Genomic DNA, 54,546 nt, shown 5'->3' with positions numbered 1-54,546 from the left:
ACACCGTCCCGCGCTGGCCATGGTGGACTCCGCCAAGGGCATCACCAACTTCCACTCGCCCAACGACGTGATCGTCGATGCGTCCATGCCCGCCATGATCCGCCAGGGCGGCAAGATGTGGGGCGCCGACGGCAAGCCCTACGACTGCAAGGCCGTGATGCCCGAGTCCACCTTTGCCCGCATCTACCAGGAGATGATCAACTTCTGCAAGTGGCACGGCAACTTCGACCCCAAGACGATGGGCACCGTGCCCAACGTGGGTCTGATGGCGCAAAAGGCCGAAGAGTACGGCTCGCACGACAAGACCTTCGAGATCGAGGAAGACGGCGTTGCCAACATCGTCGACCTGGCCACCGGTGAAGTGCTGATGAGCCAGAACGTGGAGCAGGGCGACATCTGGCGCATGTGCCAGGTCAAGGATGCGCCCATCCGCGACTGGGTCAAGCTGGCCGTCACGCGTGCACGCAACTCCGGCATGCCTGCCGTGTTCTGGCTGGACCCCTACCGTCCGCACGAGGCCGAGCTGATCAAGAAGGTCAACACCTACCTCAAGGACTACGACACCACGGGCCTGGAAATCCACATCCTGTCGCAGGTCCGCGCCATGCGCTACACGCTGGAGCGCGTGGCCCGCGGCCTGGACACCATCTCGGTGACCGGCAACATCCTGCGCGACTACCTGACCGACCTGTTCCCCATCATGGAACTGGGCACGTCCGCCAAGATGCTGTCCATCGTGCCGCTGATGGCCGGTGGCGGCATGTACGAAACCGGTGCCGGCGGCTCCGCTCCCAAGCACGTGCAGCAGCTGGTGGAAGAAAACCACCTGCGCTGGGATTCGCTGGGCGAGTTCCTGGCACTGGCCGTGTCGCTGGAAGACCTGGGCATCAAGAACGGCAACGACAGCGCCAAGCTGCTGGCCAAGACCCTGGACGAAGCCACCGGCAGGCTGCTGGACGAGGACAAGTCGCCTTCGCGCCGCACCGGCGAGCTGGACAACCGCGGCAGCCAGTTCTACATCGCCCTGTACTGGGCGCAGGCCCTGGCTGCCCAGACCGAGAACGCCGAGCTGGCCGCCAAGTTCGCTCCCCTGGCCAAGCAGCTGGCGGACAACGAGTCCAAGATCATCGAAGAGCTGCGCGCCGTGCAGGGCAAGGCCGTGGACATTGGCGGCTACTACCAGCCCGACGTGGCCAAGATGGACGCCGTGATGCGCCCCAGCGCCACCTTCAACGCCGCCATCGACGCGCTGCGGTAAGCAACTTCGCCTTTGCCGGGGCCAGACCCCGGCAGGCTTGAAGCATGACCGGCCTGCCCGCAAGGGCGGCCGGTTTTTTCATGCCGACATCGGCAGAAAACCGCAGGCGAAAAAAAACCGGCCCAGAGAGCCGGTTTTTCTTGGAATTGGACGCTATCAGTAGCGACCGCCGCCGTGGCCGCCATTGCCATAGCCGACGTCGGCACGCTTGCCTGCATAGCCTTGCGGGCTGTAGCCACCCGAGCTGCGGCCTTCTTCACGAGGACGCGCCAGGTTCACGACAATCGAGCGTCCGTCCACGGACATGCCGTGCAGGCCGGTGATGGCGGCCTGGGCGACTTCGGCAGAAGCCATCTCCACAAAACCGAAGCCCTTGGAGCGGCCGGTTTCGCGGTCCATCATGACCTTGGCGGAAGCCACGCTGCCGAATTCGGCGAAGTTGCTTTCCAGGCTGGAGTCGGTCACGGAGTAGGGCAGATTGCCCACGTAGATTTTGGTGGTCATAGGAAAACCTCTTTGCTTAGATGTGCGCAAACGGGCGCACCGTTGGAATGCAGGCGGAGGACTGTGCAATCCGCCGCAGGAAATGGATAGGGGTTCGCAGCAAGCGGGCCATCAGCACGCAGGCGGGTGCTGCATGCAGGTCTGAAGCCAGCCTTGGGTGACGGCAAACAGCCGTGCCGCTTCGCTGGAGGCGAATGCCTTGTCGAAACGGAATACGCGGCAGTAGCTGCCGTTGCCCTGGGAGCGATGGACCGAGAAGGAGGCACGGAAGCGGCCGCAGTCGGTCGGGTGTGTCGAGGGCGAGACGACGTACTTGCCCATGGGAATGCCGGTGTTTGAAATGTGGTTCAGTCAGGTTCGCAGCCTTGAAAAGGCCTGCGTGAGCATCTAGGAACTCGGTTGGCTGCAGCTCTACAGACCAACTGGGCGACAAAGGTCGCGAAACACATCCTGCAGGAAGCGGCTGGCAAGCCGTTGCGCGGGAGATGTGGTTGCCGACTCAGGTACTGGGTACGGGTCTCGACAACGGTGCTGACTATATCCTGTTGAATATTTAAACGCAACTTAATATTCTTTTTAATTGTAAAAACCTGCCTGACAGCTGTTGTTTTGTTATGTTATAACGTCACAATTCTGATGTGGCGCAACATCGCCAACCGTTTTCTGGAACAGGAAATCACCATGCCCACCCCTTTGACCGTCAACCAGCAACGGGTGCTCGACGCCCTGCGCCAGGCCGGTGCACCGCGCACGGCCTATGCACTGCTCGACCAGCTGCGTGACCACGGGCTGAGCGCCCCCACGCAGGTCTACCGCGCGCTGGACAAGCTGGCCGAGCAGGGCGTGGTCCACCGCCTGGAGTCGTTGAACGCCTATGTGTGCTGCTCGCACCCGGATGAGGGCAGCCATGACTTCTCGGCCTTTGCGATCTGCGACAGCTGCGGGCAGGTGGACGAGTTTGTCGACGACGCGCTCAACCGCTGCCTGGGCAGCTGGGCGCACGGCCATGCGTTCGCGCTGGCCCATTCGAACATCGAGCTGCATGGCAAGTGCTCTGCCTGCACTGCGCTGCACGCCTGAGGCCCTGCCTGCCGCACGCGGCTGCAGTGCCAGCAGCGTGCTCCCTTTCCCTGCTTGAGAGATTCCATGATGCATACCGTAGCGCCGGTTCGGCCGCCGCATGCCCGATTGCCGGTGACCGTACTGTCGGGCTTTCTGGGCGCGGGCAAGACCACCTTGCTCAACCACATCCTGCACAACCGCGAAGGTCGGCGCGTGGCCGTCATCGTCAACGACATGTCCGAGGTCAACATCGACGCTGCCCTGGTGCGTGATGGCGGGGCCGACCTGTCGCGCACCGACGAAAAACTGGTGGAGATGAGCAACGGCTGCATCTGCTGCACGCTGCGCGAGGACCTGCTGGTGGAGGTGGCACGGCTGGCGGGTGAGGGCCGCTTCGACCAGCTGGTCATCGAGTCCACGGGCATCTCCGAGCCGCTGCCGGTGGCCGAGACCTTCACCTTCGCGGGCGAGGACGGACGCAGCCTGGGCGATGTGGCGCGGCTGGACACCATGGTGACCGTGGTCGATGCCTTCAACTTTCTGCACGACTATGGCTCGCGTGACAGCCTGCGCTCGCGCGGCGAATCGCTGGGCGAGGAGGACCGCCGCACCGTGGTCGATCTGCTGATCGAGCAGGTGGAGTTCTGCGATGTGATCGTGCTCAACAAGATCGACCTGGTCACCGATGAGGACTGCAGCCGGCTCATGGCCATCCTGCGCGGGCTCAACCCGCGTGCCAGGCTGGAGATCGCCTCCTTCGGCCAGCTGCCGCTGGATCGCGTGCTCGATACGGGGCTGTTCGATTTCGAGGAGGCTTCCAGGGCGCCGGGCTGGCTGCAGCAGTTGCGTGGCACGCACCAGCCCGAGACCGAGGCCTATGGCGTTGCCAGCTTTGTCTACCGCGCCCGCCGCCCCTTTCATCCCCGGCGCTTCTTCGGCCTGGTGCAAAGCGAATGGCCGGGTGTGGTGCGCTCCAAGGGGTTTTTCTGGCTGGCCAGCCATCCGGCGCTGGCCGGCTCCTGGTCGCAGGCCGGCGCCGTGGCCCGCCATGGCCCGGCCGGGCACTGGTGGGCCGCCGTGGAGGCCGAGCGCTGGCCGCGCGACCCCGAAAGCGTGGAGCGCATCCTGGACAAATGGGTCGATGGCGTGGGCGACGCGCGCCAGGAACTGGTGCTGATCGGCATGGGCATGGACGAGCAGGCGCTGCGCGCACGCCTGGACGAATGCCTGCTGACCGATGCGGAAATGGCCCTGGGCCCGCAGGCCTGGGTGCAATGGGACAACCCGTTTCCCGACTGGAATTGAACGAATACCGCGCCGGCCTGGGTCGGCGCGGCCACTGGAGCCCCGAATGCTTGCACCTCTTCCCGATGTTTCCCTGACCGATCCCGCGCCCAGCCTCAGCCCGCTGCAATGGGTGGGCATGCAGGGCATAGACCTGCCCGTGACCGTGGCCGAGCCCGGCTACTGGCGCGAGCTGCATGCGCGTGCCGACGTGCAGGTCGATCTTCCTGCGGCCCATGTCAAGGGCATACACATGTCCCGGCTGTACCGCCAACTGGACAGCCTGGCCGAGGAATCCGCACTGTCTGCCCTGGCGCTGCGCCATGCGCTGCAGGCCATGATCGACAGCCACCTGGACTGCCAAAGCCGCAGCGCCCGGCTGCGCCTGTCGCTGGACCTGCTGACCCAGCGGCCCGCCCTGGTCACCCACGATCTGTCGGGCTGGAAGTCCTATCCCGTGCGCCTGGACGCCACGCTGGCGCAGGGCGTGTTCCAGCTGCGGCTGCAGGTGGGCGTGGGCTATTCCTCGACCTGCCCCTGCTCGGCGGCACTGTCGCGCCAGTTGCTGGAGCAGGGCTTTTTGCAGGCCTTTGCGGGCGAGCCGCTGGTGGAGCCGGACCAGGTGGCTTCCTGGCTGCGCCGGCACGGCACGCTGGCCACGGCACACAGCCAGCGCAGCGAGGCCCAGGTCAGCGTGGACCTGGCCTGTGATGCGCCCGACCTGGGCATCCTGCCCCTGATCGCCCGCGTGGAGCAGGCGCTGGGCACGCCCGTGCAGACCGCCGTCAAGCGCGCCGACGAGCAGGCCTTTGCCGCGCTCAACGGCCGCAACCTGATGTTTGTCGAGGATGCGGCGCGCCGCATACAGGCCGCGCTGGAAGGCAGCTACGCCCAGCCGCGCGTGCATGTGCGCCACATGGAGAGCCTGCATCCGCACGACGCCGTGTCCTGGGCATGACCCGCGAGCCGGCCCCCGTTTGTCTACAACCCAAGGAGTTTTCCATGCAAGTGCTCTCGTCCCTCAAGGAAGCCAAGCTGCGCCATCGAGACTGCCAGGTGGTGCGCCGCCGCGGCCGCATCTACGTCATCTGCAAGAGCAACCCGCGCTTCAAGGCCCGCCAGGGCGGCGCAAAGAACAGGCGCAAGGGATGATCCGCAAGAACCCGCGCGGCGACCTGCCGCGCATCCATGCCAGCGCCTTCGTGGACCCCACGGCCATCCTGTGCGGACTGGTGATCGTGGAGGAGAACGTCTTCATCGGCCCCTATGCGGTGATCCGTGCCGACGAGATGGATGCGGACGGCCACATCGATCCCATCGTGATCGGTGCCCACTCCAACATCCAGGACGGGGTGGTGATCCACTCCAAGTCCGGCGCGCGCGTCAGCGTGGGGCAGCACACCTCGATCGCCCATCGCGCCATCGTCCACGGGCCCTGCACCGTGGGCAATGGCGTGTTCATCGGCTTCAACAGCGTGTTGTTCAACTGCGTGGTCGATGACGGCTGCGTGGTGCGCTACAACGCCGTGGTCGATGGATGCCACCTGCCGCCGGGCTTCTACGTGCCGTCCACTGCGCGCATAGGCCCGGAGACCGACCTGTCCACGCTGGCCCAGGTGCCCGCCGACGCCAGCGATTTCTCCGAGGACGTGGTCCGCACCAACAACGAACTGGTGCGCGGCTACAAGGCCATCCACAATGAGTTCTGACCGGCCGGGAGGGCTGCATGTCCGATTCCGCTGACCTCAAGAACCTGGGGCTGAAGGCCACGCTGGCGCGGCTGTGGGTACTGGACATCTTTCGCCACGGGGACCAGCGGCATCTGGCGGCGGAGGAGGTCTATCGCCAGCTGCATGACCAAGGCCGGGGCACCAGCCTGGCCACGGTCTACCGCGTGCTGGCGCAGCTGGAGCAGGCCGGGCTGCTGCGGCACCAGCGCTTTGCGGCGGGCAAGGCGGTCTATGAACTCGACGACGGCGAGCACCATGACCACCTGATCTGCACGCGCTGCGGCCTGGTGCAGGAGTTCCACGATGCGGTGATCGAGCAGCGCCAGAAGCTGCTGGCGCGCTCGCATGGCTTTGCCATCGTGGAGCACTCCCACATCCTCTACGGGCGCTGCGTCAAGCCCGACTGCGAGCGGCTGGCGGGCCGGCAGGCCCCTACCGCTCCTTGAGGCTGCGCTGCGCACGCTCGCAGATGCGGCGCGTGGCGGGCACGGGCGATTCCTCGAGCCATTGCGCGCACAGGGCGCGCACCCAGTCGGGCCGGCTCTTGGCCGCGTCGTTGAGCCAGTTGGCCACCGAGTCCTGCACATAGGGCGAGGCATCGGCGCGCAGCCGCCGCAAAAGGGGCAGGGCGATCTCCGGCTGCTGCTTGAGCGCCGTGATATGGCTGCACCAGACGCCGCGCGGCCGCAGGGCCTCGCTGGCGAAGCGGCGCAGGCGGTCGGAGGGCCGCCTTGTCCACCGGGACAACTCGGCCACGGCCTGCGGCAGGTCGCTGGCCAGATGCGGGCGCACGCCCATCCACGACCATTCGCGCACGCCGAAATGCGAGTCATCGGCCAGCGGCTGCACCAGCTCCAGGCGCTGGCTCAGGGTCAGGCCCGGCTGCGCACCGGCCATGAAGCAGGCCCAGCCGCGCACCGTGTCAGAGCGGTGCGTGAGGCAGCGCTGCCAGCCGGCCTGGCCCAGTGTCTGCCACAGCAGGCCGCCAATGCACTCCATGCGTTTGAGAATGCCAAGCTGGCCCAGCGCCTGCGCCGTGTCCTCCAGCTGCGGCCACGCGTCGGGAAAGACGGCCTGCAGCAGCCGGGCCTGGTCCACGGCCAGGCTTTCGGTCAGCGTGGCGGTCTCGATCTCGCCCAGCGACAGGGCCTGCAGCAGTTCGGGAGTGATGTCGACCGTGCGGTTGGCGCCCTTGCGCCGGGGGGCGGGCGCCGTCATGCGCTGGCCTCCACGCCTGCGGCGGCCTTGGCCAGCAGCTTTCCCAACTGGCCGCGTTCGGCGGGCGACAGGTTGGAAAACAGGCCGGCGATCCATTGGCTGTGCCGGGCAAACAGCTTGCGCGCCAGCTGGCGCCCCTTGGCGGTGAGCTGCACGCGCAGCGCGCGGCGGTCGGCCGGGTCGGGCAGGCGCTCGGCCAGGGCCTCGCGTTCCAGGCCGTCCAGCAGGCCGGTCACGGTGGCGCGGGTGATGCCGGCCTGCTCGGCCAGGTGGTTGGGCGCCAGCCCTTCGCTGGCGGATTCCAGCAGGAACAGCAGCACGAAGCGCCCTTCGGACAGGCCATGGGGCGCCAGCAGTGCGGCGCAGTCACGGTCGATGCGCGCAGCCAGGGACAGGGTTTGGAAGCACAGCCGCATGCTGTCCACGTCGTCCAGCTTGCGGCGCTCGGCCTCGGCCAGCAGGGCCTGGTATTTCTGTTCGAGTTGCATGTGGCAAGCATACAGTATGGTGGCTAACCATGTGGCTGCGCCTCCAGGCAAGCAGTGGCCTGTGCGCGATGGCTGCGCTTGCGGCGCAGCCTGCGCACGCCTATGAGCACGCCCGTGGCGCTCATCAGCAGGCCGCCCAGGCTGAAGGCCAGCAGCAGCCCATCCCACAGCGGCCGGCGCTGCAGCAGCGGCAGCCAGTCCCAGCTGTGCAGCATGGCGAACAGCCAGCGCTTGAGGCGCTGGGTGCCGTCCAGCCGGCCCAGTACCTGGCCCGTGTGCGGGTCGATGTGCACCCAGCTGGCCGCAGCATCGCCATACACCACGCGCATCACGGGCAGGGGCTTGTCATGGCCGCCCATCATGGTGTGCTCGGCGCGCTCGTACCAGTACAGGTCGTGCGCGGTCAGCCATTCGCTGCGCAGCACGGGTGCGTCGATCAGCACGGCCGCGCGGTCCAGCAGGGCCTCGCGCGAATGGGCCACGGGCGCGGCGCTGGCGCTGTCCAGCACCAGGGGCGTGCCGGCTGCGGGCTGGGCCAGCACCTCGGTGCGGCCTGCGGTGCGCAGCCAGCGCAGTTCGCGCACGGGTCCGCCCGCTGCGGCAATCAGCGACTGCGGCGTGGCGTCGCCCCCTGTCAGGCGCAGAGGGCCCTGCTGCCACCGGGCCATGTGCAGTGGCGGCGTGCCCGTGTCGAACAGGCGCCAGGGGTTCATGGACATCAGGCCGCTGAAGATCCAGGCCAGCGTGGTCAGCGCGAACAGCAGGCCCGCCACATGGTGCCAGCGCATGGCGAGGCCCGGGTAGGGCGTGCGCCGGCCGCTGCGGTAGGGCTGCCTGAACCGCCAGCGCATCACCCCGACCACGGTGCCGGTGATGGCCACGGCAATGCCGACCAGCGACAGCACGTTGACGATGTCGGCCCAGGCGCCGTCAAAGGCATTGCCCCGGAACATGTACAGCCAGTGCAGCCAGGCGCCCAGGTAGTTCCAGCCGCGCTCGGTGCGCGTGGCATCGCGCACCACCTCGGCCGTGCGGCCGGAGATGTAGAGCAGCGTGCCCTGGGCATCGTCCAGTTGCACGCGGTGCAGGGGGCGGTGGATGTCCAGCGCGCGCGAGTGGCTGAAGGCATCCTCATCCACCGTGCCCAGGTAGTGCAGGCCCGTGCCGTCCCCCGCGAAGGCGCGGGCACTGGCCAGGGCCTGCGCCTGGCTGGTGGCACCCAACACCTGGCCGCTGGCCGCATCGATGGCCACGGGCTGGCGCCGCCCCTCGGGCGTGACCAGGTAGCTGGCACGGCCGGCGCTGCCGGCATGCAGGCGCAGATCCTTGAGCGGGCCGTCGATGCCGGCCGCGCGCAGCGCCTCGGCGGGCGCGAGCAGGGCGGCGTTGCCATCGAGCGGGGGCAGGTGGCGCAGCCGTTCGGCCTCGGTGAGCTTGGGGTAGCCCACATACATCATCACCATGCCCGAGACAAACCACAGCGCAAAGAACAGGCACACGGCAATGCCCAGCCAGCGGTGCAGCAGGAACAGCCAGCGTTTGAGGTGAAGGCGCATGGCGCGGCCCTCTCTCAGAACGCCACGCGCAGCGTGATATCGGCCGTGCGCGGCGCCCCCAGGTAGGCCATGGTGCTGGTCAGGCTGGCGGCGTAGACGCGATCGGTGGCATTGCGCAGCCGTGCAACCACGGTCATGCGCGGGTCGATGCGGTAGCTCATGCCCAGGTCCAGCAGCGTGTAGGCAGGCCAGGACAGGGTGTTGGCCGCGTCGGCATAGATACCGCCCACGCGGCGCAGCCCGGCGTTGGCCTCCAGCGCCGGCGTGATGCGGTAGCTGGTCCAGAGGTTGAGCACGCTGGCGGGCGTGTTCGTGGGCCGCTTGCCCGCCAGGGACACGCCGCCTTGCTGGTAGTTGTCATAGCGCGCGTCCACATGGCTCCAGTTGCCCTGGATGGACCAGCGCGGCGTGGGAGCCAGGCCCATGGACAGCTCCACCCCGCGCGAGGACTGCTGGCCCACCAGCACCGTGCGCGTGCTGTCCTGCGGGTCCTGGGTGGAGATGTTGCGGCGCGTGATGTGATAGACCGCCAGCGCCGCCGTTCCCTTGCACTGCCAGAACGACAGCTTGCTGCCCGCCTCCACCTGGCGGCCCGTGGTCAGCCCGGTGTTGTTGATGGCGTCGGCAAACGAGGCGCCCATCAGCATGCCCGACGGCGGATCGGCCGCCGTGGAGAACTGGGCGTAGAGATTGGCCTCGGGCGTGGCATCCCAGACCAGGCCCACGCGCCCGGTCGTCGGGCTATAGCTGCGGCTGTAGCTGGCGGGCAGCGCGGGCGTTACATCGCGCCGGTTGGTCAGGTCCACATCGATGCGTTCATGGCGCAGCGCCGTCAGCAGGTGCAGGGCCGGGGTGAGGGCCGTGCGGTTTTCCAGGTAGAGCGCGGTGGTGGTGACCTTGTTGTCGCGGTCAGGCCTGAATCCGGGCGCCATGCCTGGGATGTCGTAGAAGTTCTCGGTGGTGAAGTCGTACGGGTTGACCGTGCTCACCGTGCCCGACAGGCTGTTCGGAAAGCGTGTCTGCCGGTTCACGCTCACATCCAGCCCAAAAGCCCATTCGCTGCGCCTGCCGGCCAGCTCGCCCAGGTAGCTGCCTTCGATGCGGTCGCCCACCATGCGCTGGTCATGGCGCTGCAGCAGCGCCGCCGAGCGCACCACCGCGGTGTTGTCGGGCGTGAAGCGGTAGGTCTCCACGTTGCGGTAGTCGCGCAGCGCGTCATAGGCGTAGAAGGTGTTGCTCAGCTTGAGCCGGTCGCTGGCCCGCCATTCGGTGATGGAGCGCAGCCACTGCACGCGCTGGGCGTACAGGCCGTCGGCGCTGTTGTAGTTCTTGCCTAGGGTCGCCTCGTCAATGCGCGCCTGGCCGCGCAGCGGGTTGAGCAGCGGCGTGCCCCAGTAGGGGCGGTCCACGCGCTCATGCTGGGCCTCGTAGGCCAGGGTGTGCGTCAGGCCGCCACCCAGGTCGGACAGCAGCGAGGCCGCCAGCTGCGTGGAGCGCGACTGCGTGCCGCTCACCCAGCTGCCGGCGTCGCGGTGGTTGAGGTCCAGGCGCAGGTAATGGGTCGTGCCCTGGCTGTCAGTGGCATCGCCCAGGCGGCGGTTCAGCCCGACGGAGGCTTCCTTCAGCCCGTAGCTGCCCAGGCGCAGCTGGCCTTCGGTGAAGCTGTCGCGCAGGGCCAGCTTGGTGATGTAGTTCAGCGTGCCGCCCACGCCGCCTGCGCCGTAGAGAAAGCCGGAGGCGCCGCCCACGGCCTCCACCCGGTCGTAGATCCAGCTGTCCACGGGCCGGGCCGCAATGGAGTACTGCAGGTTGATGCCGTTGAACAGCTGGCTGACCGACCCCGTGCCGAAGCCCCGGTAGCTGATGCCGATGTTGCCGGGCGGGCTGTAGGCCGTGACGCCCGGAATGGAGCGCAGGATCTCCTGCGTGTCCTGGGCGCCACGCGCCTCGATGGCTGTGCGGTCCACGATGTGCACCGAGGCCGGCGTCTCGCGCGCCGTCAGGCCCAGGCGGCTGGCCGTGCCCACGGTCTTGTTCAGCGGCAGCAGGCCGTTGGCATCGGCCGTGGCCTGGTCAGAGACCTCGACGGGGGCCAGCGGGATATCGGCCTGTGCCTGCGCTTGTGCTTGCACGCCAGGCGTCCAGGCCGTGCCCAGCGCGCAGCACAGCGCTACGGCCAGGGGATGGGGGCGAAAGAGGGGTGCAGGCAGGCGCAGAGGCGCTGCCATCGCGGGGAAGGGGAAGGAATTCACGAACTGACTCCGGGTCTTGCGCCGCGCATGCGGCGCAGGCGGGCCGGGCGCGCATCAGCAGGCCCGGCGGCGATTCAAGAGAACACGGCAGTCAGCGGAGGAGGGCCGCGCGCCGGCAGCGGCGCGCGTGTGACGGAGGCAATGTGCGCCGCCACCAGCGGCAGCAGCGCGTGGGCCAGCGGCTGCTGGTGGGGCACGGCCATCTGCGGCAGGGCCGGCGGCGGTGCGCCAGCGGGCAGGCACATGGGGCAGTCAAGCTGGTGGTGGCCCATGCCCGGGGCTGCGCTGTCGCCCAGCGCCACCAGCTTGACGTCGCCGCTGGCCGTGCAGACCAGCTCGAAACCCTGGGGATGGACCAGGGGCGAAGCCACGGCAACGCCCAGCGTCACGGCAAACCAGGCCAATATCAGCCGGGTGAGCCAGAACGAGGAGCGAAGCGCTTGCATGGGCCGTGATTATGGCTTGGCGGGCGCGGGCGCGGGCGTGAACAGGCTGCCGCCCAGCTTGACGCCGGCCTTCAGGCCGCGCTTGGCGAACCAGCCCTGGTTCATCTCCAGCACATAGCGCACGGGCTTGGCCGAGCAGTGCGAGTCCTCGGTCATGGGCTTCATGTCGGCCAGGTTCACGATGGTGCCGTCATCGGCCACGAAGGCGGCGGTCAGCGGCAGCAGGGTGTTGCGCATCCAGAAGCACTGCACGGCAGGCACCTCGAAGACGAAGATCATGCCCTCCTGCTGGGGCATGTCCTGGCGGAACATCAGGCCGATGGCGCGCTCGCGGTCCGAGGCGGCCACCTGGGCATCGATGCGGTGGATTCCGGCCGTCAACTCCACGCGGCGCAGATTCATCTGGGGGCTGCCCTGGGGCTGTGCGCCTGCCGATACGGCGGCGCCGGCCAGGCAGGCGGCCATGAGCAACCGCTGCAGCGCGCGGCGGGAAAGGGATGTGTGGAGGGGTGTCGCAGGCTTCGTCATCTTGCACATTCTGTCGCAGGGGGCGCGTGGCCGGACGCAAAAATCGGCCTGGCCGGGCCATCATGGCCGGGCGGGCGGCAAAAAGCCCGCAGTGCATTGCTGACTTGCGGGCTTTTTTGAGGGGATGCCTGCTGGCATCCCTTGGCATGGATCAGGCCACGGCCTTGTGTGCCTTCTTCGTGGAGCGCTTGGCGTGCTTCTTGCCGGAGTGCTTGCCGCTCTTGGCGACCTTGGCCTTCTTGGCTGTGTGAGCGGGAGCAGCTGCGGAAGCGGCCGTGGGAGCCGACATCGGCGCTTCGGGTGCTGCGGCGGCCTGTGCGAAGGCGCCTGCGGCAAACGAACCGGCGATCAGGACAGCGAGGAGTTTTTTCATATATGCCATTTCCTAGAAAAGCGGTAGAAGCCAAGTTGAATCAGACAACGGTGCGAAATTCTTGATGCACCGCACATGCTCAACGCGTTTACTGTATCGCCGTTGACAGGAGGGCGGCCCGATTGTCGTTAGAATTTTCTGCACCAAATTCGTGCCCGATCCGGGCATTCACTCTTGCCTCGTGCACCAGCCAACGGAGACCCGTCCCCATGAACCGCTTCCAGCACATCCAGGTGCCGGCCGAGGGCCAGAAGATCACTGTCAACGCCGACATGTCGTTGAACGTGCCAGACCAGCCCATCATTCCTTTCATCGAAGGCGACGGCACCGGCGTGGACATCACGCCCGTGATGATCAAGGTGGTGGATGCCGCCGTGGCCAGGGCCTATGGCGGCAAGCGCAAGATCCAGTGGATGGAGGTCTTCGCGGGCGAGAAATCCACGCGCATCTACGGCCCCGATGTCTGGCTGCCCGAGGAAACCATGCAGGCCCTGCGCGAGTACGTGGTCTCCATCAAGGGCCCGCTGACCACGCCCGTGGGCGGCGGCATCCGCTCGCTGAACGTGGCGCTGCGCCAGGAGCTGGACCTCTACGTCTGCCTGCGCCCCGTGCAGTACTTCAAGGGCGTGCCCTCGCCGCTGAAGGAGCCCGAGAAGACCAACATGGTCATCTTCCGCGAGAACTCCGAGGACATCTACGCGGGCATCGAGTACGAGGCGCGCAGCGACAACGCCAAGAAGCTCATCGACTTCCTGGTCAAGGAAATGGGCGTCAAGAAGATCCGCTTCCCCGAGACCTCGGGCATCGGCGTCAAGCCCGTGTCCATCGAGGGCACGGAGCGCCTGGTGCGCAAGGCCATCCAGTACGCCATCGACAACGACAAGCCCAGCGTGACCCTGGTCCACAAGGGCAACATCATGAAGTTCACCGAAGGGGGCTTCCGCGACTGGGGCTACGCGCTGGCCGCGCGCGAGTTCGGCGCCCAGCCCATCGACGGCGGACCCTGGCTCAAGTTCAAGAACCCGCGCACGGGCCGCGACATCGTCATCAAGGACTCCATTGCCGACGCCTTCCTGCAGCAGATCCTGCTGCGCCCGGCAGAGTACTCGGTGGTGGCCACGCTCAACCTCAACGGCGACTACATCTCGGACGCGCTGGCGGCCCAGGTCGGCGGCATCGGCATTGCGCCAGGCGCCAACATGTCCGACTCCGTGGCCTGCTTCGAGGCCACGCACGGCACGGCCCCCAAGTACGCGGGCAAGGACTATGTGAACCCGGGCTCCGAAATCCTCTCGGCCGAGATGATGCTGCGCCACATGGGCTGGCGCGAGGCGGCCGACCTGGTCATCAGCGCGCTGGAAAAGGCCATCCAGAGCAAGCAGGTGACCTATGACTTCGCCCGCCTGATGGACGGCGCCACCCAGGTGTCGTGCTCCGGCTTTGGCGAGGTGATGATCTCCAAGATGGATTGACGGGCGTCCGCGCTCCATGAAAAAACCGCGCCAGGGCGCGGTTTTTCTTTGACCGGCGTTGACGGGTCAGTTCTTGGGCAGCGCACAGCCATCAGGCCCGCAATCCTCGCCTTGGGGCGCCGCGTGTTCGCCGGCGGTGATGGCCGCAACCTGCTGCACCCACTCGCCCAGCTGCGTTGCCCAGCCCTGTGCATCTCCCAGCCAGGGACCGATGTCGATGCGCTGGATGGCGCGCTGGCCCGGCTGCTCGGCCTCGGGGTGGTCGAACTCCAGCGCGAAGGTCGGGAAACCATGGCCCTGTGCCAGGTTCAGCCATTCGCGCGCCTGGGTGATATGCGCCTGGGTGGCAGCGCCGGACAAGCGCTGGAAGGCCTGGGCAAAGGCCTCGCCGTCCAGTCCCAGGTCACGGGCCAGTTCCTGCAGCACGGCGGGGTCGCTGATGCGGCGGCCTTCCACGTAGTGGGCCTGCTGCTGGCGCGCCAGCATGTCCAGGCCCCGGCCCGCCAGTTCCTCGGCGGCCAGCAGGGCCGTGGTGGGCGGCTCGGAGTCCAGCACGGCGCCCAGGTCGTTGAGCAGGCCGTCGAAGTAGGCAGGGCCGAACGGCTGGCCCGTCATCTCGGCAATGCGCTGGTCGTGCGGCATCACATGGCCGCGCCAGTCGGCCGTGATGGTGCGGGTGTGGGCGCCCGTGAGCATGCCGCCGCCATGCCATTGCAGCGTGACGCCGGGCACGCTGCGCGCGGCCTTGACCAGGGGCGCGGCGGCATAGCACCAGCCGCACAGCGGGTCGAAGATGTAGTGGAGGACAAAGGGCGGCTGCGCGGTCGTGGTCATGGCAGGAGCGGGCTGTGATGAAGGCGCCCACTGTAGCGGCTATTGGCTTGCCCGTGACGGGGCAGGGCCGCAGGCAGAATGGGCGACTGCCGCCGTGCAGCCACCGTGCTGCCATCGTCGATCCCGTCTGCATTGCCATGCGCCTCAAGTCCACGCCGCCTCCGTCCGACCCGTCCGCTTCCTCTGCACCGGCCGCCGAGCCCAGTGTCCAGTCCGTCGCCCGGCGCGGCATGCTGGGTTTTCTGCTGTTCTGGCTGCTGGTCATGGGCGTGCTGTACTGGGCCATGCAGATGTACCTGAAGCCGGCCGGCGTCAAGGTCCAGGCCGATGGCACGGTGGCCATTGCGCGTGACCGTGACGGGCATTTCCGCGTGGAAGGGGCCGTCAACGGGCAGCCCGTGCTGTTCCTGGTGGACACGGGCGCCAGCATGGTCGGCGTGACCGAGCCGCTGGCCGAACGCGCAGGCCTGGACGGCGGCGAGCCGGTTCGCTTTCGCACCGCCAATGGCGAGCGCGACGGCCGCATGGTGGTGGCCGAGCAGGTGCGCGTGGCCTCCCTGGTGGTCAGCGGCCTGCGCGTGGGCACGGGCTATACGGGCAGCACGGACAGGGATGCGCTGCTGGGCCAGAACTTCCTGCGCCAGTTCGATGTGGAAATACGCGGCGACCGCATGCTGATCCATCCGCGCGGCAGCGGGTCTTCGCCCAGGCAGTAAGTACGTAAGCAACTAAGTAGCTAACTAGCTAAGCAAGGGAGAGGGACATGACAAACAACGGCTTTCGCACCGACAGGCGCAGGTGGCTGCAGACGGGCGCAGCCCTGGCGACGCTGGGCTGCACGGCCTGTGCCAGCGTGGGGCAGGGCGGTGCCTTTTCCACCGGCACCGGCCTGGCCGAGGACCTGGGCGAACGCCTGGACCAGGGCGTGCAGAGCGGAGAACTGGCGAACCTGCACGCCGTCGTCGTGATGCGCCACGGCCGGCTGGCGCTGGAGCGCTATTTCGAGGGCGAGGACGAACGCTGGGGCGAGCCGCTGGGCAAGGTGGCCTTCAACGCCGACTCCCTGCACGATGTGCGCTCGGTCAGCAAGAGCATCGTCGGCCTGCTGTACGGCATGGCCTTGGCCGAGGGCAAGGTGCCCGCGCTGGACACGCCCCTTGTCCAGTCTTTTCCCGCCTACGGCGATCTGGCGGCCGATGGGCGCCGGCGCGCCATCCTGGTCTCCCATGCCCTGGGCATGACCATGGGCCTGCAATGGGACGAGGACCTTCCGTATTCCGACCCGCGCAACAGCGAAATCGCCATGGAGCGCAGCAGCGACCGCTACCGCTACGTGCTGGAGCAGCCCGTCGTCGCCACGCCCGGCGAACGCTGGTGCTACAGCGGCGGGGCGACGGCACTGCTGGGCCATCTGATCGCGCAGGGCAGCGGCATGCCGCTGCTGGACTATGCGCGGCACAAGCTGTTTGCTCCGCTGGGCATCGACCAGGCCGAGTGGACGCCTGGCACCAACGGCGAGGCGGCCGCCGCCTCCGGCCTGCGCCTGCGGGCGCGGGACCTGGCCCGCATCGGCCAACTCGTGCTGCAGCAGGGCGAATGGCAAGGCCGAGCGCTGGTGCCCCGGCATTGGATTGTGCAATCCATTCAGCCGCGCGTGGACGCCTGGCCCGGCCTGCGCTACGGCCACCACTGGTACGTGGGGCAGACCCGCGCCGGCCTGGCGTACTACATGGCCATCGGCCTGGGCGGCCAGCGGCTGGTGGTCGTGCCCCAGCATTCGCTGGTGTATGCCGTCTTCATGGGCAACTACGACAGCCCCCAGCAGGTGCAGCGCGTGGGCGCCGTGCAGGGCCTGATCGCCGCTGCCTTGCGGTGACTGCCTTGCGCTGACAGCCTTGCCCTGACAGCCGTGCGCGGGCACGGCGGGCGTGCGAGAATCCCCGCTTCCAAGGTCGGCCGCATGCCCGGCTCGCGCAAGCAGGGCGCGAAGCGGGGCGGGCCGGTGCGTGTCGAGGCTCGATCCACTTTCCTGGTTCCGGTGCCGGCCCATGAGCCCCAGAGGCCATGGCGCCGGTTGTTTCTGCCTCCCGCATGATCGCCAGATCACCGTTTGCCCGTGTCCCACCGCCAGCCCATCCGCATCGCCGACCGCCACCAGTTCGACACCCTGATCGACGCCCGTTCGCCTGCCGAATTCGCGCAGGACCACATTCCCGGTGCCATCAACTGCCCCGTGCTCGACAACGAGGAGCGCGCCCGGATCGGCACCATCTACAAGCAGGTCAGCCCCTTCGAGGCCAAGCGCCTGGGCGCGGCCATGGTCTCGGCCAACTTGGCGCGCCATCTGCAGGAAACCTTCGCCGACAAACCGGCCAACTGGAAGCCGCTGGTCTACTGCTGGCGCGGTGGCCTGCGCAGTGGTTCCATGGTCACCTGGCTGCGCCTGGTCGGCTGGGATGCCCAGCAACTGGCCAACGGCTACAAGTCCTATCGCGGCCATGTGATCGAGCTGATCGACCGCCTGGTGCCCCAGCTGCGCCTGCAGGTGCTGTGCGGCGCCACCGGCAGCGCCAAGACCCGCGTGCTGCATGCCCTGGCCGAGGCCGGCGAGCAGGTGCTGGACCTGGAGGGCTATGCCAGCCACAAGGGCTCCTTGCTGGGCAACCTGCCCGGCGTGGAGCAGCCCAGCCAGAAATACTTCGAGACGCTGCTGGCCCAGCAGCTGGAGAGTTTCGATCCGTCGCGCACCGTGTACGTGGAAGGCGAGAGCGCCAAGATCGGTCGCGTGTCCCTGCCGCTGGTGCTGGTCGAGCACATGCGCCAGTCGCCCGTGATTGCGCTCGATGCCACGCCCGAGGCACGCCTGGCCTACCTGCTGCGCGACTACGCCTACCTGGGCGACGATCCGCAGATGCTGGCCGACAAGCTGGGCTGGCTCAAGGAGCTGCAGGGCAAGGAGACCATCTCGCGCTGGCAGGCCTGGGCGCATGAGCGCAGCCTCTCGCCGCTTTTCTCCGAGCTCATGGCCCAGCACTACGACCCGCACTACGAGCGCTCGCAGGAGCGGCATTTCACGCAGTGGCGCACGCGCCGCAGGGTGCAGGCCGACGACCTCAGCGAGGCCGGCATCACCGCGCTGGCGCGCCAGATACTGGCGCTGGATGGGGCATCGGCCGCATGAAGCAGCCGCGTGAATCAGGCGTTTGAATCAGCCGTGTGAGTCGGCCAGCACCGGATACAGCGACAGCAGCAGCAGGGCCGCCATGCACCAGTTGAAGCGGCGCAGTGCCTGCGGCGAGCGCAGCGCGCGCCCCACGGCGCTGCCGAACAGCGTCCAGACGCTGACGCTGGGATAGTTCACGATGCCCAGCACCAGGGCGGCCAGCACCAGGTTGATGAAGAAATCCTCGCGCGGCGTGTAGGTGGCAATCACGCCGATGGCCATGATCCAGGCCTTGGGGTTGACCCACTGGAAGGCCGCCGCCTGCCAGAACCCGAAGGGCCGGGCACCCGCGTTGCCGCCGTCGATGCCGCCGCTGCCCGCGATCTTCCAGGCCAGCCAGACCAGGTAGGCCGCGCCCAGGTACTTGAGCGCGGTGTAGATCACCGGCAGGCGCTCGAACACCGCGCCCAGGCCCGCGCCCACCAGCAGCACCATGACCACCACGCCCACGGTGATGCCCAGCATGTGGGGCACCGTGCGGCGGTAGCCGAAGGTGGCGCCCGAGGCCGTCAACATCACATTGTTGGGGCCGGGCGTGACGGAGCTGACGAAGGAGAACATGGCCAGTGGCAGCAGGAACGAGGTGTGGGCGGTATCGAAGGGCATGGTGGCAACAGGCATGACAGGGAATCCGGCGCCCTGTCTGCGCATGCCGCAGGCCGCGGCGCCGTCAGGCCATGCTAATGGCAGTGTTCGGTACAGTAGCAGTACACTTTGCCAGAACAATTTGCCAACTGGCCTGCCCACATGACCCTGACACTTGATCCCGCAGCCACGCCGAAGCAAGCGCAGGCACAGCAGACACCGCAGGCACCGCGCGCATCCTCAGATACGGCTTTCCAGGCCGCTGCGCCCTGGCGTCCGCTGCGCTCCTCCGATCTCTCGCTGGTCGAGCAGCTCGTGGACCACTACGGCAGCCTCATCCGCCACCATGGCCTGCGCGCGGGCTCGCGGCTGCCCTCGGTGCGCGCGCTGGCGCGGCAGGCCGGCGTCAGCCGCGATACCGTGGTCCAGGCCTACGACCGGCTGGCCGCCCAGGGCCTGGTGCATTCGCGGCGCGGCTCGGGCGTCTTCGTCAGCGCCCGGCGCGCGGCCCAGGCCTTGCCGCGCGCCAGCCAGGGCCTGCCCACGCTGGAGCAGGGCGCAGCCTTCGATACCGCCTTTCTGTTGCGCAGCATGTTCCGCGAAGGCACGGAGCATTCGGGCGACGCCGGCATGCTGCCGCCGGAATGGCTGGACCAGGAGATGCTGGCCTCGGCCCTGCGCGCCGTCGGCCGCAGCACGGGCACCAGCCTGCTGACCTATGGCGTGCCCCAGGGCTATCTGCCGCTGCGCCAGCAGATCGCCTCGGTGCTGCAGGCCCAGGACGTGCCAGCCCACCCCGAGGCCCACCTGATGACCGTGGCCGGTGTCACGCAGGGGCTGGACCTCATCGTGCGCAGCCTGGTGCGCCCTGGCGATACCGTGCTGGTGGAAGACCCCGGCTGGTTTCTCATCTTCGGCCGGCTCAACGCCCTGGGGGTGAACGTGGTCGGCGTGCCCCGCCTGCCCGGCGGTCCCGACGTGGAGGCGCTGGAGCGGCTGGCCCGCCAGCACCAGCCCCGGCTTTTCATCCTGAACACGGCCGTGCACAACCCCACGGGCCAGACCCTGTCGGCCGGCGTGGCCCACGAGGTGCTGCGCATTGCCGAGCGCCACGACTTCTACCTGGCCGAGGACGACACCTACTCCGACTTCCTGCCCGGCGTGCCCGTGCGCCTGGCCGCCATGGACCGGCTGCAGCGCGTGCTCCTGGTGGGCGGCTACTCCAAGACCCTGGCCGGCAGCCTGCGCGTGGGCTATGTGGCGGCGCACACCGACCTGATACGGCGGCTGACCGACCTCAAGCTGCTGGGCGGGCTGACCACGGCGCTGCCGGGCGAGCAGGTGGTGCACCGCGTGCTGGCCGACGGCCAGTACCGCAAGCATGTGGACCGCCTGCGCGAACGCGTGGACCGCGCGCGCAACCGCTGCCTGCGCATGCTTGAAGCCCTGGACTGCCGCGCCCCGCACGAACCGCAGGCCGGCATGTTCGCCTGGGTGGACTGCGGCGTGGACTCGGAGGTGCTGGCCCGCCATGCCGCGCCGCAGGGCCTGCTGCTGGCGCCGGGCCTGCTGTTTTCGCCCAGGCAGGCCGCGGGCAGCATGCTGCGCATTCCCGTGCCCATGGTGGAGCAGCCCCAGACCTGGAAGATCCTTGGCCACCTGCTGGCGCAGCACCGGGGCGGTGGTGGATGAGTGGACGGTGCAGCAACACTGCCTGACGGGAGGTTGACGCTGCCGGCGCCAGGGCGTGTAAGACAGGGCATCGGGCCTCGGCGCCCCGGTAGTGCGCTGCTATCGTTCCGGGATGACTATTGAGCTTGTCTTGCCAGGGGAGGCCGGCCGAAGAGCCGGGGTGAACGACAGCCAGCCCCGGCCGGGAGGTGGCGCTGCGCGCCGCCTGGCGCCCGTGCTGGCGCTGCTGCTGACGGCGGGCTGCGCCGACACGCCCGCGCCGCGCGGCAAGGTGGAGGGCGCCTCGTTCGAGCCCAGCGAAATCGTGCAGTCCGACAGCAACCGCATGGCCACGCTGGCCATGAAGGAGAACCTGGACAGCCTGATGCGCATCATGGACAAGCTCTACCTGCGTAACCCCGCCGAGTGGAAGAAAACCGCCGAAAGCCGCGAGGCCGCATCCGCCTACGTGCGCATCGCCATCACCGAGCGCCAGCCCTGGGCCGACCTGCGCGGCGCCCAGGACGTGGCCGCGCTCTCGCTGGCGCTGCAGCCCGACTTCAAGGGCGACCGCGTGGCCGCCTTCGTCCATGCGCTGGCCGACACCATCATCACGGCCCACGGCGGGCGCACCAGCTTCACCCTGGTCCATGGGCTGGACCCGCAGCTGATCTACAACGCCGCGCGCAACGTGGAAGTGGCCAACTGGATACTCAACTCACGGCGCAATGCCGCTGGCGGGCCGCTGCTGCTGTCCAACCACCTGGGCGACGACGCGCGCAACCTGAGCTTCGAGCGCGAGATGGGCAAGATCATCGGCCGGCTGGACCTGATCGCCAACTACACCACCGAGCGCTACAGGCGCTCCTTCATCGGCTACGGGCAGGGACTGGTGGCGGGACCCTTCATGCAGTTCCTGCCCGTGCGCTGAGGCGGCAGGCGTCAGGACTCGTCACACAGAACGATGGTGACCAGAGCGGAGGTGTCTTCGATGGCGCGTACCGCATGCGCCATGTTGGCCGGCAGGTGCATCAGCTGGCCGGCCTGCAGGGACTGGCGGCTTTCGCCGAGCATCACCTCCAGCTCGCCTTCCAGGCAATGCAGGCTGACGCTGCCAGGCACCTTGTGCGGCGGCAGCGACTGGCTGGCGCGCAGCACCACGCGGATGACCTCCATGTCCTGGGACTTGAACAGGGCACAGGTCCGGGCGCCCGCCAGCCGCGCACCAAACGGCAGGACATCGATGGCTTGAGCGGTCAGTGCAAAGGGGGTGGCCATGGCGGACCTCCAGGCGTTGGCGGGCAATACTGCCATTGTCCTCCGAAGCACCGCAATCCATCAACCGCAGCTGTGTGACAGCAGGGGCTTGTGCAGGATCTCAGCCCGGCACGCTGGCCTCCACCAGCAGGGTCAGCAACTGCAGCGACTCCTGCCAGCCCAGGTGACAGGCCTCGGCGGGAATGACGGCGGGCACGCCTTCCTGGGTCACATCCATTTCAGTGCCGCAGAACACCTCGCGCAGCGTGATGGTGGTGATCATCTCTCCGGGCAGTTGCGGGTCGTCGAAGCGGTCGGTATGGCGTACCAGCCGGCCAGGCTCCAGGTCCAGGAACTCCCCGCCGAAGCCGCTGCGCCCGCCCGTGGACAGATTGACGAAGGCCATGCGGTAGCGCCCGCCGACCCGGGCGTCGAACTCGGGCACCTCGCAGATGTAGCCGTGGGGCGGCAGCCATTTGGCCAGGGCAGCGGCCGTGGTGAAGGCCTGGTACACGCGCTGCGGCGGCGCCTTGAGGACGCGGTGCAGCCGGATGGTGTGGACGGTGTGTGACATGCGGAACTCCTTGGCGTGGTGTCGTGCAGGGCTGCCAGCCTCGCACCGATGCAGTCCTTGCGCAAGAGGCGACACATGGAGCCTGATGCAGGATTCAATGATTCATAAATCGAATCCTTGCTTGGTTTTAAAGAATTGGACTTGAATCATTGACGCCCGCACCATGGCGGCGAGCGCTGGATACACAGCGCCGCTTTCCATAGGAAACAGGAGACAAGCAAATGAAGCATTCCCCGTTGCGCAGGGCCCTGGCCCTTGGCGCTCTCAGTGCCATGGCCGTCGTTGCAGCGCCCGCTGCGCAGGCCCAGGGCAGCTATCCCTCCAACCCCATCACCCTGGTCGTGCCGTTCGCGGCCGGCAGTGGAACCGATGCCGTGGCGCGCGTGGTGGCTACCCGGCTGGGCGAGCGGCTCAAGCAGCCCGTGATCGTGGACAACAAGGCCGGCGCCAATGCCCAGATTGCCGCCAACCATGTGGCCAAGGCCAAGCCGGACGGCTACACGCTGTTCATGACCACCAACACCTCGCACTCGGCCAACCCCTGGCTGGTCAAGGGCCTGAAGTACGACCCCGTCAAGGACTTCACGCCCGTGGCGCGCGTGGGCGAGCTGCCGTTCGCGCTGCTGGTCCACCCCTCCGTGCCCGCCAAGACCGTGCAGGAACTGATCGACTACGCCAAGGCGAATCCCGACCGCCTGTCCTACGGCACGCCCAACAGCACCTCGCTGGTGGCCTCGGAAACCTTCAAGTACGTCACGCACGCCCAGATCACCTCGGTGCCCTACAAGTCCAGCCCGCAGGCGTTGACCGACCTCATGGGCAACCAGATCCAGGTCTACGTGGCCGACCTGGGCTCCGCCTGGGGCACGATCAAGACCGACCGCGTGCGAACCCTGGCCGTGACGGCGGCCAAGGGTTCCACCCTGCTGCCCAATGTGCCGGCCATCGGCAAGACGCTGCCGGGCTTCGACATTACGTCGTGGAACGGCATCTTCGGCCCGGCCGGGATGCCGGCCGAGATCACCGAGCGGCTGAACACCGAGCTGCAGGCCATCCTCAAGGACAAGGCCGTGCAGGAGCAATTGGCGCAGGTCGGCTTCGAGGTCTGGCCCACGGCCACGCCTGCCGAGTTCGCCACCTATGTGAAGGACCAGATGGCCCGCTGGGGGCAACTGGTCAAGCAGGCGGGCATCGAGGCGCAGTGAAGGAGAGCCGCATGGAACAAGCGCAGCAAGGGCAGCAAGGCCCTCTTGCAGGGGTGAAGGTGCTGGACATGACCTCGGTGGTCATGGGGCCCTTTGCCACCCAGATCCTTGCGGGCCTGGGGGCCGAGGTGATCAAGGTCGAATCGCCCGAGGGCGACAACATGCGCCACGTCGGCCCCATGCGCAACCCCGCCATGGGCCACATCTTCCTGCAGGCCAACCAGGGCAAGCGCTCCGTGGTGCTGGACCTCAAGCAGGGCGCTGCGCGCGAGGCCCTGCTGCGCCTGGCCGAAGGCTGCGACGTGCTGGTCAGCAACGTGCGGCCCCAGGCCATGGCGCGCCTGGGCCTGGCCTACGAGGACGTGGCGGCGCGCAACCCGCGCATCATCCACGTGAGCTGCTGCGGCTTCGACCAGCGCGGCCCCTACGCGGCCCGGCCCGCCTATGACGACCTCATCCAGGGCGCCACCGGCGTGCCCTGGCTGGCGCAGCAATACGGCGGCGGCGAGCCGGCCTATGCCCCCATGACCCTGGGCGACCGCGTCACCGGCCTGCACGCGGTCTACGCCGTCGCTGCCGCCCTCTATGCGCGCGAGAAGACCGGCAAGGGCCAGGCCGTGGTCGTGCCCATGTTCGAGGCCATGACCCAGTTCATCCTGGGCGACCACATGGCGGGCCTGTCGTTCGAGCCGCAGCTGGGCGGCCCCGGCTATGCGCGCCTGCTCACGGCCCACCGCAGGCCCTATCGCACCAGCGACGGCCACCTGTGCGTTCTCATCTACAACGACAAGCACTGGCACAGCTTCTTCAACGCCATAGGCCAGCCCGAGCGCATGGCCGAGCCCATCTTCGCCACCCACAGCCAGCGCGCGCTGCACATCGATGCCGTCTATGCCGAAGTCTCGCGGCTGATGGCAGGGCGCACCACCGCCGAATGGCGCACGCTGCTGGACGCGGCCGATGTGCCCAACATGCCCATGGCCTCGCCCGAGGACCTGATCACCGACCCCCAGCACCAGGCCACCGGCTTCGTGCACGAGATAGAACACCCCAGCGAAGGCCGGCTGCGCACCACGGCCAGCCCCACGCGCTGGAGCGCCACGCCACCCGCAGAACGCGCCGCCCCCGCGCCGCGCCTGGGCGAACACACCCTGCAGGTGCTGCGCGACGCGGGCCTGACCGAGGCCGAGCTGGCCGCCCTGCAGGCCAGCCGCGCCTGCAGCCAGGCTGCCGCGCTGCAAGACGCCCCACCACAAACACAAGCGCAAACACAAACACAAACACAAACACAAACAGAAGGAAACCGCCCATGCCCCGCTATCTGATCCGCGAACAAGACGTGCCCGGCTACAGCCCCGCCAACCACCACGGCACCGTCAACCGGCGCCTGGTCAGTGCCGCCAACGTGGGCGCGCGCCACATGGAGCTGGTGCTGGGCACGCTGGAACAGGGCGGCGGCGCGCTGCCCCATGCCCACCCCGGCATGGAGCAGGCCTGCTACCTGCTGGCCGGAACGGCCGAAGTGGAAATCGACACCCCGGATGGCAAGGAACGCTTTGCCATGCAGCCCGGCGACACCTGCTTCTTCCCCGAGGACTGCATGCACATCTTCCGCGTGACCAGCGCCGAGCCCGTGCGCCTGCTGGTCTTCTACAGCCCGCCGTACGGCGAGAACCCCGAGCGCGTGCGCCGACCGGCAGCCTGAGCGCCGTCACCCCACAGACACAACAAGCGAACAGCTACAAGCAACGGAGAACACACCATGGACTTTCTGTGGAACGAAGAACAGGAACAGATACGCGACGCCGTCGAGCGCGCCTGCGCACCCTTCGATGCCGACTACTGGCTGCGCAAGGACCATGAAGGCGGCTTCCCGCACGACTTCCACAAGGCCCTGGCAGACGCGGGCTGGCTGGGCATTGCCATGCCTGAAGAGTTCGGCGGCGCAGGCCTGGGCATCAGCGAGGCAGCGCTCATGATGCACACCATCTCGGCCACGGGCGCGGGCCTGTCGGGCGCCTCGGCCGTGCACATGAACATCTTCGGCCTGCACCCCGTCGTCGTCTTCGGCACGGACGCGCAAAAGCGCCGCTGGCTGCCCCCGCTGATCGCGGGCACGGACAAGGCCTGCTTCGGCGTCACCGAGCCCAATGCGGGGCTCAACACCCTCAAGCTGCAGACCCGCGCCGTGCGCGATGGCGACGTCTACGTGGTCCATGGTCAGAAAGTCTTCATCTCCACCGCCCAGGTCGCCAACAAGATCCTGCTGCTGGTGCGCACCAAGCCCGTGGAAGAGTGCAAGGGCACGGAAGGCCTGAGCCTGTTCTACACCGAACTGGACCGCGAACGCATCGAAGTGCGCGAGATCGACAAGCTGGGCCGCAAATGCGTGGACACCAACCAGCTGTTCATCGACGGCCTGCGCATTCCCGCCGAGGACCGTATCGGCGAAGAGGGCAAGGGCTTCTCGTACATCCTGCACGGCCTCAACCCCGAGCGCATCCTCATCGCCGCCGAGGCCGTGGGCCTGGGCCGCGCCGCCCTGGCGCGCGCCACCCAGTACGCCAAGGAGCGCGTGGTCTTCGACCGTCCCATCGGCCAGAACCAGGGCATACAGCACCCGCTCGCCCAGGCCTGGATGGGGCTTGAGGCGGCCCACCTCATGGTGCAAAAGGCCGCCTTCCTCTACGACAGGGGCCTGCCCTGCGGCGCCGAGGCCAACGCCGCCAAGTACCTGGCAGCTGAAGCCTGCGCCAAGGCCTGCGAAACCGCCATCTTCACGCACGGCGGCATGGGCTACGCCAAGGAATACCACGTGGAGCGCTACATGCGCGAATCCTGGATCCCGCGCCTGGCGCCCGTCAGCCCGCAGCTCATCATGTGCTTCATCGCCGAAAAGGTATTGGGCTTGCCTAAATCGTATTGACCCCCTGAGTCGCTTCGCGCCTTCCCCCTTCTCGCTGCGCGGAGGGGGACGACACCCTCGGTGCGGGGCGGCCCTTCCTCGGTGTCTCAAAGTTGAGGTGCGCGGGTTTTGTGGCTGCGAACCATCTGAAGTCCCATGATTTATCAATCTGTATTTCAGAGGTAGCCATGGTGCAAGATGCCATCTCGCTTGCTCCCCATCCGCCGCCCCTCATGAAGACCCACCTGCTGCGCTATTTCGTCGCCCTGGCCGAGGAACGCCACTTCGGCCGCGCGGCCCAGCGCCTGTGCATCACCCAGCCGCCGCTGAGCATGGCGCTCAAGACCCTGGAGCAGGACCTGGGCGCCAGCCTCATGGACCGCGACGCCAAGAACGTGCGCCTCACCCCTGCGGGCGAGGCCTTCCTGGTCGAGGCACGCAAGGTGCTCGCCCAGCTGCAGCATGCGGCCGACGTGGTGCGTGGCGTGGCCGAGGGAATGCAGGGCCGGCTGGACGTGGGCATCACCGGCTCCATGGTCTACCGCCAGGTGCCGGATTTCTGCCGCGCCTTCCGCGCAGAGCGCCCCCTGGTCGAAGTCTGCCTGCATGAAATGTCCACGCGCGAGCAACTGCAGGCCATTGCCAGCGGCCAGATCGACTGCGGCTTTCTCAACATAGCCAACCCGCCAGACGGCCTGCAGACCCTGTCGATCGGCGAGGAACCCTTTGTCTGCTGCCTGCCCGCCACGCATGTGCTGGCGCAGCAGCCCGACATCGACCTGCGCGAACTGGCCCGCGACACCTTCGTCATGTTCGCCCGCGAAGTGGCACCGGCCAACTACGACAACGTCATCGCCTGCCTGCAGCAGGCCGGCATCCACCCCCACACACGCCACGCCGCGCGCCAGTGGCTCACCGTCATGGCCCTGGTATCAGCAGAGCAGGGCGTGGCCCTGGTGCCCAGCTGCATGCAGCGCGTGGGCATGAACGGCGTGGTGTTCGTGCCGCTGCGTGGGCCGCAGCAGGCCATGACGCCCGCTGTCATGGCCTGGCGGGCGGACCAGCCTGCTGCGGTGCTGCAGGCTTTCATTGAGAGGGTGAGGGCGATGGCCTCCACCGCCGTCAAGGGTGGTAGGGGTTGAGGGCTGTCACCTCTACAGACCCTTCGCAATAGTGCATGGCGAAAACCACCAGCTCCTTACCATTCGATTGAGTGATGGCCTCCACGTGCCAAAAAGGCACTTTTTCTCCCGGAGAAAACGTCACCTTGGTGATGTCGAATGCGTACTGAGGAAACTTCTCTTTCAGTTTTTTCAGTACATTCGTCCGAACCAGATTAAGGTCATGTTTTTCGCAAGCGGTTGCGTTTTTTGCGTCCCCGCATGCGGTGGTCAGCAAGACTGCGCCAGCCAACAAACTGCGCAAAAAGCTGGATCTTGTCAGAGCTTTTTTCATATCAACGGCCTGTGAAGTAATTGACCAAGGCCGTTGATGGAAGAATGCTGGCTGAAATTATGCGCGGATGTGCGGCGTTGTGCGGGCACCATCATCCAAGACGGGTTGCCATGGTACTTTCTTCTGTTTTAGGCTGAAGAAGGCACCATGGCTTCCTGGGGTCATAAACCTGGTTTACTATTGCTTCAATAGATTTCCATTATCCCATTCTCACTGGCCGAGTATTTGCTTTCCGAAACTGCTCGAGCAGAAACGGCCTTTCCCCCTGTGCCGGCCAAATGTGGGTACATGTAGCATAGAACTGCAACTTGCAGATTTGCGACTGGAATGCTACCAGCCATGGTGAAACCATTATTATAGCAATTTGGAATCCCTCGAACTCCAACGGCAAGTGAAAGATCGCCGCCTTTTGGTACAGAAAAGTCAACGCCTGCACTTGCAGATACTCTTGTGTATGAGCCAGCACGCGGGTAAGGGTCATAGCTTAGAGATAGAACAGGTCTGTAGTTCCATTGGCCACCAGGCATGTAATAGTAGTCAGATTGTTGTTTGAATGACATTTCCTTTTGAGGGGACGCCGGTTCGCAGTGAAGAGGTATATTCCTTTCATCGCTACCAATTACCATTTTTCCGGGAGATTCTGGATGCTTGTCTCCGTATATCTCGCACAGCCTCTTGTTGAATTCAATCGCTTCATCATTTTGATTGGTGGTTTCGTAGAGATATGATCCATTTGATAGCTTGACTAGATTGATGGTCACGGTACCACTCATTCCAGCCATGCTGCCAGAAATACTTCTGGCGACCATTGGCATGCCGTTCTTTTCAATTTCCTCATTCCCTATCAGAAAATCTTGAGCCATTGCAGAGATTGATACGAGAAAAAGTATAGATCCGGTCAGAATTTTACTTGGCATAGTTCCCTCTGTGCTGAAATGTTAATAGGCCTTTGCTGCCACATGGCAGTGACTGGCGCTATCAGTCTAAGTTCTTTCGAATTTTCAGATCAAGTGGAGACTGCTGTCGTTTTCTATTTTTTCTGAAAAATAAGATACTTCCTAGGAATTTGCGTGAATTGACGATCAGCGGTCTAAACACAAGCATTCGGATTCAAGATGAGCAAGGCTTTTGCTGGTTCGCAGGCTTGATGAATCCGTAAGTTTCTGGGGCCGTACATCTGAGTGCTCTTGCCGCTTTGGCAGTACCCCTGCGTCGTCGCCGATCGAGTCTGCCCACATTGCCACTACGCGGGCCGAGGGAGATGCGATGTGACGGGGTTTGAACTGCGAGACAGGCGCCCGGAATCTGCCGGTCACCACGGCGCCAGCCACACGACTCAGTCCGATGGCACAGCGTCGGTACTGCCCAGAATCTCCGCCACCTTGAGCGCCAGCGCCTCCAATGTGAACGGCTTGGTCAGAAGCTGCGTCCCGGGGTGCAGGTTTTCCTGGCTGAGGGGCGATGCCTCGGTGAACCCGGTGATGAAGAGCACCGGCAGGTCGGAACGGGCCAGGCGTGCCTCGTCGGCCAGCTGCTTGCCGTTCATTCCGCCGCGAAGCCTCATGTCCGTGATCAGCATGTCCACCCGGGTTCCGGCACGCAGTACCTGCAGTGCGGCGGCTGCATCGGCCACGGCAAGCACCGTGTAGCCCAGATCGACAAGCGCCTCGTCGATGAGATGGCGGATCGGGGCTTCGTCATCCACGACCAGCAAGGTCCTTTGGGCAGGAACCACCACCTGCCTTGCCGCATCGACCGCGCGTTCTGCAACGGGTGCGGCGTCGCACCGGGGCAGATACAGGCAGACGGTGGTGCCCTGGCCCGGCTGGGAGAAGATCCTGACCGCTCCTCCCGATTGCCGCGCGAAGCCGTAGATCATCGACAGCCCCAACCCTGTTCCATGGCCCACCGGCTTGGTGGTGTAGAACGGCTCGAAGGCGCGTGCAATGGTCTGCTCCGACATGCCGGTGCCCGTATCGGTGACGCACAGCGACACATAGCCGCCCGGCGGAAGATCCCACTCCCGGGCTGCCGCCTCTTCAAGCTCGATATTGGCTGTCCTGATGGTCAGCCGGCCGCCTTCGGGCATGGCATCGCGGGCGTTGATGCACAGGTTCAGGATGGCGTTCTCCAGCTGCGTTCCATCGATTTGCGCATGCCACAGATGGGCTGCCGGCACGATGTCGATGTCCACGCTGGCGCCCACCGTCCTGCGCAGCAGGTCCTCCCAATCGGCCAGGAGCGCGGCCATATCGGTGGGCTTGGAGTCCAGGATTTGCCGGCGCGAGAACGCAAGCAGCCGCTGCGTGAGCGTGGCGGCGCGCCGCACCGCCCCCTGCGCTCCATGGATGAAGCGCGTGAGGTTGTCCACCTGGCCGCGTGCCAGCATCCGCTGCAGCAGCTCCAGATTGCCCATGACGGCCGCCAGCAGGTTGTTGAAGTCGTGCGCAAGGCCGCCCGTCAACTGGCCCACGGCCTCCATCTTCTGCGACTGGCGCAGTTGCTCCTGCACCTTGGCCAGCGCTTCGGCCTTGGCCATTTCGGAGGTGATGTCGCGGCCCACCGCGTTGATGCGGCCTGCCGCCGAACGGGTGGACCAGGAGATCCAGCGGTAGCTCCCGTCCCGATGGCGATACCGGTTGTCAAACCGGGCATGCGCCATGCCTGTGGCCAGCTCCTGCGTGTCCTGGATGGTGCGCGCCAGATCCTCCGGATGGATGAGATGAAAAAGCGTCGTGCCCAGCAGCTCGTCTTCACGCCAGCCCAATACCTCGGTCCAGGCCGGGTTGACCGCAGTGATGATGCCCTCGAACGTGCAACGCATCATGATGTCGGAAGACAGCTGCCACAGTGCGTTGCGGTCGGCCGTGCGCTCTGCCACCTGTTCCTCCAGCGTGGCATTCAAGCGCTCCAGCGCGGCCTGGGCCTGCTTGCGCTCGGTGATGTCGGAGGCCGCTCCCAGCCAGCCGGTGATGGCGCCTGCGGCATCGAACAGCGGCACGGCGCGCGAGAACGCCCAGCCCACGCTGCCATCGACCTGGTTCACCCGGTGCTCGATCACGTAGTCCGTCTTCGTGCGGATGGCCCGCGCGATCTCCGCGCGCACCAGGTCGCGGTCCTCCGGGGGGATGTAGTCTTCCAGCCAGTTCGTGTTGGACGCCTGCGTGTCGGGGATGAACCCGCCGCCTGCCAACTGGTGCAGCTCGCTCCAGTCCGCACTGATGGAGTAGCGCACCTCCGAGGAGGACCGCACCAGCGCATCCAGCCGTTCCTCGCTCTGGCGCAACATGTCCAGCGCCCGCCGTTCCGCATCGATGTCCAAAATGGCGATGGCCGTGGCCACGACTTCCTTGTCCGCATTGCGCAGCGGCACCCCGAACACGCGCGTCCATACTTCGAGCCCCTGGGGCGTGTCATAGACACAGTCAACACCCGGCACCACCAGCTCCCCGCGGAACGCGCGGGCAGCCACAAACTGGTCGCGGGGGACGGGCTTGCCGTCCTTGTCCCAACTGCGCCAGCGCCCCCGGTCTTCCTCGGCCGACAGCAGCGAAGGGATGGGGGTCTCCGGCAGGAAATGGCGGTAGGCCGGGTTGGACATCAGCACCTTGCCGCCCTTGCTCACCAGGCACAGGCCTATCGGCAGATGCTCGATGAAATCCGAGAACAGCGTCTTCTGGTCTGCCACCTGCGCATCGAAGGGGTCCTGATCGCTGGCGCCCGCGCCCTGTACGGCGCTGGCATGGCCCGCCGTGGCAATCGCCAGTTGCGCCCGCAGCCGGGCGTTTTCCTCGCGAAGCAGGGCAATCTCTTCGGACTCTTGGATCATGGGGGGATGGAGCGGGGCGTTGGGTGGAGGAGAGGGGACAGCTCGCCGCTGGCGGGGACGGCGATGCTGCTGGGGATCATAGCTGTGACTGCTGGTGCGACCGATGTTGAGGCTGCAGTCCTCGGTGCGGCAATTCTTGTGGGACTTCGCCCTCCCAGGGACTATGGGGTTGAACTGGCCGTGCAATGGGCTGATTTGGGTCCCCAATGACCGATGAATCGGTCGACGAACGCTCGAAATGTGCCATTGAAAATATGGAAGTCGAGAACCTTATTGGGAAAATGGCAAAAGAATGCATATTTCCGCCAATTTCTCGAATATGAATCAAACAAATCGGCAATGAATGATCTGCCCCGTCGTGCAGGCCATGGCTGAAGGGTGGCGGCGATGGGGCTTCCCTGCGGGAAACGTGCCGCAGGCACCGCCGCTGCTGTGACTTTCATGTCACACGGCACAGCTGTCACGAAGAATACTTATGTGTTGCCTAGAGTTCCCGCAGCGGTGGCAGGAGGCTACCGTCATTCTCATTAATAAGTTCAGTTCGTATCTCGCCAATGAAAAATCAAAAAACGTGCTCGCGCATTCTGGGACTCGCGATGGGCACATTCTTCGCCTCTTCTTCCAGCCTGGCCTTGGCACAATCTTCCGTCACCATTTTTGGTGTGGTGGACGTCGGCGTCACCATTGCCAAGTCCGGCAGCAACAGGCTCAATGCGCTGAACTCCAGCCAAGGCAAGACCAGCTTGCTTGGCTTGCGCGGCACGGAGGACCTAGGCGGCGGCAACCGAGCTCAGCTCTGGCTTGAAGGCGGCCTCAACCCCGATGTCGGCTCTGGCGGCAGCAGCGGCTCCCTTGGCTTCGAGCGCCGCTCCACGATCGGGCTGAGCAACAATTCCTGGGGTGAAATCCGGCTGGGTCGCGACTACACCCCCAGCTACAACATCTTCACCGCTTTCGCGGGCCCCGACACCACCACCGGTGTGCAGGCCAATCTGTTCCAGACGATCCGCCAGACTGCCTACAACGCCGCCAGCCAAAGCGGCGTGGTCGACCGCACGCGCATCAGCAACGCCGTGGGCTACTTCCTGCCGAGCGACCTGGGCGGTATCTATGGCCAGTTCTCGGTTTCCTTTGGCGACGAGAACGCCTCCGGCTCTGGCGCAAGCAAGGCCCGCAGGTACATAGGCGGCAACCTGGGCTATCGCTCTGGCCCGCTGAACGTGGGTATCGGCTACGGCAGGATCGACGGCACCGCAGCCGTGGCTTCACCCAGCGCCATCGCCGCAACCAGCGATCTGGAAGATCTGGTGCTGGGCGCCTCGTACAACTTCGGCAGTTTCCTGCTCAATGGCGGATACAACAGCCTGAAGTGGGAGCCCGTCAACGGCGCAACCTCCGGGAAGGTGGACGGCTTCTACCTGGGCGCGACCATCCCCATGGGGCCAGGCAGCTTGCGCGTCAAGTACGCCAGCGCCAAGTTCAGCGGCAACGCCTCTGCCCTCACGCGCAGCGGCGGCAAGGCCGACAAGTATTCGATCGGATATGTCTACGACTTCTCCAAGCGCACCTCTCTGTACGCAGGTCTGGCGCGTGTGAACAACAAGAACGGCGCCAGCGTCGGCCTGATTGGCGGCCCTGCGGGTGTGGCCAACGCCGGCTCGACCGGTGTGGATCTGGGCATCAGCCACTCGTTCTGAGCGGCGCAGCGCCTTTTCCAGAAACGAAGCCTTCAAGCTTGGGCAGGCCCTTGCCACGCAGGGCCTGCCGATCTGCCTATCTACCTATCAGGCTTGCCTCTTCTTCTCAAGACCTACTCGCCATGCGACCCCCCAATTCTTCTCCCTGCCTGGTGGCAGTGATCGCCGCCGCGGCTGCCTTGCTGAGCGCCTGCGCCGACACCCGCCCGCTCCAGGCCGCCGGCTCCGAGACGGTGACGCAGACCACCGGCGTCGGCAGCATCCGCGCCACCGTCACGCGCCAGGAAGTCCAGTTCGACGACAGGTTCTATTTCCCCTACGAAGGCCAACACCCCGCCACCAAGGCCGATTTTCCCAAGGGCTTTCTGCCAGCCTACGGTTCGGGCCTGGCCTTGAAGGGCAGGCGTGCCGACGGCACGCTGGAGTTCTACGCCATCACCGATCGCGGCCCGAACGCGACCACCGGCCCGGTCACGCAGATCACCGACGGCTCCAATCCCGCGGGCTTTGCCAGTTCCACGGTGTTTCCCTCGCCCAACTTCACTCCGTCTATCGGCGTGATCGCCCTCGGAAAGGACGGAGCCAGGCTCGTCTCCACCCTGCCGCTCAGATTCAGCGCCACACAGAACGCCAACGGCCGCGTGCAGCCACGGGGCATCACAGGCAACACGGGCGAGCAAGTCCTGGACGACACCTTCACCTATCCCGGCAAGGCCAAGGGCTACAGCGAATTCGGCCTGGACACAGAATCCGTGGTGGTGGATGCCGCACGCAATGTGCTGTGGGTGTCCGACGAATACGGACCCTTCATCGTGAAGATCGACCCGGCGACCGGCATCATCCAGAAGAAATACGGGCCCGGCACCGGCGCGGCCGATCTGCCGGCCATTCTCGCCAAGCGCCGCGCCAACCGTGGCATGGAGGGGCTGAGCATTGATGTGGCCAGCGGCAAGCTGCACGGTTTCCTGCAAAGCCCCCTGGACGACGGCAAGGCCGACTACACCACCGCTGCCGTTGCCGACGCCACGGGCAAGTCGGAGAACGTGCGCGACTACGCTCGCTTTGTGCGCTGGGTGGAATTTGACCCGACCACCGAGAAAACCCGCCTGTTTGCCTTGCCCGTGGACAGCCGCTGGTACAACCAAGGCAAGACCGGCAATGCCAAGCTGGGTGATGTGGTCTCACTGGGCAAGGGGAAATTCATCGCCATCGAGCAAGGCACGGGCAAGGACAAGAAAGTCTTCAACGACCTGGTTCTGATCGAATTTCCGGCCAACGCCACCGACATCACCGCGCTGGGCTCCGACCTGGAAAAGAGCAGCCTGACTGGCAAGCCGGTCAATGGCTCGGACTATTCCAAGGTCGTGACGCTCAAGAAGACCCGGCTCTTCAACCTGAACGCCACCGGCTGGGTGGCCGAGAAGGCCGAAGGCCTGGCACTGGTTGATGACTACACGCTGGCGCTGACCAACGACACCGACTTCGGTGTTTCGCTGGCCGTGCTGGACGCCAGCGGCAAGGAAATCGAAGGCTCGAACGTCACCAAATGCATGGTGGACGCCGACGGCAGGATCGTGAACGACGGCCAATGCGCCAAGGGCGCGGCGAGCCTGCGCTTTACCACCAATGACGTCAACGATCGCACGCAGCGACTTTGGACCTTTAAGTTCAGCAAGAAACTGAGCGAATACGGCGCTCCCTGAACGACTGCGACTGCGACTGCATTGCATAGGCAAGACAACGGGGCCACGGTAATTCAGGGCGGTTCGTCCAGCGCGAAGGCGCTGCGACGGGCCGCAACGCTGATGCCGCTTCCTATGGCATCTGCACGGAGCAGCGCCGCCGTTGCGGCGAAAGTGCGGCGTTGCCGCAATGGCTGGACCTTTCGACCTCCAGCAGTCTTACGGCATTGCCCAAAGCGGTAGTCGTCGAGTGCGTAGATGGCAGGCATACGTCTGAGCCAAGCACTTTCACAATCAAATCCTCCTCTGCTTGGTCATTTCAGAAGCGCCTTCAAATTCCATGCTGGTTTCCGCGTGAGTCGAGGAAATTCAACAGAGAGCCGTTCAGAATTCAATTCCGGATTTTCGATGGCTTGGGATTGGCCAGTCATCGAATTCCTGAAGAGATGGTGCGTGCGGTATCCTCAGCCGCTCTGTGGAGGAGAAGAAAGTGGCGGTACTGATTCCTGCGATGGGAGCGTGCGTTGGGCGCATGACGCCTGGCGAGCGACGGCTGGCCGAGCGTTTGGAGCAAAAGCTCGAAGACGATTACATGCTCTGGTATGACGTGCCCATCGGCCCCAAGCAGACGCATCCTGACTTTGTCGTCATTCATCCACGCAGGGGCGTTCTGATTCTTGAGACCAAGGATTGGCGGCTCGAGACGGTTCAAGAGGCGACCAAACAGGCCTGGACGCTCATCGTGGATGGAAGACCCAAGGTCGTCATCAATCCGGCAGCCCAGGCGCGACACTGCGCCATTCAAGTGGTCAATGCACTGGAGCGGGATCAGCAACTCATTCACGGCGAAGGCCCTCATCAGGGAAAGCTGGCATTTCCCTGGGGCAGCGGCGTGGTGTTCACCAACATCACGCGCAAGCAGTTCGAAGAGTCTGCACTGGACCAGACGATTGATGCGCATCTGGTCATCTGCAAGGATGAGATGCTGGAATCCGTTGATGCGGAGGCTTTTCAGCAGCGCCTGTGGAACATGTTCCCCCACGCTTTCGGCAAAGCCATGTCGGTGCCGCAGCTCGAGCGCACGCGGTGGATCATGTTCCCGCAGGTGCGTGTTCCGGTGCAAGGCAGCCTTCTGCCGGAAGACGCGGACGAGCTGCCGGACATCATGCGCGTCATGGACTTGCAGCAGGAGCAACTCGCGCGCAGCCTGGGCGATGGGCATCGCGTGATCCACGGAGTTGCCGGCTCAGGCAAGACCATGATTCTTGGCTATCGTGCGGAACACCTGGCCAAGACCGCTTCGACCAAGCCCATCCTCGTGCTCTGCTACAACGAGCCCTTGGCCGTGAAGCTCAATGCCTGGTTTGCGGCCAAGGGCCTGGCCGATCGGGTGCATGCCCGCAACTTCCACAAATGGTGCCGCCAGCAGTTGGTGGCCTATGGCCAGACGCTACCCGCTCAGGGCCCGGGCATGTTTGATCAGATGGTGGAGTTTGTGATTCGCGGCGTGGACCGGCAACAGATTCCGTCCGGGCAATACCAGGCCGTGATGGTCGACGAGGGGCACGACTTTCAGCCTGAATGGCTCAAGCTCGTCACCCAGATGGTGGACCCCGAGACCAACAGCCTTTTGATCCTGTACGACAGCGCCCAGAACATCTATGGCAAGAGCAAGGCGCGTGGCTTCAGCTTCAAGAGCGTGGGAATCCAGGCCTCTGGGCGCACGACCATTCTCAAGATCAACTACCGCAACACCAGGCAGATTCTGCAAATTGCCAACCGCGTCGCCGCCGAGTTCCTGCAACCCAATGCCCAGGATGATGACGGTGTTCCGCTGGTGCAACCCATCAGCTGCGGCCGCGAAGGGCAGGAGCCGCTGATCGTGCGCCTGCCGAGCTTGCGGGACGAACCCGCCAAGATCGCCGAGCTGCTGGCTGCGGCGCATCAGGAAGGCCACGCCTGGGGTGACATGGCCATCCTGTGCCGCGATCACGACTCCATGAACCAGTGCGCCATGGCACTTGGCCGCCGAAAACTGCCGCATCGCGTGCGACATCGTTCAGGTGACTTCGATCCACTGGCCGACACCATCAAAGTGATGACAATGCACGCCAGCAAGGGATTGGAGTTTCCGGTCGTGGCCGTTGCAGGAGTGGGGCAGATGCCGCGTGAAGGCGAAGATGCGGCGGACGAGGCCAAACTGTTCTATGTGGCTGCGACGCGGGCGACACAAAAACTGGTGTTGACTGTGGCGGGCGAAGGGGCGTTTGCGAAGGCGCTGGTGAATGCGGGATGAATGCGGGGTGAGGGCAGGGCGAGGACGGGCACAAGTCCGTGGTGCGGTGGTCAGGGCTCCAGGCGTGGTACCAGTGGCGTTGCACCCGCAGCGCATTCTTGAGGATGGCGCTGCGATCCGAAAATGATTTTGCGCATATCACCCTTCCCACTCGGATGTGCACGCCATCTTGCCACTCGGCGCATTGCGCAGGCGGTTCAGGAAATCCAGCTGGCTTTTGGCCGTTTGATTCCCTTTTGCAACGGCTTGCCGCAGCCAATGCACTGCTTCGCAGCGATCCGCTTTCACCGCGGTGCCATACAGGGTTGGGCCTGCCAGAAGAATCCATGCCAGTGTTTCCTGGGCTTGTGGCTCGCCATCCCGGGCCGCCTGGCGCAGCAACGCGAGCATGGCGGCGTAGTCACCCGCAGTCTGCGCCTCCAGGGCCAGTTGAAACCGCTGCTCGGAAGTCGTGGCCATGTCCAACGGCAGCGGTGCCGCCTGCGCCAGCGCGCCGGATAGGGCCGCTGCGATGAACAAGCCGTGCCGTGCATGCCGGGCCAGCGTGGCAATTGGTGTGGCAATTGGGCGGAATTCGAATCGCATTTTTGTCTCCACTTGAACTGAGTGGCCCCATCGTCTTCGCAATCCCGGTCCTTGAAAATTCGGAATTGTCAAAGGCGCCCTCAGGGCCACCCAGAGGCTGACTCGAATCGGCCGTGCAGGCCCGGCGCGCACGGCGTCAGCCCATGAACCCCAGATCGATGGGATACGCCGAGCCGCCGAAGTTGCCGATGTGCGGCAGCACCCCCGCCAGCTCGGTATTCGCCACGCCGAACCAGCGCGCCAGGGTGGCGGCGTACTGGTCCACGGCAGTGCTGGGCAACAGGCGCCCCTGTCCGACATGCCACTGGTCCTCGCTGCCGCTGCCGTTTCCCACGCTGATGGGCGGCGGCGCGCCATAGAAGGACGCGCCACGCACCGCGCCGCCCACCACGAAGTGGTGGCTGCCCCAGCCATGGTCGGAGCCGTCGCCGTTGGAAGTCAGCGTGCGGCCGAAGTCCGACGCGGTGAAGGCCGTGACCTTGTCGGCCACGCCGAGTTCGGCCGTGGCGTTGTAGAAGGCCGTCATGGCGCTGCTTACCTTGTCGAGCAGCTGCGGCTGGTTGGCGATCAGGTTGTCGTGCAGGTCGAACCCGCCCAGCGAGACGAAGAACACCTGCCGGCGCGTGCCCAGCGCGTTGCGTCCGGCGATGAGCCGGGCCACCACCTTGAGCTGGTCGGCCAGCGGGTTGTTGGCAGGAAAGGCGGTGGACAGGCTGGCGCTGGAGAGGGCTGAAGAGATCTGCCCCTCGGCACTGATGGAGCGCTGCGTGACGCGGGCGTACTCGGCCTCCATCGCGTGGCTGCCGGCCGTCTGCACCAGCTCGCTCAACAGGCCGCGCACGGCGGTCGATCCATAGACGCTGGTGCCCTTGACGGCGTTGATGGGCACGGCGCCGCCCGGGCTGATCTGGTACTGCAGCGCCTGGTCGCCCGAGAGAAACACGGCGTTGCCCGTGGCCGAGATACAGGTGAAGAGCGACGTGGCGTTGGACGACAGCGCCAGGTCGCCCAGGTTGCCACCCCAGCCCAGAGTGGAGCCTTCTGCGCCCTGCGACTGCCAGACCGACTGCTGGTCGTTGTGCGAGAAAAGCTTGGGCGGCAGCGGGTAGCTGCGCCGGTCGCCGGTGGCATATTGGGCCCGCGTGAGCGGCACCAGCAGCGGGCCGACGTTCAGTTGCACCGCAGCGCGGCCCGCGTTGAAGAGGCCGGCCAGGCCCGTCATGGATGGGTGCAGCGCGTACTGCATGCCACCGGCCAGCGCCGTGCGGGGCTGCAGCAGCGTATTGCCCAGCGCGGCGCGGGCCAGGGCAATGCCACCGGCCGTGCCGTCGCTGTTGCCGCCGCGGATGGCGGAGTACTGCCCGTAGCGGGTGCTGTCGTAGGGCACGACGGTGTTGGCGTAGTCGCAGCCGCCATAGAGGAAGACGCAGACCAGCGCCTTGTAGTCGCTTGCCTCGAAGGCGGCGGCCTCGCCCAGCGCGGCAAGATTCAGGGCGAAGGGCAGGGCGGTACCGGCGGCGGCCAGTTGCGTGCTGCGGCGCAGGAATGCGCGGCGCGTGTGGCGGGCGGGGTCGATGAAATTCATGGAGATGTCGCTTTGCTTTGCAGACGTTCGGTCACTTGTTCGGTCACTTCTGCACCAGATATTCGGGGCTGGCCATCACCAGCAGCACGGCGGCTGCCACGCGGTTGAGCTGGGTGGCGGTGTTGCTGGTGGCCGTCACCGGCGTGGCATTGAGCGCTGCCACGATGCGCGCCTGCGTGGCGGCCGATACCTGCCCTGCCGACAGCAGCAGCGCCACCTTGCGCACCAGCGCGGCGGCGTCGGCCACCAGGGGCAGCAGGTTGGCGTAGCTGCAGGTGATGTCGAAGCCGTTGGCTGCGCTGCTGCCGCCCTGGGGCAGGTCTGGCGCGTTCACGTAGTAGCCGAAGCGGATCACGTTCTGCATGAAGTTCAGGTAGCCGCTCACGCTGGTCTCGGTGATGATCTGGAACTCCGGCGCCACCTGGCCCGTCGTGGCCAGGGGCGTGGAGGGCGGCACGTAGCCTGGGCGGAAGAAGTTGAACACCGAGCCCGAGCGCAGCGGGCTCTGGCCCAGACGGGTGCCCGGGTCGCTCAGGTTGTCGATCTTCCAGGTGCCGCGTGCCGACCGCAGCCCGAAGGTGCGGCCCCACTGCACGAAGCGCACCATGGGCTCGCGCAGGCGGCCGTACTGGGGACTGGCAAGCCCTGCCGCGCCGCGCGCCTCCGGGTCCAGCAGCACGGTGGCGATCACGGCGCGCAGGTCGCCCCGCGTGCCGCTGCCGTTGTCGGCGAAGGCGGCGGCCACGCGCCCCACATAGGCAGGGCTGGGGTTGCTGGTGACCAGGCGCTGGATCAGCTGTCGCCCGATGAAGGGCCCCACGTTGGGGTGGTTGAACAGCGTATCCAGCGCCGCCTTCAGCGCCGCTGGCCCCGACGTGCCCGCAGCCACGGTGGTGCCCAGGAAAGTGGCGGCCAGCGTGGAATGGCGCGCGGCGTTGAAGGCCATGGGCAGCAGCGCCTGCTGCAGCCCCGTCACCGTGCTGCCGCTCAGGTTGGTGGGCTGGTTCTTGCTGGTGTCGTAGTCGTAGCCGGTGAAGACGCGCGCCAGGTTGCTCACATCGGCTGCCGAATAGGTGTCGATGCGGTTGCCGCTGCCGTCGCGCTGCTCGGTGCCGTCGGGGTTGAGGCGGTAGAGTCCGATGGTGAACAGCTGCATCACCTCGCGGGCGTAGTTCTCGTCGGGCTGGCGGCCGCTGCGGGCGTCTTCCTTCTGGTTGCCGCGCGTGCTCAGGTAGATGCCCATGGCCGGGCTGAGCGTGACGGCCTCCAGCAGCGTGCGGAAGTTGCCGAAGGCATGCTGGTTCAGCAGATCCCAGTAGCCGGAGGCCAGGAAGATGCTCCAGGGCTGCTCCAGCCCCGTGGTGGAGACCACCATGATCTCCGACAGCGCCAATGCCACACGCTTGCGCACGGCGTCGCGCTCCGTGAAAAGCTGGCTCCAGAGCATGAAGTCGGAGGGATACGAGACGTTGTCGTAGCGCGTGCCGGCCTCTGCCACGCCGTAGCCGCGCTGCATCAGCCAGGCCGTGCCCGTGGTGTCCACGGGCAGCGCGAACTGCTCGGCCAGCCAGGGGCCGTAGCCCTTGGCGCGCAGCGCTGCGATCTCCTCGTCGGTGGCCGAGAACTGCGCCTGCAGCAGGAAACGCGCGGCCTCTTCGTCGCTGGCGGGGGTGGCCGTGGTGCCCGTACCGGTTCCGCCACCAGGGCCGGCGCCCGTGCCGCCAGTGCCGGTGCCGGGGGCTGAATCGCCCCCACCGCCCCCGCAGGCCACCAGCAGCGCGGCCGCAAGGGAGGAGGCCAGGGCGGGAGGAATCAGGGAGCTCTTCGGTTCGTGGCCGAGGTGGCCGGGCTCTGCGCAGGCAGGCAAGGAATCCGCGGGCGCGCGGTCGGGCGGCTGCAGCGTGGAGGCTGCAGCCTGTGGTGTGGGGTGCATTGTGGGCTTTCAGGCAGAGGCCGGGGCGTGGCAACGAACTGCCTCGCTCTTCGGCGCGTGGCGCAGAGTGTTCCAAGGATTTCGGAGGTGCGCAGCCATCTTGCAGCCCAAAAGCGTGTCAAGACGTTATACGGCGCAGGGGCTGCAGGGGGCTGTATGCAGGGTTGACGCTGTGGAGCCTGGGCAAAGCCCGATGTGGGCCGCTCGCCTGCCGGTGTTCTGAGGGGATGCGCAGCGTTGTGCGGGTGCAACCATGCCAACTGTGTGCTATTCCCGTTTCGTCCTTGTCCCAACTGGTCCAGCCGAGGCCCCTCAGGTTCAGTCGCAGCGCCGACTATCCAAGATTCCAACCAAGGCGTATGAGTACGAGGATTTGATGCAAATGCGGGAGCAAGTCCACGCAGTCGTTCAAAGCCTTAGCTCCAGCAAGCGTTTTGGGGCACGCAGATGGAAGACAGCATTTCGAGCAATGGGCGACAGCGCCCATCTGGATAGCCAAATGCGGCTACTCAAGACGGGTAGCCCACTAGCGTCATTCATGTCGAATGACGGGGTTCGATATGAAGTGACTCGGAGCGGAGTCGAGGATACTTTGGGTGCTAGTCAAGATCAATCCATAGAGCACTGCATCAGCGAAGTGCTGATCATTCATGCCGAAATGTAAAAAATTGAATCCGTATTTGGCGCGGCCACTGCGTCAAACTAGACTACAGAAAAAAGTCAATGCTGTGGCAATCAGGGCAATATCAGAATTTTTTGCGAAAACGAATCATGAGGGAGGAAGTATGGGTTTTACTATTGGAAAAATTGTCTACGTCAATAAGGTGCCGGCATCTGGTTGGTTATCAGTTGCATTGAAGTCATCTGGCGTCTGGGTTCCATTGCTGGAATATACAAGACTGCAAATCACAGATATTTCTCATAACCGCGTCTATTTCAAAATTCTGGATGGAGGTCAGAAGAATAAAATAGCCAGCCTTGGTGAAAATAACGCGAAAGAATATCTCGGATCAAATGCGCCAAAGCAAGCTGGTGCTCAGGTCATAGTTAAATATGGGGCCATTGATGAGGTGTATTCCAGAGCGAGAGGTGAGAAATACAAACAGCAAACTGGCACCTTGATTGTTGACGGCATCAGCGCTTTAGTGACACTGAACACGGATCTTGGCGCAGTTACGATTGAGGGCGGCTTCACACCGATTCCCCCTGGGATCTATAAGATTCTTGTACCGCCAAATCCACACGACAAGAATATGACCGAATTCTATAGAACACAGGTCGAACCCAGTCTGCGCTCAGATCAGGTATGGTTTCCGATCGAATTTGGGGATAACAGCAGATTCATCCACCTTGGAAATATATCAGAAGGATGTGTTACTGTCATGGATTTGAATAAGTGGAACGCGATCTACAAGGCTTTGATTAGCCATCGTACGCCAGACGGACGCTATGTGGGTAAATTGACGGTGCAAAAATGATGATGAAAATTATATTCATACTCGTCGGATTGATGATTTCCGGTATCACGTCTGCCGGTGAAGATGCTTTGCCGCCAATTCAAGATTTGCAAGAAATAAAGAGATCCGCAGATGAGTTTTTGAAAGAAGAAAACAAACGCCAAAAAACGGAATTCACTACTGCGCGTGTCAATCCAAAGATAATAGTTGAGCAATGCGCTACTTCTCTTGAATCAGATTGGGCTCCATCGGACGGTGGACCAGCCAGAAAAAGCGTTCAAGTCGTCTGCAAATCGACATTGCACAACAAAAAAGTGTGGCGTGTTTTGGTGCCAATTGTGGCGCCAATCACACCCAAGAATTAGAGTGAAATCCTAAGCATCAGGAATACTTGGCTACCGCGTAAAGTGACTCACACCACTTGGTCAGAGCCCACCGCAAAGCAGTTGTGCTCGTTGCCCTCATGGCACGACGTCCCGTAGGCAAAGAACTGTGGCGACAGTTACAACCCCTGATCCCTGCCTTCGTTCCCTTTGCCAAAGCCGGTGCGCACAAGTTCGCAGCTAGCGATGAATTCGCCCGCATCGGCATCTTTTGATCGATTGGAGCCGGGCCAGCATTGATGGCTCCTCGATACCAAGCCCCCGGGGGGCCAGGAAACGGGCCCCAACCCCACGGACACAGGCAAGCTCGGCTCCAAGCGACACATCGTTGTAGATGCCAGGGGCATTCCTCTGGTGATCTTGGTCAGCGGCGCGAACCGGCACGACTCCAAGATGTTCGAGAGGTGCGTGGACGCGATTCCTGCGATTGCTGGCCTGCCAGGACGTCCCCGCAAAAGACCATCGAAGCTGCACGCCGACAAAGGTTACGACTTCAAGCGATGCCGTGCGCACTTGCGACAACGGGGCATCGCCAGCCGCATTGCCAGGCGAGGCGTTGAGAGTAGCGAGCGACTGGGCAAGCACCGGTGGGTAGTGGAAAGGACGCACAGCTTGTTTGCAGGCTTTGGCAAGCTGCGAATCCGCTTTGAAAGACGGCTGGATATCCACGAATCGTTGCTGAAATTGGCGGCAGCGATCATCTGCGCACGCTTCGTCGATCGGTGGTGTTAGCCAGTCTAAAGCTCATTGATGTGCGTTTGCTGGATCATCTAATCATCGGCAAGGGCGAGCCCTTTTCCTTGGCCGAGTCCGGCTTGATTTGAGCGAGCCCGCTTCATTCCAGTCGTTTATCCACTTGTCGCCATCAAGTGCCTTGCGCTCGATGGCGGCAGCCTTCTCAGACCACTTACGGGTTTGCTACAGGCGTTGCGTGAATGGCGTCGTAGATAGCTTGCGCGATTTTCGGGCTGCGCAGATAAGCCTCAATGTCATGGCGATTGTCTTTATTATCGATCACATCGGTAATATCTTCGACGCCATCGAAGCCAATGGATTTTTTGACAATCGCTTTTCCCAAAGTGATGAAATCTTCTTTATTGCGACCATTGATCCACCGCCCTATCGGCGGGGTGGGCAGCATGCCGCGCTTGGGCAGAATCGGGCGGAAAATCGCCACACTCAGGGGCGAGCCCAGGGTCACGAACAGCGGGCATACGCGGTTAGCTAGTGGCTCGCTGGCCAAAAGTCGATAACTTACCACCGAGCCGAGGGAATGGCCGATAATAATTGCGGGATCGGATTTGCCCTCAAATACCTGTTTTTTTACCAAGGCATCTATTTTGGCTGTCAATGCGGGATCGCCGATATATACCGATGCTTGTTTGAGAAAAAGTTTGGCAACGTACTTGCCCTTGGTGGGCAGCAAACGTTCCAGCACATTGGCGAATGCGATAACCCAGCCTTCGTGGGGAACGCCTTGCGCTACCGCCTGCAAGGGCACGCCTGCTTGCGCAGCGGCCGCTTGTAGTTCCTCTTCAGTGATGCCGGCTTCTTCAGCATAGGCGCGCAGAAATTCAATGGCCAAACCCGAGGAAACTTGCCCGCCGCCCATTTCCACCACGGCAGTGCCTTGAGTGCTGGCTTGCGCGAGGACATCCGCGTAATACGCGGTGTCTACCGTGAACGCTTGACTTGGCGTGAGCCCCAGGCTTTCCCAGCCCGCGTTGAGTGCGGTCATCCAGCGCGCTTGAATTTCCTGGACGGTGGATTTTTCATTATTGATTCCATGTACGAGTACCAATCTCATGACGAGGCTCCTTTAAAAGCTGAGGAGATGGCCGCAACGGCTTTCTTTCCTGCAAAGGTGGAAATTGGTGAAGGCGCTAAATTTTCAATAAATTCCCAGCAGGTTTTATGAAACTGATGTGGACTATTTTGCATGTATGACCAGCCAGCTCTAAGCAGGGGTGTCAACCCTGCAACCGGTGCAGAAGCAACTTCTCGGGTTGCCTCAAATGTAAATCTGGGCGAATCGGCGTAGGGAGGATTTTCTGCTTCAACCGGTGGTAAATCTACAAAAAAACCAGTATCTTTTTTGCTCAATGGAATCCCGCTTAACAGGGCAATATCAAACGGAATGGGTTGTTCGTGGTAATGGTAATAAAATGCCATGCGACGGATATTGTTAATATCCCCTGCTGCTTTGTACAAGTATGCGGAAACTATGCCGAGCATAGGATCAAAGTGTTTCTTGCCTCGCATGGATTCAAGAATTTTGGCGGCGTCGGCTGATTTTAAAAAACCTCTAGTCAGCCCCTTCAATGCCTCAACAGAACTCAAACCCATCGGTTCTCTATTAGGGCCAAAAAACGATTTCCAACTGAGGGACTCCAGTCCTTCTATATTTTGCTCATATGTTTTAGGAAAGCAAACGCAGAACATTAAGGGCATCATGGGGATAAGGCTTATCGCACTTCCATTGAATTCAAGACAAACTGTCGTTCCATGGGGCGAAAGATTTTCCTTTGCATCAAAAAACACCTTTACCGCTCCATGGGGTGTTGGCTCCACTGTATCTTCTGCAGCTCTTTGCCACTCTATTTTCTGCGAAGACACATTGCATTCTTTGCCACCAATCACCACTAAACCTGGCTTGGGTATTTTATATTTTAATTCACCATAAATATGGTCAACTAATGAGCGCCTCCAATTCGAACGAGAGGACTTAAATCGATCATTTTGACGTGTTTCAAATTTTTCCTGTTCCCTGAACTGTGCTGCAAATTTTGCGGATTCATGCGAAATGTTTTTCGATTTTCCGTTTTCATTTTCCGAAAGTCTATTGCTGACATCAAAATAGTCAACAATTAATTCCGAAATACCCATATGGGAAGATTCCGCGCTACCCAATAATTCCCCAAAATCCGGCTCTTGCGGAAGATCGTCAAAAATTGCATAAATATGTTCTACAGGGCGGAATCCAGCGTCACATTGCGTATTTTGCACCTGACCCACGGCCAGTGCCGCCGACGGAACATATTCCTCCAGATAATCGGCCAGACTTTGACTGGTAACCACTTGGCGGTTTGATGTGAGTAAAATTCGATCCAAATTTGCGCCCCTTGGCCCAGACAGCGCGTCAAGTAATATGGAGGAAAAAATAGGATAGGCTGGCTGGCCATCTTTTGCAGGCGCTATAAATGAGCTTGTGCCGTTTTGGCAAGAGTAAAAAACATCCTTCTGATAATTCTTCGGACTTCCTTCAAGAACATCCAGCACTGGATTGGCTACGCCTCTGAGCGCAATTGGTGACCGGCAAGCATCGCTAATAAACGCAATCTGCTTTGGCTCATAGGAAGCCAATGCTTCGCGAAATGCATTTGCACTTATGCGTTCATTCCACTGATTGGGGCCGGCAGATAAGATAAAATATTGGTCCGGCCAATCCGCGAAGCCATGGCCACAGAAATAGACAACAATTCGCTTTCTATCGAGCAAAAACGAGGGGTCCGTTGTTCCATCGTCTTCTTTTGGAGTGAGTACTGATCGAATGGAGGCGATGTCGACAGGATTTTCTCGATCATTAAAGACGCACACATCATACGACTTAGCGGCCCATTCAGCCATCTTGTCCACGGCTTCCAGTACGCCTGGCAGCGTTTCCATGCCCTTTGGCTTATGCACGCCAATCGCAATAAATAGCGGCTTTCGCATCCGAAATCCCTCTCAAAAATTTAACTCATCCATGACAGGCCATGCACGCTGTACGCACCAGGCAGTTCCCATCGCCAAGCGCACCAACTGGCGGCCTGTAACATTCAGAAACCGCAGTCGATGATATCCGATTGTTTCTCGCGCTCTGGGGCGCGATGCGCTGCACTTGCGCAATCATGAACTCTTGGAGCGTCCACGTGCGCACAGTCCATTCCGCCGTTCAGGTGCGGGCTCGGTGTTTTCCCTTGGCATTGGCCATCACGCTATTTGCCAGCGGCGCAACCGCCACTGAGGTCTGGGTCGTAACCGATTCGCAGCACCCTGTCAGCGGCACCCGCAAGCCACAGCGCCATATCGAGTTGGATGCGGCCCAGGCCATTGAGGCACAACTCTCCGCGCAGCTGGCGAATGATCCGCAAGCCGCCGCCAAGCTGGTGCAACAGCGCCTCAACCAAGGCGACGATGGGCTGCAAAAACGCTTGGCTCGGGCTTAGATGTTCAGTCCCACAGTGAGATGGTGCGGATGAAGTCTAAAGCGGCTTGGATCTTTTTCCCATGCCTCGCAAATCGCCCGGAATGGTGTCTTCCACCTGAGCGCCTTCAAGTGTTTGCCGAAGTTGTAGCTTTGTATGAAGGCCTGGACATGCTCCCGTAGCTGCTCCAGTCCCTCGTACTCGTACGCCTTTATCGTGGATTCCTTGATGGTCCGGTTCATGCGCTCGACCATGCCGTTCGTCCAGGGGTGATATGGCTTGGTGTGCCTTTTATCGACACCGTTGAACTTGCAGATGCGTTCAAAGATGTGACCGATGCATGTGTCGGTGACGCCGCCTCTGAAGCGTTCTAGTCACGTAAAGGCCATGCCGTTGTCCGTCAGAACGGTATGTATGCGGTACGGGAAGGCCACAAGCACCTGCCGAAGGAACTGTGCTGCATTGGCTTTCGTGGCCCTGTCAAAGAACGCGACATGCGTGAATTTTGTGACGCGATCTATGGCGACAAACATGTGCTGTCTGCCACTGGAGATCTTCATTTCAGCGCTGTCGATGTGCACGAAGCCCAGCGTCGTTTCTTCAAACTTTCCGTGCCTTCGTGGCAGGTGCGTTACGGGTTGTCGGCTGATTCCGTGACGCTGCAGGCATCGATGCAAGGCGCTGCGGCTGAGCTTGGGTGCTGTCTCCAGGAGCTGTCCCATGAGATCGTCCAGCGACAAATGCCCTTGCTTGCGTAACGCAATTGCCAGATGTTCTTGCTCTTGAGAAAGATGCCGGCTTGCTCTGTCCCGAGGACCCATAGGCTCGTAGAGCACCGAGGTGCGGGCACGCCACTTGGCCACGGTCTTGGGATTGATGCCGTAGAGCTTGGCCAAGGACCGATGGGAGCCGGTCGCTAGCTGGAGCTCTGCGCGGATACGCGGCGTTGTGCGGGCGCTGCCATGCAGGCGGATTGCCATAGTGCTTTCTCCTGTTCCAGGCTGAAGATGCACCATGACTTCCTGGGACCGTACATCTAAATTATGTGTTAGCGGCTCTTAGATGAGTCGTTCGTCGGGAACATCTTCAAAGCCACCTACGGAACCTATGCTGCCGTGGTTGCCCGGATTTCCGTAGTTTCCAGCATTTCCGTAGTTTCCATAAGATCCATAGTTCATAGACCTATGCGGGGAGTTGCGCCGACGCATAAGCCGATTGCCCGATACGATTTCACCGAGATACCGTCCCCGCATATCGATAAATATTCCCTGATTTTCAAGAAAATGACCGATGTTCTTGCCCTGGGGGGCGTGCAATTGACCTCCAACCAGATTGGCTATGTGTTTTCCCTTGCTATTGAACAAGTACTCCATGTGAACTCCGAATGTGGTCTATAGGACTAGGTAGAGCACCTTACTTTAAGCCATTGTGCTACTACGGTGGTCAATGCGCACGTACCTTAATCCATGCAGTTGGATGCCGGCAAAGATCGACCGCTTCTGGCCGACAGCATTTCCTTCACTAGGTGTTTTTTCCAGACTTCTCTACTCGCCTATCCACTTCACCCACCAAATCCCCCGGCGCAACCCCCAACACCTTGCATAGCTTGAAAACAGACCGAAGGCTCGGACATTTGCTACCAAGCTCCAACTGGCTGATGTAGTTGCGCGCCAGCCCGGCTTCCGCGGCAAGGGCTTCCTGGGACAGTGCACGCTCATTGCGTAGCTCACGCAACAGGCTTCCAAAGGCTTTATCAAGTTCTGTCATATCTGCTCACTAAAGTGAGCAAAGCTTCCGGGTTTGCGTGCAGACAGTCTTCCACCTATAGTTGGAGTTTTGTAAAGCAGCGATGGCGCTTCCAGCAGATGGGCGTCGCATTTGCCCATTGATCTTGGGCGCTGAGCAACTCTCGACTGGAGCGCAGATGGAGCAGCAAGTCTTGGCCACCACACCCCCACCCAAACTCGAAGACCTCGCCATAGACGCCGTCCTGCACATGGGCGCCGCGCTGGATGTGCTGGACCTGCACGCTCGCCACAAGGTCACGGCCATCAATTGCGTGTGTCGCGATCTGCTGCGCATCTACTACGTGAAGGCCGACCAGGCGCAGTCGCTGGAGCCGCAGGACAAGGAACTGGTGGGCCTGCTGCACGACACGGCGGTGAACCTGGGCTATGCCATTGAGGTGGTGGAGCATCTCAATGGCGATGAAGCCGACGACCCCATTCTTTATGCCGTGAGCTATCTGCTCAGGGCGGCGAAGCGGTTTGCGGATGAGGGCGTGTCGGTGGCGTTGTCCTGAAGAGCGCAGCAGGCGCGGATGGCCTGCGGATATGGCGGGAACGAGGCAAAAAATGGGCGAAAAAAAGCGCGCCCCATGCTGAAGCGCGCTGCCGGGTTGGGGCGGTGTGTCAGTCCTTTTTGGCCCGGATGACTTCGCCGCCCACGGCGTCGATCTTGACTTCCATGAGCGTGCCGTTGGCCTGCAGCACTTCGACCTGGTAGCTGGTCTGGCCCCAGTGGGAGTCCAGTTCCGCGCTGACGGGCGTGCCGGGGGTGTGGCGGGTGGCGGCCTGGATGGCTTGCTCTATGGTGGATTTGGCCTTTTCCAGGCGCTGGCGGTCCTTGCGCTTGGCGGCGCCGTCGTTCTTGTGCTGGGTGGCGTGGCCGGTGATGGCGTTGACCCAGACTTCCACGCTGTCGCCGGCCGGGGTGATGACTTCGATTTCGTAGCGCGGGCCCGTGCCGTCGCCGTCGTCCAGCTGGGCTTCGATGGCCTTGCCGGGCACGGCCTGGGTGGCGCGGGTGATGGCCTGCTCCAGCGGGATCTTGGCCTGGCTGGTGATGGTCTGCCATTCGGCCACCGATTTGGCTGCGGCGGGCAGGGCGGCGGTGGCGCAGGTCAGGGCCAGGGCGATGGAGAGGGCGGCGGTGCGTGCGAACGGGGCAGGCTTCATGGGTGTGTGCTCCTTCCGGGAATGGGGTTGGACAAGACAACGGTCGGGGCCATTGTCTCCACCGTCCCGGAGAGCGGTTGTCGGAGAGGGCGCCCTTTGCCCCCTCCGGGGTGCTGCGGTTTGATCCCGCGCAAGCTCTGCGTTCAGAGGCCCAGCACCTTGGCCACGTAGTCGGCGTCCTTGTCGCCCCGGCCCGAGAGGTTGATGAGGATGTGCTGGTCCTTGGGCAGGCCGGGCGCCACGCGCATGGCCCAGGCCACGGCGTGGGCGCTTTCCAGCGCGGGGATGATGCCTTCCACGCGCGACAGCTGCATGAAGGCGTCCAGGCATTCCTTGTCGGTGACGGATTCGTACTGCACGCGGCCCAGGTCCTTGAGGTAGCTGTGCTGCGGGCCCACGCCCGGATAGTCCAGGCCCGAGGCAATGCTGTGCACGGCAGCCGGCGTGCCGTCTGCGTTTTCCAGCACGTAGCATTTCATGCCGTGGATTTCACCGGGCTTGCCCATGCTGAGCGTGGCCGCATGGCGGCCGGGCTTGTCCGTGCCTTCGCCCGAGGGCTCCACGCCGACGAGCTTGACCGAGGCATCGCCCAGGAAGGCCGTGAAGATGCCCATGGCGTTGGAGCCGCCGCCCACGCAGGCGGCCACGTGGTCGGGCAGCTTGCCGTGTTTGGCCTGGAATTGCTCGCGCGCCTCGCGGCCGATGATGCTCTGGAAGTCACGCACCATCATCGGGAACGGGTGGGGGCCGACCACGGAGCCGATGGCGTAGATGTAGTCGGTGGGGTTGGTGAGGTATTCCTCGAAGGCGCTGTCCACGGCCTCCTTGAGCGTGGCCGCGCCGCGCGTGACGGGCACGAGCTTGCAGCCCAGGATGCGCATCTTGGTGACGTTGGGGTGTTCCTTCTCGATGTCCACCTGGCCCATGTGGATCTCGCATGGAATGCCCACCAGCGCGCAGGCCGTGGCCAGGGCCACGCCGTGCTGGCCGGCGCCGGTTTCTGCGATGACCTTCTTCTTGCCCATAAACTTGGCCAGCAGGGCCTCGCCCAGGCAGTGGTTGATCTTGTGGGCGCCGGTGTGGTTGAGGTCTTCGCGCTTGAGGTGGATCTGTGCGCCGCCGAGCTGCTCCGACAGGCGCCGCGCGTGGAAGATGGGGCTGGGGCGGCCCACGTAGTCGGCGAAGAGCTGGGCCAGTTCCTGCTGGAAGTCTTGGCGTTTGGTGATTTCTGCGTAGGCGGTGTTGATGTCGTCCATGGCCTGCTTGAGGTGGGGCGGGACCAACTGGCCGCCGTAGGGGCCGAAGTAGCCTTCTGCTGTGGGCATGGGGGAGAAGGTGGGGGGTGTAGTGGTCATGGTTGCTGGCGGGTGTTCTGTGGAATGGCGGATGTTGGCGGTGGCAGCTTACGTAGGGCTGCCATGGGTCTGAAGAGAGAAAACCCCGGTCGGGGTTTCTTGTTTTTGACCCTGCCGGGTGGTTGTTTTTCGAGGCCGGGTTTCGGCCCGGCAGCCGACTGCCCTTTCTTGATTCGCCAAGAAAGGTCAGATCAAAGAAGGCGACCCGAATGCCCGCGTCCCTCCGCTTCGCTGCGGGCAACCTGCGTCGGGCCGCCTGCGGGGTGCGCCGTGAAACTCGTTGCGCGCTGCGCGCTCCGTTCAGACAACTGCGGCGAGTCAGTTGACGAAGCAGTCCTGTCCTGCGGCAGGACTGCAACCCCGCAGACGGCCCGACGCAGGCGCGGGCATACGGGATTGGGGGCGGGGAGATGGGGCGGGGCCGGGGGCGTCAGCCGTTCTTTTGCAGGGAGCGGATGACGCTGGAGAAGTCCAGGGCGCCGTTGCCTGCGATGGAGTGCATGGCGTACATTGCACGCGCCATGCCGCCCAGGGGCGTGGAGGCCTTGACGGCCATGGCGTTTTCCTGGGCCAGGCCCAGGTCCTTGAGCATGAGGTCGGTGCCGAAGCCGCCTGCGTAGTTCTTGGAGGCGGGGGCGTTTTCGTGGACGCCGGGGAAGGGGTTGTATTTTTCCAGGGCCCAGTTGCCGCCCGAGCTGCGGCGCATGATTTCGCTGAGGACCTTGGGGTCCAGGCCGTTGGCCACGCCCAGGGCGATGGCTTCGCTGGTGCCGATCATGAGGATGCCCAGCAGCATGTTGTTGCAGATCTTGGCGGTCTGGCCCGCGCCCACGGCGCCGGCGTGGAAGATGTTGGCGCCCATTTTTTCGAGCAGGGGGCGGGCGCGTTCGAGGTCGGCGTCGCTGCCGCCGACCATGAAGGTGAGGGTGCCTGCAATGGCGCCGCCCGTGCCGCCGGAGACGGGGGCGTCGATGAAGGCAACGCCTGCGGCTTCGGCGGCCTTGGCGACCTTTTGGCTGGTGGCGGCGGCGATGGTGGAGCTGTCGATGATCAGCGCGCCCTTGGCAATGCGCTGCAGCAGGCCGGCTGCGCCGTCACGGCCGAGGAAGAGGCCTTCCACATGCTGGCTGGCGGGGAGCATGGAGACCACGGCTTCTGCGCCCTGCACGGCGTCTTCGGCGCTGGCGGCAATGCTCACGCCCTCTGCAGCGACCTTGGCGCAGGCGTCTTTGGAGAGGTCGAAGGCCTTGACCGTGTGGCCGGCCTTGTGCAGGTTGATGGCCATGGGGCCGCCCATGTTGCCGAGTCCGATGAATGCGATCTGCATGTGCTTGTCTCCTGTGTTGTGAAGCTTGTGGTGTGTCTCAGTGAACCGTGTCGTCGGTGTAGTTTTCGCCGGGGTCCATGTCGCCGGTGTCCTTGTCACCGTTCGCAATGTCGGCGCCGCGTTCCTTGAGCAGGGAGCGCAGGATGCCGCGGTGGCAGCGTGCCTCCTGCTCGCAGTAGCAGCCGATGGCAAAGGCGCTGTGCTGCGAGAGGGCGGCCAGCAGGTCCAGGGTGCGGCTGGCGGCGGGCTCGGCCATTTCCTTGCGGAATTTGCGCACGAATTGCTGCCAGAGCTTGTCGGCCTCGGCCTGCTGGCCTTGGTCCTGCAGCCGGTGCGATTCGAGCGCGGTGTGCATGGTGTCGGGCTGGGGCGAGAGTTCGGGGTACCAGACGTCGTAGTAGTCGCGGCTGGCGAATTCGGCCTTGGGCACGCCGCGCGGCGGGCGGCGCACGGTGCCTATGCGCAGGCCTTCATCGGCGTGGCGGGGGCTGCCTAGCTGGACGATGCGGATGGGCATGGGGCTCTCCTGCAAAGGGGGCTTATTCGTCGCCGAAGATGGGGTGCTTGCGTGTGCGGCGCCCGGCCGGGGCGGGGGGCGCCGGCGGTGTCTTTGCTTCGGCGGGCGCGGGTTCGCTGGCCTGGGCCTTGCGCTTTTTCGGCGGCGTGGCCTTGGCGTGGGGGTTGAAGGCCAGGGCCTGGGCAATCCAGTGCTGCCACTGCTGGCGCGTGGCGTAGGCGGCGGGGCCGATGAAGAAGTAGCCGTCCATCTGGCCCTTGGACGAGAGCGGGCGCAGGCCCGGCGTCTCGGCCACGGCGGCGTGCTGCGAGGGCGGCAGGCGCACCAGCAGTTCGTCGTCTTCCACGCCCAGGCACAGCTTGCCGTTGACCATGAAGACATGGCAGCCGAACATGCGCTTTTCCTGCACGTCGTCGCAGCCGGCCAGGGCTTCGCGCACGGCGTCTATGAGGTGCAGCGTGGTGTCGGAAAGCGGGCGGGCGGGCATGGTGCGGGCTGGATGTGGATGGATCAGCGGATCATGTCCGGCGCATCGCCTTCCAGCATGCGCCGCGCGATGATGACGCGCATGATTTCGTTCGTGCCTTCGAGGATCTGGTGCACGCGGGCATCGCGCATGAGGCGCTCCAGCGGGTATTCGCGGATGTAGCCGTAGCCGCCGTGCAGTTGCAGGGCTTCGTTGCAGACCATGAAGCCGGCATCGGTGGCAAAGCGCTTGGCCATGGCGCAGTAGGTGGAGGCGTCGCGCGCGCCGGCATCGAGCTTGGAGGCGGCCAGGCGCACCATCTGGCGCGCGGCCACGAGTTCGGTGGCCATGTCGGCCAGCTTGAACTGCAGGGCCTGGAAGCTGGCAATGGGCTTGCCGAACTGCTTGCG

The 54,546-nt window shown here is 64.1% G+C and carries 55 protein-coding genes and 2 pseudogenes (2 of these 57 only partly in view); 27 read left to right on the top strand and 30 right to left on the bottom strand.

What is annotated here, in order from left to right; all coding sequences use genetic code 11:
- Window positions 1-1,258, top strand: the 3' portion of a protein-coding gene (locus ACF8ME_RS13195; RefSeq protein WP_016454629.1) for an NADP-dependent isocitrate dehydrogenase. 977 nt of this gene lie to the left of the window's left edge; the window shows 1,258 of its 2,235 coding nt (coding positions 978-2,235); its start codon lies off the left edge, out of view; it ends in the stop codon at window positions 1,256-1,258.
- 156 nt (window positions 1,259-1,414) lie between these two features.
- Here ACF8ME_RS13195 and ACF8ME_RS13190 read toward each other — a convergent pair whose 3' ends face one another.
- Both ACF8ME_RS13190 and ACF8ME_RS13185 read right to left on the bottom strand, forming a co-directional pair.
- Complete coding sequence (locus ACF8ME_RS13190) at window positions 1,415-1,762, bottom strand: RNA-binding protein (RefSeq protein ID WP_016445960.1); 348 nt, start codon at window positions 1,760-1,762, stop codon at window positions 1,415-1,417.
- Window positions 1,763-1,873: 111 nt separating this feature from the next.
- Window positions 1,874-2,083 (bottom strand): hypothetical protein, encoded by a 210-nt coding sequence (locus ACF8ME_RS13185; protein ID WP_016445961.1) that lies wholly within the window; start codon window positions 2,081-2,083, stop codon window positions 1,874-1,876.
- 315 nt (window positions 2,084-2,398) lie between these two features.
- On the opposite strand from ACF8ME_RS13185, the gene ACF8ME_RS13180 reads away from it, so the two are divergent.
- The 6 genes from ACF8ME_RS13180 (at window position 2,399) to fur (ending at window position 6,284) form a co-directional block, all read left to right on the top strand.
- The gene (locus ACF8ME_RS13180) at window positions 2,399-2,842 is read left to right on the top strand and encodes a transcriptional repressor (protein ID WP_392416846.1); all 444 of its coding nucleotides are present in this window, start codon (window positions 2,399-2,401) and stop codon (window positions 2,840-2,842) included.
- 66 nt (window positions 2,843-2,908) lie between these two features.
- Complete coding sequence (gene zigA / locus ACF8ME_RS13175) at window positions 2,909-4,129, top strand: zinc metallochaperone GTPase ZigA (RefSeq protein ID WP_392416844.1); 1,221 nt, start codon at window positions 2,909-2,911, stop codon at window positions 4,127-4,129.
- Between the two features lie 46 nt (window positions 4,130-4,175).
- Window positions 4,176-5,066: a GTP cyclohydrolase FolE2 gene (gene folE2, locus ACF8ME_RS13170; RefSeq protein WP_016445964.1), complete on the top strand. Its 891-nt coding sequence runs from the start codon at window positions 4,176-4,178 to the stop codon at window positions 5,064-5,066.
- A 44-nt stretch (window positions 5,067-5,110) separates the two neighbouring features.
- Entirely contained in the window at window positions 5,111-5,260 is a 150-nt protein-coding gene (ykgO, locus tag ACF8ME_RS13165; RefSeq protein ID WP_013802515.1) for a type B 50S ribosomal protein L36, read from the top strand.
- Window positions 5,257-5,817, top strand: coding sequence for a hypothetical protein (locus tag ACF8ME_RS13160; RefSeq protein WP_016445965.1), 561 nt, complete (start codon window positions 5,257-5,259; stop codon window positions 5,815-5,817). Before ykgO ends, ACF8ME_RS13160 begins: the two co-directional genes overlap by 4 nt.
- A 17-nt stretch (window positions 5,818-5,834) precedes the next feature.
- Window positions 5,835-6,284: a ferric iron uptake transcriptional regulator gene (gene fur / locus ACF8ME_RS13155; RefSeq protein ID WP_016454632.1), complete on the top strand. Its 450-nt coding sequence runs from the start codon at window positions 5,835-5,837 to the stop codon at window positions 6,282-6,284.
- Here fur and ACF8ME_RS13150 read toward each other — a convergent pair.
- The 7 genes from ACF8ME_RS13150 to ACF8ME_RS13120 form a co-directional block, all read right to left on the bottom strand.
- Window positions 6,271-7,056, bottom strand: a complete 786-nt coding sequence (locus tag ACF8ME_RS13150; protein ID WP_392416842.1) for a DNA alkylation repair protein — start codon at window positions 7,054-7,056, stop codon at window positions 6,271-6,273. The two genes, fur and ACF8ME_RS13150, sit on opposite strands and share 14 nt — an antisense overlap.
- Window positions 7,053-7,544, bottom strand: coding sequence for a MarR family winged helix-turn-helix transcriptional regulator (locus tag ACF8ME_RS13145; RefSeq protein ID WP_012205483.1), 492 nt, complete (start codon window positions 7,542-7,544; stop codon window positions 7,053-7,055). Before ACF8ME_RS13145 ends, ACF8ME_RS13150 begins: the two co-directional genes overlap by 4 nt.
- 23 nt (window positions 7,545-7,567) lie before the next feature.
- Window positions 7,568-9,100 (bottom strand): PepSY domain-containing protein, encoded by a 1,533-nt coding sequence (locus tag ACF8ME_RS13140; RefSeq protein ID WP_392416840.1) that lies wholly within the window; start codon window positions 9,098-9,100, stop codon window positions 7,568-7,570.
- Between the two features lie 14 nt (window positions 9,101-9,114).
- Window positions 9,115-11,328 carry a TonB-dependent receptor gene (locus ACF8ME_RS13135; RefSeq protein ID WP_392417149.1) on the bottom strand — a complete coding sequence of 738 codons (2,214 nt, stop codon included), beginning with the start codon at window positions 11,326-11,328 and terminating at the stop codon, window positions 9,115-9,117.
- A gap of 98 nt (window positions 11,329-11,426) precedes the next feature.
- Complete coding sequence (locus ACF8ME_RS13130; protein ID WP_013802509.1) at window positions 11,427-11,798, bottom strand: DUF2946 family protein; 372 nt, start codon at window positions 11,796-11,798, stop codon at window positions 11,427-11,429.
- 9 nt (window positions 11,799-11,807) lie between these two features.
- Window positions 11,808-12,263: a DUF192 domain-containing protein gene (locus tag ACF8ME_RS13125; protein WP_392417148.1), complete on the bottom strand. Its 456-nt coding sequence runs from the start codon at window positions 12,261-12,263 to the stop codon at window positions 11,808-11,810.
- Between the two features lie 214 nt (window positions 12,264-12,477).
- Window positions 12,478-12,699, bottom strand: coding sequence for a hypothetical protein (locus ACF8ME_RS13120; protein WP_012205488.1), 222 nt, complete (start codon window positions 12,697-12,699; stop codon window positions 12,478-12,480).
- Between the two features lie 209 nt (window positions 12,700-12,908).
- On the opposite strand from ACF8ME_RS13120, the gene icd reads away from it, so the two are divergent.
- Window positions 12,909-14,171, top strand: coding sequence for an NADP-dependent isocitrate dehydrogenase (gene icd, locus ACF8ME_RS13115; protein WP_012205489.1), 1,263 nt, complete (start codon window positions 12,909-12,911; stop codon window positions 14,169-14,171).
- 66 nt (window positions 14,172-14,237) lie between these two features.
- Here the strand turns inward: icd and ACF8ME_RS13110 are convergent, their stop codons facing one another.
- The gene (locus ACF8ME_RS13110; protein ID WP_392416838.1) at window positions 14,238-15,005 is read right to left on the bottom strand and encodes a DsbA family protein; all 768 of its coding nucleotides are present in this window, start codon (window positions 15,003-15,005) and stop codon (window positions 14,238-14,240) included.
- Between the two features lie 137 nt (window positions 15,006-15,142).
- On the opposite strand from ACF8ME_RS13110, the gene ACF8ME_RS13105 reads away from it, so the two are divergent.
- From ACF8ME_RS13105 to mnmH, 3 genes are all read left to right on the top strand, one after another.
- Window positions 15,143-15,721 (top strand): TIGR02281 family clan AA aspartic protease, encoded by a 579-nt coding sequence (locus ACF8ME_RS13105; RefSeq protein ID WP_392416835.1) that lies wholly within the window; start codon window positions 15,143-15,145, stop codon window positions 15,719-15,721.
- Window positions 15,722-15,768: 47 nt separating this feature from the next.
- Window positions 15,769-16,881: a serine hydrolase domain-containing protein gene (locus ACF8ME_RS13100; protein ID WP_392416833.1), complete on the top strand. Its 1,113-nt coding sequence runs from the start codon at window positions 15,769-15,771 to the stop codon at window positions 16,879-16,881.
- 240 nt (window positions 16,882-17,121) lie between these two features.
- Window positions 17,122-18,186, top strand: a complete 1,065-nt coding sequence (gene mnmH, locus ACF8ME_RS13095; RefSeq protein ID WP_047219031.1) for a tRNA 2-selenouridine(34) synthase MnmH — start codon at window positions 17,122-17,124, stop codon at window positions 18,184-18,186.
- Window positions 18,187-18,213: 27 nt separating this feature from the next.
- On the opposite strand, the gene ACF8ME_RS13090 is transcribed toward mnmH, so the two are convergent.
- The gene (locus ACF8ME_RS13090; RefSeq protein WP_016445977.1) at window positions 18,214-18,849 is read right to left on the bottom strand and encodes a LysE family translocator; all 636 of its coding nucleotides are present in this window, start codon (window positions 18,847-18,849) and stop codon (window positions 18,214-18,216) included.
- Between the two features lie 126 nt (window positions 18,850-18,975).
- Between ACF8ME_RS13090 and ACF8ME_RS13085 the strand changes: the two genes are divergently transcribed.
- A complete protein-coding gene (locus ACF8ME_RS13085) occupies window positions 18,976-20,505 on the top strand; it encodes a PLP-dependent aminotransferase family protein (protein ID WP_392416832.1) in 1,530 nt (509 codons plus the stop codon).
- A 112-nt stretch (window positions 20,506-20,617) separates the two neighbouring features.
- Complete coding sequence (locus tag ACF8ME_RS13080) at window positions 20,618-21,415, top strand: hypothetical protein (RefSeq protein WP_373681058.1); 798 nt, start codon at window positions 20,618-20,620, stop codon at window positions 21,413-21,415.
- Window positions 21,416-21,426: 11 nt separating this feature from the next.
- Here the strand turns inward: ACF8ME_RS13080 and ACF8ME_RS13075 are convergent, their stop codons facing one another.
- Window positions 21,427-21,762, bottom strand: a complete 336-nt coding sequence (locus tag ACF8ME_RS13075) for a cupin domain-containing protein (protein WP_016445980.1) — start codon at window positions 21,760-21,762, stop codon at window positions 21,427-21,429.
- Between the two features lie 100 nt (window positions 21,763-21,862).
- Complete coding sequence (locus ACF8ME_RS13070) at window positions 21,863-22,315, bottom strand: SRPBCC family protein (RefSeq protein ID WP_012205499.1); 453 nt, start codon at window positions 22,313-22,315, stop codon at window positions 21,863-21,865.
- A gap of 221 nt (window positions 22,316-22,536) precedes the next feature.
- Between ACF8ME_RS13070 and ACF8ME_RS13065 the strand changes: the two genes are divergently transcribed.
- The 5 genes from ACF8ME_RS13065 to ACF8ME_RS13045 all read left to right on the top strand — a co-directional run bounded on the left by ACF8ME_RS13065 (window position 22,537) and on the right by ACF8ME_RS13045 (window position 27,567).
- Complete coding sequence (locus tag ACF8ME_RS13065) at window positions 22,537-23,520, top strand: tripartite tricarboxylate transporter substrate binding protein (protein ID WP_046986438.1); 984 nt, start codon at window positions 22,537-22,539, stop codon at window positions 23,518-23,520.
- Between the two features lie 11 nt (window positions 23,521-23,531).
- Window positions 23,532-24,845: a CaiB/BaiF CoA transferase family protein gene (locus ACF8ME_RS13060; protein WP_392416828.1), complete on the top strand. Its 1,314-nt coding sequence runs from the start codon at window positions 23,532-23,534 to the stop codon at window positions 24,843-24,845.
- A complete protein-coding gene (locus ACF8ME_RS13055; protein WP_012205502.1) occupies window positions 24,830-25,225 on the top strand; it encodes a cupin domain-containing protein in 396 nt (131 codons plus the stop codon). The genes ACF8ME_RS13060 and ACF8ME_RS13055 overlap by 16 nt, the downstream gene beginning before the upstream one ends.
- A 57-nt stretch (window positions 25,226-25,282) precedes the next feature.
- Complete coding sequence (locus tag ACF8ME_RS13050) at window positions 25,283-26,446, top strand: acyl-CoA dehydrogenase family protein (RefSeq protein ID WP_392416826.1); 1,164 nt, start codon at window positions 25,283-25,285, stop codon at window positions 26,444-26,446.
- 167 nt (window positions 26,447-26,613) lie between these two features.
- Window positions 26,614-27,567: a LysR substrate-binding domain-containing protein gene (locus ACF8ME_RS13045; protein ID WP_043791744.1), complete on the top strand. Its 954-nt coding sequence runs from the start codon at window positions 26,614-26,616 to the stop codon at window positions 27,565-27,567.
- Here the strand turns inward: ACF8ME_RS13045 and ACF8ME_RS13040 are convergent.
- From ACF8ME_RS13040 to ACF8ME_RS13030, 3 genes are all read right to left on the bottom strand, one after another.
- Window positions 27,548-27,880: a hypothetical protein gene (locus ACF8ME_RS13040; protein ID WP_392416824.1), complete on the bottom strand. Its 333-nt coding sequence runs from the start codon at window positions 27,878-27,880 to the stop codon at window positions 27,548-27,550. The genes ACF8ME_RS13045 and ACF8ME_RS13040 overlap by 20 nt on opposite strands.
- 185 nt (window positions 27,881-28,065) lie before the next feature.
- Window positions 28,066-28,743 (bottom strand): hypothetical protein, encoded by a 678-nt coding sequence (locus ACF8ME_RS13035; protein WP_241150406.1) that lies wholly within the window; start codon window positions 28,741-28,743, stop codon window positions 28,066-28,068.
- A 473-nt stretch (window positions 28,744-29,216) separates the two neighbouring features.
- Window positions 29,217-31,709, bottom strand: a complete 2,493-nt coding sequence (locus ACF8ME_RS13030; protein WP_392416822.1) for a PAS domain S-box protein — start codon at window positions 31,707-31,709, stop codon at window positions 29,217-29,219.
- Window positions 31,710-32,305: 596 nt separating this feature from the next.
- Here ACF8ME_RS13030 and ACF8ME_RS13025 point away from each other — a divergent pair.
- The 3 genes from ACF8ME_RS13025 to ACF8ME_RS13015 all read left to right on the top strand — a co-directional run bounded on the left by ACF8ME_RS13025 (window position 32,306) and on the right by ACF8ME_RS13015 (window position 37,384).
- Window positions 32,306-33,406 carry a porin gene (locus tag ACF8ME_RS13025; protein ID WP_212645899.1) on the top strand — a complete coding sequence of 367 codons (1,101 nt, stop codon included), beginning with the start codon at window positions 32,306-32,308 and terminating at the stop codon, window positions 33,404-33,406.
- 122 nt (window positions 33,407-33,528) lie between these two features.
- Entirely contained in the window at window positions 33,529-35,109 is a 1,581-nt protein-coding gene (locus ACF8ME_RS13020; protein WP_392416819.1) for an esterase-like activity of phytase family protein, read from the top strand.
- Between the two features lie 511 nt (window positions 35,110-35,620).
- Entirely contained in the window at window positions 35,621-37,384 is a 1,764-nt protein-coding gene (locus tag ACF8ME_RS13015; RefSeq protein ID WP_046988226.1) for a DEAD/DEAH box helicase, read from the top strand.
- Between the two features lie 138 nt (window positions 37,385-37,522).
- Here the strand turns inward: ACF8ME_RS13015 and ACF8ME_RS13010 are convergent, their stop codons facing one another.
- The 3 genes from ACF8ME_RS13010 to ACF8ME_RS13000 form a co-directional block, all read right to left on the bottom strand.
- On the bottom strand, window positions 37,523-37,969 hold the full coding sequence (locus ACF8ME_RS13010; RefSeq protein WP_392416817.1) for a sel1 repeat family protein: 447 nt from the start codon (window positions 37,967-37,969) through the stop codon (window positions 37,523-37,525).
- Window positions 37,970-38,105: 136 nt separating this feature from the next.
- Entirely contained in the window at window positions 38,106-39,554 is a 1,449-nt protein-coding gene (locus ACF8ME_RS13005) for a DUF1501 domain-containing protein (protein WP_046988224.1), read from the bottom strand.
- A gap of 43 nt (window positions 39,555-39,597) precedes the next feature.
- Complete coding sequence (locus tag ACF8ME_RS13000) at window positions 39,598-41,487, bottom strand: DUF1800 family protein (protein ID WP_392416815.1); 1,890 nt, start codon at window positions 41,485-41,487, stop codon at window positions 39,598-39,600.
- Window positions 41,488-42,137: 650 nt separating this feature from the next.
- Here ACF8ME_RS13000 and ACF8ME_RS12995 point away from each other — a divergent pair.
- The 4 genes and pseudogenes from ACF8ME_RS12995 (at window position 42,138) to ACF8ME_RS12980 (ending at window position 44,151) form a co-directional block, all read left to right on the top strand.
- Complete coding sequence (locus ACF8ME_RS12995; RefSeq protein WP_392416813.1) at window positions 42,138-42,965, top strand: hypothetical protein; 828 nt, start codon at window positions 42,138-42,140, stop codon at window positions 42,963-42,965.
- Window positions 42,966-42,967: 2 nt separating this feature from the next.
- Complete coding sequence (locus ACF8ME_RS12990; protein WP_392416811.1) at window positions 42,968-43,309, top strand: hypothetical protein; 342 nt, start codon at window positions 42,968-42,970, stop codon at window positions 43,307-43,309.
- A gap of 98 nt (window positions 43,310-43,407) precedes the next feature.
- Window positions 43,408-44,059, top strand: a pseudogene (locus tag ACF8ME_RS12985) (IS5 family transposase).
- Complete coding sequence (locus tag ACF8ME_RS12980) at window positions 44,050-44,151, top strand: JAB domain-containing protein (RefSeq protein WP_392416809.1); 102 nt, start codon at window positions 44,050-44,052, stop codon at window positions 44,149-44,151. The pseudogene ACF8ME_RS12985 and the gene ACF8ME_RS12980 overlap by 10 nt, the downstream one beginning before the upstream one ends.
- Before the next feature lie 83 nt (window positions 44,152-44,234).
- Here the strand turns inward: ACF8ME_RS12980 and ACF8ME_RS12975 are convergent, their stop codons facing one another.
- Together ACF8ME_RS12975 and ACF8ME_RS12970 are read right to left on the bottom strand one after the other, a co-directional pair.
- Entirely contained in the window at window positions 44,235-45,134 is a 900-nt protein-coding gene (locus ACF8ME_RS12975; RefSeq protein ID WP_392416808.1) for a hypothetical protein, read from the bottom strand.
- Window positions 45,131-46,993 (bottom strand): hypothetical protein, encoded by a 1,863-nt coding sequence (locus ACF8ME_RS12970; RefSeq protein ID WP_392416806.1) that lies wholly within the window; start codon window positions 46,991-46,993, stop codon window positions 45,131-45,133. Before ACF8ME_RS12970 ends, ACF8ME_RS12975 begins: the two co-directional genes overlap by 4 nt.
- A 293-nt stretch (window positions 46,994-47,286) precedes the next feature.
- On the opposite strand from ACF8ME_RS12970, the gene ACF8ME_RS12965 reads away from it, so the two are divergent.
- Complete coding sequence (locus tag ACF8ME_RS12965) at window positions 47,287-47,535, top strand: DUF1525 domain-containing protein (RefSeq protein ID WP_392416804.1); 249 nt, start codon at window positions 47,287-47,289, stop codon at window positions 47,533-47,535.
- On the opposite strand, the pseudogene ACF8ME_RS12960 reads toward ACF8ME_RS12965, so the two are convergent.
- The 3 genes and pseudogenes from ACF8ME_RS12960 to ACF8ME_RS12950 form a co-directional block, all read right to left on the bottom strand.
- Window positions 47,532-48,494: pseudogene (locus ACF8ME_RS12960) on the bottom strand (IS481 family transposase). The gene ACF8ME_RS12965 and the pseudogene ACF8ME_RS12960 sit on opposite strands and share 4 nt — an antisense overlap.
- Window positions 48,495-48,572: 78 nt before the next feature.
- The gene (locus tag ACF8ME_RS12955) at window positions 48,573-48,887 is read right to left on the bottom strand and encodes a hypothetical protein (protein ID WP_392416802.1); all 315 of its coding nucleotides are present in this window, start codon (window positions 48,885-48,887) and stop codon (window positions 48,573-48,575) included.
- Between the two features lie 148 nt (window positions 48,888-49,035).
- Window positions 49,036-49,281: a helix-turn-helix domain-containing protein gene (locus ACF8ME_RS12950; RefSeq protein WP_392416800.1), complete on the bottom strand. Its 246-nt coding sequence runs from the start codon at window positions 49,279-49,281 to the stop codon at window positions 49,036-49,038.
- Between the two features lie 229 nt (window positions 49,282-49,510).
- Here ACF8ME_RS12950 and ACF8ME_RS12945 point away from each other — a divergent pair, with 229 nt between their 5' ends.
- A complete protein-coding gene (locus ACF8ME_RS12945) occupies window positions 49,511-49,816 on the top strand; it encodes a hypothetical protein (protein WP_392417145.1) in 306 nt (101 codons plus the stop codon).
- Between the two features lie 109 nt (window positions 49,817-49,925).
- On the opposite strand, the gene ACF8ME_RS12940 is transcribed toward ACF8ME_RS12945, so the two are convergent.
- The 6 genes from ACF8ME_RS12940 to ACF8ME_RS12915 form a co-directional block, all read right to left on the bottom strand.
- Window positions 49,926-50,471 (bottom strand): PepSY domain-containing protein, encoded by a 546-nt coding sequence (locus tag ACF8ME_RS12940; RefSeq protein WP_392416798.1) that lies wholly within the window; start codon window positions 50,469-50,471, stop codon window positions 49,926-49,928.
- 143 nt (window positions 50,472-50,614) lie between these two features.
- Entirely contained in the window at window positions 50,615-51,826 is a 1,212-nt protein-coding gene (gene trpB, locus ACF8ME_RS12935) for a tryptophan synthase subunit beta (RefSeq protein WP_047327801.1), read from the bottom strand.
- A 430-nt stretch (window positions 51,827-52,256) separates the two neighbouring features.
- Window positions 52,257-53,153, bottom strand: coding sequence for a 3-hydroxyisobutyrate dehydrogenase (gene mmsB / locus ACF8ME_RS12930; protein ID WP_392416796.1), 897 nt, complete (start codon window positions 53,151-53,153; stop codon window positions 52,257-52,259).
- A gap of 37 nt (window positions 53,154-53,190) precedes the next feature.
- Complete coding sequence (locus tag ACF8ME_RS12925; RefSeq protein WP_043791951.1) at window positions 53,191-53,670, bottom strand: DUF488 domain-containing protein; 480 nt, start codon at window positions 53,668-53,670, stop codon at window positions 53,191-53,193.
- A 22-nt stretch (window positions 53,671-53,692) separates the two neighbouring features.
- On the bottom strand, window positions 53,693-54,157 hold the full coding sequence (locus ACF8ME_RS12920; protein WP_212645793.1) for a TfoX/Sxy family protein: 465 nt from the start codon (window positions 54,155-54,157) through the stop codon (window positions 53,693-53,695).
- A gap of 23 nt (window positions 54,158-54,180) precedes the next feature.
- Window positions 54,181-54,546, bottom strand: the end of a protein-coding gene (locus ACF8ME_RS12915; RefSeq protein ID WP_065345865.1) for an acyl-CoA dehydrogenase family protein. The gene runs 801 nt beyond the window's last position; the window shows 366 of its 1,167 coding nt (coding positions 802-1,167); its start codon lies beyond the right edge, outside the window — the gene reads right to left on this strand; its stop codon occupies window positions 54,181-54,183.

Origin of the sequence: Delftia sp. WSY_7 (assembly GCF_043104845.1) — a bacterium.
GTDB lineage: Bacteria > Pseudomonadota > Gammaproteobacteria > Burkholderiales > Burkholderiaceae_C > Comamonas > Comamonas tsuruhatensis.
This window is presented reverse-complemented; position numbering and strand designations above follow the sequence as displayed.

Bases quoted from the DNA above. Each gene is read 5' to 3' on its own strand.
- ACF8ME_RS13190 (WP_016445960.1), bottom strand. From the start codon at position 1,762: ATGACCACCAAAATCTACGTGGGCAATCTGCCCTACTCCGTGACCGAC.
- ACF8ME_RS13185 (WP_016445961.1), bottom strand. From the start codon at position 2,083: ATGGGCAAGTACGTCGTCTCGCCCTCGACACACCCGACCGACTGCGGC.
- ACF8ME_RS13180 (WP_392416846.1), top strand. From the start codon at position 2,399: ATGTGGCGCAACATCGCCAACCGTTTTCTGGAACAGGAAATCACCATG.
- zigA (WP_392416844.1), top strand. From the start codon at position 2,909: ATGATGCATACCGTAGCGCCGGTTCGGCCGCCGCATGCCCGATTGCCG.
- folE2 (WP_016445964.1), top strand. From the start codon at position 4,176: ATGCTTGCACCTCTTCCCGATGTTTCCCTGACCGATCCCGCGCCCAGC.
- ykgO (WP_013802515.1), top strand. From the start codon at position 5,111: ATGCAAGTGCTCTCGTCCCTCAAGGAAGCCAAGCTGCGCCATCGAGAC.
- ACF8ME_RS13160 (WP_016445965.1), top strand. From the start codon at position 5,257: ATGATCCGCAAGAACCCGCGCGGCGACCTGCCGCGCATCCATGCCAGC.
- fur (WP_016454632.1), top strand. From the start codon at position 5,835: ATGTCCGATTCCGCTGACCTCAAGAACCTGGGGCTGAAGGCCACGCTG.
- ACF8ME_RS13150 (WP_392416842.1), bottom strand. From the start codon at position 7,056: ATGACGGCGCCCGCCCCCCGGCGCAAGGGCGCCAACCGCACGGTCGAC.
- ACF8ME_RS13145 (WP_012205483.1), bottom strand. From the start codon at position 7,544: ATGCAACTCGAACAGAAATACCAGGCCCTGCTGGCCGAGGCCGAGCGC.
- ACF8ME_RS13140 (WP_392416840.1), bottom strand. From the start codon at position 9,100: ATGCGCCTTCACCTCAAACGCTGGCTGTTCCTGCTGCACCGCTGGCTG.
- ACF8ME_RS13135 (WP_392417149.1), bottom strand. From the start codon at position 11,328: ATGGCAGCGCCTCTGCGCCTGCCTGCACCCCTCTTTCGCCCCCATCCC.
- ACF8ME_RS13130 (WP_013802509.1), bottom strand. From the start codon at position 11,798: ATGCAAGCGCTTCGCTCCTCGTTCTGGCTCACCCGGCTGATATTGGCC.
- ACF8ME_RS13125 (WP_392417148.1), bottom strand. From the start codon at position 12,263: ATGGCCGCCTGCCTGGCCGGCGCCGCCGTATCGGCAGGCGCACAGCCC.
- ACF8ME_RS13120 (WP_012205488.1), bottom strand. From the start codon at position 12,699: ATGAAAAAACTCCTCGCTGTCCTGATCGCCGGTTCGTTTGCCGCAGGC.
- icd (WP_012205489.1), top strand. From the start codon at position 12,909: ATGAACCGCTTCCAGCACATCCAGGTGCCGGCCGAGGGCCAGAAGATC.
- ACF8ME_RS13110 (WP_392416838.1), bottom strand. From the start codon at position 15,005: ATGACCACGACCGCGCAGCCGCCCTTTGTCCTCCACTACATCTTCGAC.
- ACF8ME_RS13105 (WP_392416835.1), top strand. From the start codon at position 15,143: ATGCGCCTCAAGTCCACGCCGCCTCCGTCCGACCCGTCCGCTTCCTCT.
- ACF8ME_RS13100 (WP_392416833.1), top strand. From the start codon at position 15,769: ATGACAAACAACGGCTTTCGCACCGACAGGCGCAGGTGGCTGCAGACG.
- ACF8ME_RS13090 (WP_016445977.1), bottom strand. From the start codon at position 18,849: ATGCCTGTTGCCACCATGCCCTTCGATACCGCCCACACCTCGTTCCTG.
- ACF8ME_RS13085 (WP_392416832.1), top strand. From the start codon at position 18,976: ATGACCCTGACACTTGATCCCGCAGCCACGCCGAAGCAAGCGCAGGCA.
- ACF8ME_RS13080 (WP_373681058.1), top strand. From the start codon at position 20,618: ATGACTATTGAGCTTGTCTTGCCAGGGGAGGCCGGCCGAAGAGCCGGG.
- ACF8ME_RS13075 (WP_016445980.1), bottom strand. From the start codon at position 21,762: ATGGCCACCCCCTTTGCACTGACCGCTCAAGCCATCGATGTCCTGCCG.
- ACF8ME_RS13070 (WP_012205499.1), bottom strand. From the start codon at position 22,315: ATGTCACACACCGTCCACACCATCCGGCTGCACCGCGTCCTCAAGGCG.
- ACF8ME_RS13065 (WP_046986438.1), top strand. From the start codon at position 22,537: ATGAAGCATTCCCCGTTGCGCAGGGCCCTGGCCCTTGGCGCTCTCAGT.
- ACF8ME_RS13060 (WP_392416828.1), top strand. From the start codon at position 23,532: ATGGAACAAGCGCAGCAAGGGCAGCAAGGCCCTCTTGCAGGGGTGAAG.
- ACF8ME_RS13055 (WP_012205502.1), top strand. From the start codon at position 24,830: ATGCCCCGCTATCTGATCCGCGAACAAGACGTGCCCGGCTACAGCCCC.
- ACF8ME_RS13050 (WP_392416826.1), top strand. From the start codon at position 25,283: ATGGACTTTCTGTGGAACGAAGAACAGGAACAGATACGCGACGCCGTC.
- ACF8ME_RS13045 (WP_043791744.1), top strand. From the start codon at position 26,614: ATGGTGCAAGATGCCATCTCGCTTGCTCCCCATCCGCCGCCCCTCATG.
- ACF8ME_RS13040 (WP_392416824.1), bottom strand. From the start codon at position 27,880: ATGAAAAAAGCTCTGACAAGATCCAGCTTTTTGCGCAGTTTGTTGGCT.
- ACF8ME_RS13035 (WP_241150406.1), bottom strand. From the start codon at position 28,743: ATGGCTCAAGATTTTCTGATAGGGAATGAGGAAATTGAAAAGAACGGC.
- ACF8ME_RS13030 (WP_392416822.1), bottom strand. From the start codon at position 31,709: ATGATCCAAGAGTCCGAAGAGATTGCCCTGCTTCGCGAGGAAAACGCC.
- ACF8ME_RS13025 (WP_212645899.1), top strand. From the start codon at position 32,306: ATGGGCACATTCTTCGCCTCTTCTTCCAGCCTGGCCTTGGCACAATCT.
- ACF8ME_RS13020 (WP_392416819.1), top strand. From the start codon at position 33,529: ATGCGACCCCCCAATTCTTCTCCCTGCCTGGTGGCAGTGATCGCCGCC.
- ACF8ME_RS13015 (WP_046988226.1), top strand. From the start codon at position 35,621: ATGACGCCTGGCGAGCGACGGCTGGCCGAGCGTTTGGAGCAAAAGCTC.
- ACF8ME_RS13010 (WP_392416817.1), bottom strand. From the start codon at position 37,969: ATGCGATTCGAATTCCGCCCAATTGCCACACCAATTGCCACGCTGGCC.
- ACF8ME_RS13005 (WP_046988224.1), bottom strand. From the start codon at position 39,554: ATGAATTTCATCGACCCCGCCCGCCACACGCGCCGCGCATTCCTGCGC.
- ACF8ME_RS13000 (WP_392416815.1), bottom strand. From the start codon at position 41,487: ATGCACCCCACACCACAGGCTGCAGCCTCCACGCTGCAGCCGCCCGAC.
- ACF8ME_RS12995 (WP_392416813.1), top strand. From the start codon at position 42,138: ATGCCGAAATGTAAAAAATTGAATCCGTATTTGGCGCGGCCACTGCGT.
- ACF8ME_RS12990 (WP_392416811.1), top strand. From the start codon at position 42,968: ATGAAAATTATATTCATACTCGTCGGATTGATGATTTCCGGTATCACG.
- ACF8ME_RS12975 (WP_392416808.1), bottom strand. From the start codon at position 45,134: ATGAGATTGGTACTCGTACATGGAATCAATAATGAAAAATCCACCGTC.
- ACF8ME_RS12970 (WP_392416806.1), bottom strand. From the start codon at position 46,993: ATGGAAACGCTGCCAGGCGTACTGGAAGCCGTGGACAAGATGGCTGAA.
- ACF8ME_RS12955 (WP_392416802.1), bottom strand. From the start codon at position 48,887: ATGGAGTACTTGTTCAATAGCAAGGGAAAACACATAGCCAATCTGGTT.
- ACF8ME_RS12950 (WP_392416800.1), bottom strand. From the start codon at position 49,281: ATGACAGAACTTGATAAAGCCTTTGGAAGCCTGTTGCGTGAGCTACGC.
- ACF8ME_RS12945 (WP_392417145.1), top strand. From the start codon at position 49,511: ATGGGCGCCGCGCTGGATGTGCTGGACCTGCACGCTCGCCACAAGGTC.
- ACF8ME_RS12940 (WP_392416798.1), bottom strand. From the start codon at position 50,471: ATGAAGCCTGCCCCGTTCGCACGCACCGCCGCCCTCTCCATCGCCCTG.
- trpB (WP_047327801.1), bottom strand. From the start codon at position 51,826: ATGACCACTACACCCCCCACCTTCTCCCCCATGCCCACAGCAGAAGGC.
- mmsB (WP_392416796.1), bottom strand. From the start codon at position 53,153: ATGCAGATCGCATTCATCGGACTCGGCAACATGGGCGGCCCCATGGCC.
- ACF8ME_RS12925 (WP_043791951.1), bottom strand. From the start codon at position 53,670: ATGCCCATCCGCATCGTCCAGCTAGGCAGCCCCCGCCACGCCGATGAA.
- ACF8ME_RS12920 (WP_212645793.1), bottom strand. From the start codon at position 54,157: ATGCCCGCCCGCCCGCTTTCCGACACCACGCTGCACCTCATAGACGCC.